This is a genomic window from Streptomyces zagrosensis (assembly GCF_014203645.1).
Lineage (GTDB): Bacteria > Actinomycetota > Actinomycetes > Streptomycetales > Streptomycetaceae > Streptomyces > Streptomyces zagrosensis.
This window is the reverse complement of record NZ_JACHJL010000004.1, coordinates 459,059-516,729: the sequence shown is the minus strand read 5'-3', so window position 1 is coordinate 516,729 and position 57,671 is coordinate 459,059. Positions and strand designations below refer to the sequence as shown.

Here is a 57,671-nt window from a genome sequence, read left to right as displayed (position 1 = left end):
GCCTGTGTGTCGGTGTCTGCCGTCGTGCTGCCTGTTCGTCGGTCCATCCGCCGCTCGCCCCCGTTGTCCGGGCCCGGCGTTGATACCGGGCAGTAGCTTTCGTGGTGTGTGACTTCTACCGGCGGGTACCGCGCACCGGCAACGCCGGCCAAGAGGCGTTGGACCGGCCGTACGGCATCACCTATCTGGGTGATGGCGGGGGTAGAAAGGCCGTGTGCTGGGAGCGCGTGGGGTGGCGCGGTGGAGGGTTCGCGGGGAGGCGACAAGCTCCTGCCCCGAAGGGGGACCGGCGCGCTTATGCTTGCCGCACAGCACGGCCTTACGGAAGTCACCACGAAAGCGGCGAACATGCGCGTGTACGTCCCCCTCACCCTCCCCGGCCTCGCCGAGGCGCACCAGGCGGGTGAGTTGGGCCCGGGCCCGTTGGACGCCTACGCGGTGACCCCCGCGTTGCGCGAGTGGTACGTCTCGGATGACATCGAGGAGTTGGAGTACGCGGCGCTGAATCGGGCCGCCGCCGCCTCGCTGCGCCGTCTTGCCGGCGATCCTGCGGCTCCGCGCCGTCGGGTGGTCGTCGCCGTGGACGTGGCGGACGGCCAGGCCGTCGCCGATCCGGACCGGGGGCTTGACCAGTCGTCGCTCGGCGAGGTGCGGATCGCCTCCGCCGTGCCGATGAGCAAGGCCGCCGCGGTGCACGTGGACTCCGACGATGCGCAGGCGGACGTCACGGCAGCCGCAGCGGCCCTGGGCGCTGCCGACCAGGGCGACGACGATGCGCAGTTCACGGTGGACGGCGCCGAGGACCATGAGCTGCTGTGGTACGCGACGCAGGAGATTCCGAACCTGATCGGATGACCCCGGCCTCGTTGTGAGCGCGTACGGCCGCCGCAGGTAACGCGGCGCGCGTACGCCCGCCGCACGTAACCCGGCCCCCGCCGCCCATGACGTAGTGCCGGCCAGCGGGTTCAGTGCCGACCAGCGGTTCAGCAGGCGTTTGCGGGACGCGCGGGCCGCCTGTCAGAGGTGGCCGGTACGGTCATAAGCATGGGGACGCACGAGACGCACATCATCTGGGACTGGAACGGCACGCTCTACCACGACATCGACGCCGTGATCGCGGCCACCAACGCCGCGTTCGCCGAGATCGGCCTCGAAGCCATCACCCTCGACCGGTACCGCGAGCTGTACTGCGTGCCGGTTCCCCGTTTTTACGAGCGCCTCATGGGGCGCCTGCCGACGCCGGACGAGTGGGCGCACATGGACGTCATATTCCAGCGCCAGTACGCCCTGCAACAGGCGGCCTGCCAACTCGCGGCCGGAGCCGAGGCCCTGCTCGAACGCTGGCAGACCACGGGGCGTACGCAGTCGCTCCTTTCGCTATACGGCCACGAGGACCTGGTGCCGCTAGTGCGCGGCTTCGGCATCGAGTCGCGGTTCGTCCGGGTGCAGGGGCGTACGGGCCCGTCCGGTGGTGGCAAGGCGGAGGACATGGTGCGCCATCTGGCCACGCTCGACGGGGTGCAGGCCGGCCGTACCGTGGTGATCGGGGACGCCGTGGACGATGCGCTGGCCGCCCAGCACGCGGGGGCGCATGCGGTGCTCTACTCGGGTGGTTCGCACAGCCGAGCCAGCCTGGCTGTGGCGGGGGTTCCGATCGCTGACACGCTGGCGGAGGCCGTGGAGCTGGCCGAGACCCTGACGGCCTGACCTTCGAAGTCCCGAAGCAGTCCGCGGGGCGGTTACGTCGCCGGGGCCGTGGCCCTGAGCACCGTCAGGAACTCGCGCATCCACGCCGACTGGTCCGGCCAGGCGCGGGAGGAGACCAGAGTGCCGTCTACGACGACCTCCGCGTCCTCGAAGGTCGCCCCGGCCGTTTGCATGTCGAGTTCCAGGGCCGGATAGCAGGTGACCCGGCGCCCGCTGAGGCTGTCGGTGGCGGCGGTGAGCAGGGGGCCGTGGCAAATCTGTGCCACCGGCTTGTCCGCGTCGAAGAACGCCTCGACCACCTTCCGTAGTTCGCCGTCGTTGCGCAGGTACTCAGGGGCCCGGCCGCCCGGGACCACCAAGGCGGCGTACTGACCCGGGTCCACCTCGCTGAAGGCCAGGTCAGCGGGCCAGGTGTAGCCGGGTTTCTCGGTGTAGGTGTCGAAACCACCCTCGAAGTCGTGGATCACAAAGCGCAGCGTCTTACGCGTAGGGGCCGCGATGTGGACGTCGTACCCTTCCTCTCGGAGCCGCTGGTAGGGGTAGAGCACCTCCAGGGACTCCGCCGCGTCACCCGTCACCATGAGGATCTTCGCCGTCATGCCGCCACCTCCACCGGTGCGCCGGGCGGGGTCGGCCCGTGCGGCGCTCGCTCCGGACTGTCCGTTTTGTTCACCGTGCATCGCCGGGCCGGGTTTGCCAAGCCCTTGCGGCCTGTTCGGCGGCTTCCTGCCGCGGCCCACTGCCCCTTAGGCTGCTTCGCCAAACTTTGTGGCCCGAATTTGTACATTTCCATCTCATGACGGCGGACCGGTGAAGAGCGATAGCCTTACGAGGTGATCAGCGCGATATCCCCTGAGGGCGATGATGCCCTCTCACCTGACGCTCGTCAGGCGGGACCCCAGCGCCCGGAGCACCATAGTGCCCGGGGCGCCGCTGATTTTCTGCGTCAGGGTTGTTGGCCACATTTAGCCAAGACAGGCCCGACCATCGCTCATTCCGGCATACCGTCGATCCTGACCGGCGACCCCGTGTCCCGACGTCATGCCACCGTTATCGATGTCTCGCAGCGTCGCGCGACAGGAGTCAGAGGACATGCAGACCAAGCTGGACGAAGCCAAGGCCGAGCTGCTCGAACGGGCCGCCCGGGTCGCTGAGCAGAGCCCTGCCCATACACAGCAACCGGAGCGGGGCCTCGACCCAGAAGCCCTTCATGCGTATCTCCAGCGCTACTACCTGCACACTGCGCCCGAGGATCTCAGTGGCCGCGACCCGGTCGATGTCTTCGGCGCCGCGCTCTCCCACTACCGTCTTGCGCAGACGCGTCCACAGGGCACCGCCAACGTCCGGGTGCACACGCCCACCGTCGAGGAGAACGGCTGGACCTGTAGCCACTCGGTGGTTGAGGTCGTAACGGACGATATGCCGTTTTTGGTGGACTCTGTCACGAATGAACTGTCTCGCCAGGGGCGCGGCATTCATGTCGTCATCCACCCGCAGGTCGTGGTCCGCCGTGATGTGACCGGCAGGCTGCTTGAGGTGCTGGGTTCGTACCGCGCTGCGCAGGGCATCACGCTTGCCACCGGGCCGAACGTCGTGGGTGGGACCGCCGCCGGCATGGCCGCCGCCACCGTCGTCAACGCCGGTGACCTGCCGCACGACGCGGTCACCGAATCATGGATTCACGTCGAGATCGACCGCGAGACCGACCGCGAAGACCTCAAGCAGATGACCTCCGACCTGCGACGCGTCCTGTCCGACGTGCGCGAGGCCGTCGAGGACTGGACCAAGATGCGGGACTCCGCGCTGCGCATCGCCGATGAGCTGCCCGCCGAGCCGACCGCCAACGACCTGCGCGAACAGGAGGTGGAGGAGGCCCAGGAGCTGTTGCGCTGGCTTGCCGCGGACCACTTCACGTTCTTGGGCTACCGCGAGTACGAGTTGACGGCCCAACCAGGCGAGGGCGGCGACGAAGAGGACGTCCTCACCGCTGTCCCCGGCACCGGGCTTGGCATCCTGCGCTCCGATCCGACACACACCGCCGATGGTCACCACGCCGCGCCCGGAGACGGTCGCCCCGGCTCGCCCTCCTTCAACCGGCTGCCGGCCGACGCCCGCGCCAAGGCCCGCGAGCACAAGTTGCTCATCCTCACCAAGGCCAACAGCCGCGCCACCGTGCACCGCCCCTCCTACCTGGACTATGTCGGTGTCAAGAAGTTCGACGCGGCTGGCAACGTCGTGGGCGAGCGCCGCTTCCTGGGCCTGTTCTCCTCCGCCGCGTACACCGAATCGGTGCGCCGGGTGCCGGTGATCCGCCGCAAGGTCGCCGAGGTGCTGTCCGGTGCGGGCTTCACTCCGCACAGCCACGACGGCCGCGACCTGCTCCAGATTCTGGAGACCTACCCGCGCGACGAGCTGTTCCAGACACCCGTTGACCAGCTCCGTTCCATCGCCACCTCGGTGCTCTACCTGCAAGAGCGGCGCAAGCTGCGGCTGTTCCTGCGGCAGGACGAGTACGGCCGCTACTACTCGGCCATCGTCTACCTGCCGCGCGATCGCTACACCACCGGCGTACGGCTGCGGCTGATCGACATCCTCAAGGAGGAACTGGGCGGCACCAGCGTTGACTTCACCGCCTGGAACACCGAGTCGGTGCTCTCCCGGCTGCACTTCGTCATCCGCGTCGCGCCCGGCGCCACGCTGGTCAATCTGACCGATACCGATGCCGACCGCATCGAGGCCCGGCTGGTGGAGGCCGCTCGGTCGTGGGCCGATGGCTTCGGCGAGGCGCTGAGCGCCGAGGTCGGCGAGGAGCACGCCGCCGAACTGCTGCGCCAGTACGCCAACGCCTTCCCCGAGGGCTACAAGGCCGACCACACGCCGCGCGCCGCCGTCTCCGACCTTCAGCACCTGGAGCGGCTGACCGCGCCGGGCGGCGAGCGGGAGTTCGCGCTCAGCCTGTACGAGCCGGTCGGCGCGCGCCCTGGTGAGCGCCGCTTCAAGATCTACCGCAGCGGTGGCCAGGTCTCGCTCTCCGCCGTGCTGCCCGTACTTCAGCGGCTCGGCGTGGAGGTGGTCGATGAGCGCCCGTACGAGCTGCGGTGCGCCGATCGGACCACCGCCTGGATCTACGACTTCGGGCTGCGGATGCCCGAGCGGATCGAGGGCGACGACGCCCGCGAGCGCTTCCAGCACGCGTTCGCCGCCGTGTGGACCGGCCAGGCCGAGAACGACAACTTCAACGAGTTGGTGCTCAGCGCCGGACTCGACTGGCGGCAGGCGATGGTGCTCCGCGCCTACGCCAAGTATTTGCGGCAGGCGGGGTCCACTTTCAGCCAGTCGTACATGGAGGACACCCTCCGCAACAACGTGCACACCACCCGGCTGCTCGTGAACCTCTTCGAGGCTCGGATGTCGCCGGCGCGGCAGCGAGCAGGCAACGAGCTCACCGACGCCCTGCTCGAAGAGCTGGAGGCCGCGCTCGACCAGGTCGCCAGCCTGGACGAGGACCGCATCCTGCGCGCGTTCCTCACCCTCATCAAGGCGACGCTGCGGACGAATCACTTCCAGAGCGCCAGCGGCGGAAGCGAAAGAGGAAGTCAGAGCGCCAGCGGCGGAAGCGAAAGAGGAGGTCAGAGCGCCAGCGGCGGAAGCGAAAGAGGAGGTCAGAGCGGCGGAAGCGGGAGCGGAAGCCACAAGAGTGATTCCGGTCAGCCGCACAGCTACCTCTCCATCAAGCTCGACCCGCAGGCCATCCCTGACCTGCCCGCGCCGCGCCCCGCTTACGAGGTCTGGGTGTACTCCCCCCGCGTGGAGGGCGTGCACCTGCGGTTCGGCAAGGTCGCTCGCGGTGGGCTGCGTTGGTCCGACCGGCGTGAGGACTTCCGTACCGAGATCCTCGGCCTGGTCAAGGCGCAGATGGTGAAGAACACCGTCATCGTGCCCGTGGGCGCCAAGGGCGGCTTCGTTGGCAAGCGGCTGCCCGACCCGTCGGTGGATCGTGACGCGTGGTTGGCCGAGGGAATCGCCTGCTACAAGATCTTCATCTCCGGGCTGCTCGACATCACCGACAACCTCGTCGGTGGACAGGTCGTCCACCCCGAGGGCGTCGTCCGGCACGACGAGGACGACACCTACCTCGTGGTCGCCGCCGACAAGGGCACCGCGACGTTCTCCGACATCGCCAACGAGGTCGCCGTCGACTACGGCTTCTGGCTCGGCGACGCCTTCGCGTCCGGTGGCTCTGCCGGGTACGACCACAAGGGCATGGGCATCACCGCGCGGGGTGCCTGGGAGTCGGTCAAGCGGCACTTCCGCGAGCTGGGCCACGACACCCAGAGCGAGGACTTCACGGTCGTCGGCGTCGGGGACATGTCGGGTGACGTGTTCGGCAACGGCATGCTGCTCAGCGAGCACATTCGGCTGGTGGCCGCGTTCGACCACCGGCACATCTTCCTCGACCCGAACCCGGACGCGGCCGTCTCGTACGCCGAGCGCCGCCGGCTGTACGAGCTGCCCCGCTCCTCGTGGGCCGACTACAACACCAAGCTGCTCTCCGCGGGCGGTGGCATCCACCCGCGCAGCGCCAAGTCCATTCCGATCAACGCCCAGGTGCGGGCGGCGCTCGGCATCCCCAAGGGCGTCGCCAAGCTGACTCCGGCCGAGCTGATGAAGGCCATCTTGCAGGCGCCGGTGGACCTGCTGTGGAACGGCGGCATCGGCACGTACGTGAAATCCGCCGTCGAATCGCAGGCCGATGTCGGCGACAAGGCGAACGACGCGATCCGGGTGGACGGCCAGGACCTCCAGGTCAAGGTCGTCGGCGAGGGCGGCAACCTGGGCCTGACCCAGCTCGGCCGCATCGAGTTCGCCCGCTTTGGCGGGTCGCGTGACGCCGAGGGGCAGGCCACCGGCGGCCGGATCAACACCGACGCCATCGACAACAGCGCCGGCGTGGACACCTCGGACCACGAGGTCAACATCAAGATCCTGCTCAACGCGGTGGTCGCGGACGGCGATATGACCGTCAAGCAGCGCAACAAGCTGCTCGCGGAGATGACCGACGAGATCGGCACGCTGGTGTTGCGGAACAACTACGCGCAGAACACCGCCCTGGGCAACGCCGTAGCGCAGGCGCCCAGCCTGCTCCACGCGCACCAGCGGTTCATGCGCCGCCTCTCCCGCGAGGGCCAGCTCGACCGGCAGTTGGAGTTCCTACCGACCGACCGGCAGATCCGTGAGCGGCTCGCCGCCTCGCGTGGCCTCACCCAGCCCGAACTGGCCGTGATCCTCGCGTACATCAAGATCACGGTGGCCCATGAGCTGATCGCCACCGACCTACCGGACGACCCCTACCTCCAGCGGTTGCTGCACGCCTACTTCCCGCAGCCGCTGCGCGAGCGCTTCGCCGAGCAGATCGACGCGCACGCGCTGCGCCGCGAGATCGTCACCACCGTGCTGGTCAACGACACCGTCAACACCGGTGGTTCGACCTTCCTGCACCGGATGCGCGAGGAGACCGGCGCCTCAACCGAAGAGGTCGTACGCGCCCAGACCGCGGGTCGCGAGATCTTCGGGCTCGCCGGGGTGTGGGACGAGGTCGAGGCGCTGGACAACGTGGTGGCCGCCGATGTACAAACCCGCATCCGGCTGCACTCGCGCCGACTGGTGGAGCGCGGTACCCGCTGGCTGCTCAACAATCGGCCGCAGCCGCTGGAACTGGCGGAGACCATCGACTTCTTCAGCGAGCGGGTCGCCACGGTGTGGGCCGCGCTGCCGAAGCTGCTGCGCGGCGCGGACCTGGAGTGGTACCAACGGATCAAGGAGGAGTTGACGCAGACCGGCGTGCCGGACGAACTGGCTTCGCGGGTGGCGAGCTTCTCGTCCGCATTCCCGACGCTGGACATCGTCGCCATCGCGGACCGCACCGGCAAGGACCCGCTGGCCGTCGCCGAGGTCTACTACGACGTCGCCGACCGGTTGCGGATCAGCCAGCTCATGGACCGGATCATCGAACTGCCGCGCTCCGACCGGTGGCAGTCCATGGCCCGCGCATCCATCCGTGAGGACCTGTACGCGGCACACGCCGCGCTCACCTCCGACATCCTCTCGGTGGGCGACGGCGCCTCCACGCCCGAGCAGCGGTTCACGGCGTGGGAGGAGAAGAACGCGGCGCTGCTCGGTCGCGCTCGTACCACGCTGGAGGAAATCCAGAGTTCGGACGCGTTCGACCTGGCCAACCTGTCGGTGGCCATGCGCACCATGCGTACGCTGCTGCGCTCACACAGCTGAGCGGAAGCGGTCCCCGCAGGGGCCGCACGCGACATGCTGCGTAGGGGTGGCATGCAACACGCTGCCAACGCAGGGGCGGTGGTACGGGATTTCCGTACCACCGCCCCTGCGGGCGTATGAGGGGTCACGCGACGGTGGGCAGCCTGCCGGTCTCTCACCGGGCGCGTTTCCTGCGCGCCCGCGCGCAGCGGACCGTGCTCCGCGCCGGGGAGCCGTTCCCCAGCGCCGAGCACGAGGCGCTCAGGATTCGGGCCGGTCGGCGATGAACGAGGCCAGGTCGAGCCGCGCGATCCGAGCCTGGTCGGCCAGGATGTCGATGCGGGTCACCTGGCCGTCCCTGACGGTGAAGCTCAGCAGCGAACGCGGCTTACCGTCCACCAGCGAGAGCACGCCCGCCGCCCCGTTGACCAGGACCGGCACCGATGCCGATGCCGACGCGTGCCGCGCGAAGGTGAGCGCCTGCCCGGCGACCGCCGCCGAACCATGGATCTCGCGCGAGGTGCCCACGGGCACGGCGCCGGAGTCCACCCGGAGCACGATGTCCGGGGCGAGCAGCGAGATCAGGGCATCGAAGTCGCCGCCGCGTGCGGCGGCGAGGAACGCATCCACCACCGCACGCTGACGCGGGAGGTCCGTTTCGGGCAGCGGTTCCGTGCCGCGCACCCGGCGGCGCGCCCGGCTCGCGAGCTGCCGTGCGGCGGCGGGCGTACGATCCACGAGGGGCGCGATCTCGTCGAACGGCACCGCGAACATGTCGTGCAGGACGAACGCGAGCCGCTCGACCGGGGCCAGCGTGTCGAGTACGACGAGGAGAGCGAGCCCTACCGCGTCGGCCAGCAGCGCCTCGTGCTCGGGGTCGATGCCGTCCGTGGCGTCCACCACCGGGTCGGGAATCCGCCCGTCCAACGGCTGTTCGCGCCGCGACGTACGCGTACGCAGCATGTCGAGGCAGACCCGAGCGACGACCGTCGTCAGCCATCCGCTCAGATTCTCGACCTCGCCTGCGTCGGAGCGCTGGAGCCGTAGCCAGGCCTCTTGTACGGCGTCCTCCGACTCGTTGAGCGAGCCGAGCATGCGGTAGGCCACTGCCCGCAACCGGGGCCGATCGGCCTCGAATCGTTGGGCCAGCCATTCACGTTCGTCCATCGGTCACATTCTCCTGTCGCGTTCCGTCATCACCATGACGGAACGCGCATGCCATGTGTGACACGGGGTCGCGATGAGCTGGGAGGAGCGACCTGGTAGCGGGGCCCTTGGGCGGCGCGGCCGGGGTTTTCGCTGCATGGCCAAGGCAGCCCGGCCGACCGGGGCCGCGCACCGGCTGGGACCGCCCGCTAGGACTGCCGAAACACCTGCTGCAAGAACGTCTCAAGGTTGCGGATCGTACGGGCGATCTGCTCCTCAAGCGTCAGCGACTCCTCGAAGCGCTGTGCCATCTCCAGCTTCTTCTTCCCCCGGACGTACAGCGAACAGGCCAGGTCAGCACATATGTACGCACCCACCGTATTGCCCTGCCGCCCGGCCGCACCCGCCTTGCGCGCGGCCAGCAACGCGACCCCGGAACCCGGGTGAGATGTCAGGCACATGGTGCAGATGTTCGTCTTGGTCAGGCTCTTGCGAGGGCCCTGGGGGACCCGCAAGGTGATGCCGGTGAGCTTGTCCTCGTACGGCATGACGAGATAGCTCCGATCCGGCGCTCCCGGATCGCGCCACCCCAGGAAGTCCAGGTCCGACCAGGGCTGCTCGGCCAGGTTCCGGGGCAGGTTGATCCTGCTGGCCTCCCCCTTGGAACAGTTGACGAAGGACGCCCGAATCTCTTTCTCACCGACCGCAAACATGAGCGCGAAGCTAACAGCGTTCCGGGCGCGTTGTCGCATAATTTACGCCGAATATGGTGTGGTCGAACCGCGCTGAGCTGCGACGACGCCCTTCGCGCCGCGCGGTCGCGCCGCTTGCGGCGCGGTCGCATGCCGTGCCCCGCCGGCCCGCGGGACGTGGCGCAGTCAGGGAGCGGCGGGGCAACGGGCCCGGTCGGCCGAGCGAACCCGTCCACCGCTGCGAACTGCCTCACCGCCCCGCCATGGTGCCGGCCGCTACTTCACCGCCCCCGCCATGACGCCGGAGACGAACTGTTTCTGGAAGGCGAAGAAGACGGCCAACGGAATGATCATCGAGACGAAGGCGCCCGGGCCCAGCACGTCGATGTTGTTGCTGAACTGGCGTGCCTGCTGCTGGAGGGCGACCGTGATGGGCGGGTCGCCGCTGTCGGCGAAGATCAGAGCCACCAGCATGTCGTTCCACACCCACAGGAACTGGAAGATCGCCAGGGAAGCGATGGCCGGGCCCGCCAGCGGCAGCACGACGCGAAAGAACAGCCGCAGCTCGCCCGCACCGTCGAGACGGGCCGCCTCCAAGAGCTCGCGGGGGATCTCCGAGAAGAAGTTGTGCAGCAAGAACACGGCGAACGGCAGCCCGAAAGCGGTGTGGAAGAGGATCACGCCCGTGGTGGTCTGGAAGATGCCGATCTCGCCGAACAGCTTGGAGACCGGAATCAGCGCCACCTGCACCGGCACCACGAGCAGCCCCACCACCAGCAGGAACCACCAGTCACGGCCGGGGAAGTCCATACAGGCGAAGGCATAGCCGGCCAGCGCGCCGATGAGGACGACCAGAGCCGTGGCCGGAACGGTGATCAGGACGGTGGTGAACAGCGAGTCGGTGACCACCTCGTTGTTCAAGAGCTGGTCATAGCCGTCCACGGTGAGCTGCGACGGATGCGAGAAGACCTGCCACCACCCGGACAGATCTGCCTCGGCGGGGTCACGTAGCGAGGACAGCAGCAACCCTGCGGTGGGCGTGAGCCAGAACAGCGCGATGACGACGAGGAAGATCCGCATCCCCACGCCCCCCGCCCGGGCCGCGATCCGGGTGGCGAGCGACTGTTTGGCCCGTACGACGGTTTCCGTACTGGTCATCGACGGCGCTCCCTTCGAATGCGGCGGATATTGACGTACATCAACGGCAGCACCAGGAGCAGCAGGAAGACGGCGATGGCGCTGCCGACGCCCTGGTTGACATCGGTGCCGAAGGACGACTTGTAGAGCTGGAGGGCCAACACGTTGGCCTCGTCCTGGCTGGCGCCCGGCGCGATGATGTACACGAGGTCGAAGATCTTCAACACATTGATCATCAGAGTGACCAGGACGACCCCGAGCACCGGGCCCAGCAGCGGCACCGTCACCCGCCGGAAGACCTGCCACTCGTTCGCGCCGTCCACCCGTGCGGCCTCCAGGAGTTCGCGCGGCAGTCCGGCCAGACCGGCCGCGATGAGCACCATCGCAAAGCCTGCCCACATCCAGATGTACGAGCCGATGATGGCCGGGGTGACCAGCGTGGGACCGAGCCAGTCCGCACCGTTGTACGGAGCGTCGAAGTTGGAGCCCGGCAGTCGTAGCGTGGCGCCGTCAGCCGCGCCGGACAGCGTGAAGGTGCCGTCGCCGCGGGTCTTCGCGCTCGCCACCACCTTGTTGCCCTTGACCGCCCTCACCTCGATGTCGGCGAGCCCCTCTTCGCCCGCGTCGATCTGGTTCGGGGTGCCCTTGCCGCCCCGGGTGAAGTCGCGCCACACGGTGCCGGTGACCTTGCCGTCCTGCGGGTCCGCGGCTGCCGCGTGCTGGGCCCCGCCGATCTGGTCGCGCGGTATGCCGACCAGCGGGATGCGCACCGGGCTGCCGGCGCGCAGCGTCCTCGGGTCGCTGATGGTGCCATCCCCGGACTCCGTCAGCGGCGACTGCCGCCCGGGATTGGCCCGCTCGAACGGCGCGGGCTCGACGAACGTGTCGTGCACGCTCACCCACATCGCGTTGGCCACACCCCGGTCCGGGTCCTGCTCGTACACCAGCCGGAAGATGATCCCCGCGGCGAGCATGGAGATCGCCATCGGCATGAAGATCACCAACTTGAACGCGGTGCCCCAGCGGATGCGTTCGGTCAACACGGCGAAGATCAACCCGAGCGCGGTGGCCAACAGCGGCGCGACCACGATCCAGATGACGTTGTTGGTGACGGCTTGTTGGATCGCGTCGTCCGTGAACATCTCCTGGAAGTTGTCCAGGCCGACGAACTTCTTGTCCGCCGCGTTGTAGAAGCTACGCCGCAGCGAGTAGACGATCGGATACACGACGAGCGCACCGAGCAGCACCAGCGCCGGCAGCAAGAACAGCGCCGCCAGCCAGGGGTTGCTGCCCGTCACCCGGCGCCGCACGGCTATCCGCCGGCCGCTGGTACGGCCGCTGTGGGTGCGTCGGTTGCCGGCGCGCCCGCCGTTGGTGCGTCCATTGTCGGTACGTCCGTTGCCGGTGCGTTCGCCGTTCGTACGCTCGGTGCTGGTCGTTTCGCCCTCGTCGTTAGGCGTGGGTGTGGCGTCCGAGGTGTCCTCGGCGCCTGTGCTGTCGGCAGGGCTGCCCGTCGTCGCTTCGTCGGCGTCCGCGGGGGTTTTCTCGTGTGGCGAGCGGCGCGGGCCCGGCTGGGCAGCGCCACCCGCTGGCGGGGTCGGCATGGTGTGAGTCCCTTGGCCGGATCAGTCCGTGAACGCCTTGGCGGCGTCCTTCTCCAACTGGCGTTGAATGCCCGAGATGTCCTTCGGGTTCTTCAGGAAGTCCTGGAGCGCCTTCCACTCGCCCTGTGCGGGCTTGCCGCCGAACGACGCGGGGGCCTGGTCGGACATGTCGAAGCGGAAGTCGTCCCCCGCGTCCACCAGCGCCTTGGCGATGTCCCGCAGCTCGGCGTTGGGGTAGGTGCCCAGATCGAGCTTGGTGTTCGCGGAGATCAGCCCGCCCTCGCGGGCCCAGATGGCCGCGGCGTCAGGCGAGGCCAGGAACGTCAGGAGCGCCTGGGCCGCCTTGCTGTTCTTGAGCGCAACGGCGACGTCGCCCCCGGTCACCACCGGCGGCTTGGCCCCCACGGCCGGGAACGGGAACACCTTCGCGTCCTTGCCCAACTCGGCGCCCGCGTCGGCGACGTTGGCGGCCACGAAGTCGGCCTCGAAGACCATCGCCGCGCTCGGCTCACCACCCGCGAAGGTCTTGGTGACCGACTGCGGGAACTCCGTACGCAGCGCGCCCTCGTTGCCGCCCGTCAGTAGGTCCTGGTCGCCGAACAACTCGGCCAGCGTCGTGAGCGCCTGGGTCACCGAGGGATCGGTCCACTTGATCTGGTGCTCGGACAGCTTGTCGTACATCTTGGGCCCGGCTTGTGAGAGGTAGATGTTCTCGAACCAGTCCGTCAGCGTCCAACCGTCCGCGCCGCCGACCGATACGGGCTCCACACCCGAGTCCGACACCAGCCGCGCCTGCTCGATCAGGCCCTTCCAGGTGGTTGGCTCCTTGGCCCCGGCGTAGTCGAAGGCGCGGGTGTTGTACCAGATGAGGGACTTGTTGCTGGCCTTGAAGTAGACCCCGTACGGCGTCCCCTCGTACGAGCCGAGGTCCTGCCAACCGCGCGAGAAGTTCTTCCTCAGCTCGGCCTGTCCGGCCTCGCTCATCGGCTTGATCCACTTTTTATCCGCGAACTCCCGCAGTACGCCCACCTGTTGAAGCATCGCGATGTCCGGTGGCTGCCCGCCCGCGACCTTCGACCCCACGAAGGTAGACATGTCATCGCCGCTGGGCACGAAGGAGACCTTGGCTCCGGTGCGCTTCTCGAACTCCTTCAGCACCTTGACGAAGTTGTCCTGCTCCGTACCCGTCCATACGGCGGTGACCTGGAGCTCCTGGCCAGAAAGGCGGGGGAGGTCTACCGTCTGCGGAATCGGTGCGGCGTTCTCGCCGTCCCTGTCGTCGTTGTTGCAGCCGGCCGCGGCGACCGCGACGACCAGCGTGGTCGCCAGCACCAGCGCGCGGCGCGTCACCCGCCGTGCCCCTTGGATACGTCCCATGGGCGCAGTGTTCGTGGTGCGCGCCGCCCTGTGCGCGGCGCATTCGTCACCAACTGCCGTGCGTTGTCGGCGCCGTGGTGCGTAACGTGGTGATCGCATCTCGCCGTCCCTCCCGTGCCCGGTGTATGCCCGGTGTGCCCGGCCCCCGCGGACGGCCGCGCCGTACGTCATCACACTCCGGTCGTACGGCCGTGCCCCGTGCGGACAGTCCTACGCCCGGTCACCGTGGGCCGCAATACATGCAGCAACGCCAGGTGACTGATCGTGATAGTGCCGTGATCTTCTATGTCCGCCGTGCCCCATACGCCCAGCTCTCCTGCTGACCAGGGGGCTTGGTATGCCCTCTGCCGCTGGTGAGGCTCTGGGAAACGACAGATGCGGGGGTGCGTGCAGTTGCCTACTGGCGCGCGGTGGTTGACATGGCGATGCCTCCCTCGGCGGGGCTTGCGGTGGCGGGCCTGGTCTTGGTTCTGGTTCTGGTTCTGGGCCCGTCTGGGTTCTGGTCCTGGTTGTGAACCGCAACGGAGGCGGTGCCGAGCGGCGGGGGCAGGCTGGCAGCAGAGCTGAGCCCAGCGGCGAGGCTCATCAGCGGCGAGGCTCAGGTCGGCAGTACGGCTCAGATCAGGGGCGGGTTCGGTATGGCTCCGGTGGACTGGGCCGCGCGCTGGAGGGCACTGGCCAAGAGGGCCAAGTCTGTTGGGCCGTTGCCCAGTTCGCGGACGGGTCGGCGGGTCGGCGGGTCGCCCATGCGCTCCCAGTCCAGCGGGACCACGGTAGGCCGGGCCGTCGCTGTGCGGGGGATGCGGCCGGTGACCCGACCCGCCTGGAACGGTGTTGCCCCGCCGTCGTCGGGTCGCTTCAGCAGCCCCCGGCCAGGGGTGAGCGGGCCCTCTATCGCCCGGTGGGCGCTGCCCGATGGCTGCTCCAGGATGACCCGTAGTCCGGCGCGTTCGACCGCGACGGTGTCCGCGGTGCGATCTGGCCGGCCGGAGGCCGCGATCAGGTGCACACCCAGCCGTGCGCCGTCTCGGGCCACCGCCTCCAGTGCGCGCACCACCGACCCGGCCGATGGCCGTCCCGTACTACCGAGTGCCGGGGCCACCAGGGCGTCGAAGTCATCAACGAGGACCACGAGGCGGGGCATCTCGGTCGATCCATACGGGTCCTGCTGTCCCGCGCCGGAAGGCTGTTGCCCCGCGCCCGGCGCCAAGCGCGCCGCAGCGGCGCCCCCGGCCTCGCCGCCCGCAGGTGCCCCGGCGCCGCCTCGGCTCCCGCCGCCGTGCGCGCGGAGCTTGAGGGTGCCACTGGCGGCACTCTCCAGATACCCGTCCGCCGGGTATCCCCCGCTGGGCCGACCGCCGGCGCCCTGGGGGAGGCCCGGCCCGCCCCACGCGCCGGGGGCCAGCGCGGCCGGGTCGCCCGCGGTGGCGTCCGATGGCCGTCGTGGCGTGCTGACCTGCGCCGAGCTGCTGTGTCCCGCATGCCAGGCGAGGAAGTCGTCGCGCCCCAAGATTTCGGCCCGGCGTTTGAGCTCGGAACTGAGCGCCTGTGCGAACTCCCGCATCCGGACCGGGTCGGATGCGGCCAGGTACGTCGAGACGTGCGGCAACTCCGTACAGGGGCGCAGCCCCTCGCCGCGCTCCGCGCCGCTGCCGTCGATCAGCACCAACGACATCCGGTCGGGGCGCTCGGCGGCGGCGAGCGAGGCGGCGATCGAGCGCAGCAACTCGGTCTTTCCGGTGCTCGGCGCGCCGTCGATGAGCAGGTGCGGGCCGTCTGCCGCGAGGTCGATGGCCAGCGGGCCGCGCAGGCTCGCACCGAGCACGGCCAGCGCCCGTCCGCCGTGCGTTCCCTCGTCCGCCGCGGCAGCCCAACGGGCCATGAGGGACGCGGGCGTGGCCCGCGCCAGGCCGAGCTCATCCAGCAGGCGCGCGCTGTCAGGGAGTGGCGTTGCGACCCGGGTGGGGCCGGCACCGTCCGTATCGATGGGTCGCAGTGGCGCGAGCGCACGCGCGAACCGCTCCGCCCACGCCACCGATACCGCGTCCACGGTCGCGGTGCTCACCACGCTGCCGGCGCTGCCCGTGCCGGCCGTACTGGAGCCGGTCGTTGTGGAACTGGTCGTCGTCACGTTGGTAGGGGCGTGGTCGGTCGGAGTGGAGCCGCCCGAGCCGGACCCGGCCGCTGCGGCGGGGCCGACACCGGTCCCGTACGAAGTGCTGCCGGTCGCTGCGTGGGCCGAGGCAGCAGCCGTCGTCCCGTACCCGGTGGACTGGTGCGATTCATGCGGTCCATGCGCGGAGCTGCCCCCCGAGTCCGAGCCACGCGCTCCGCCGGTCGCCGCACCGCCGCCTTGGCCACCGAGGCCCGAGCCGCGCTGCACAGGCAGGCCGTGCGCCTCGAACCAGTCGCTGCTGGGAGCCCCGGGCTGCGGTGCGAGTGGCTGGGTTGTTGGTACGTGAGCGCGCCCGGGGTCGCCATCCCAACCCCGATGCAGCACCTTCACCTCAGTCGCAACGTCACCGCTGAGCAGCGCGACAACGCCACACTCCGCGATCAGTGAGGACGCCGAGCGGGCCGCCTCGTAACTGGCCGACAGCGGAGCGGCGGAGGCGGCGGGTGGTGCGTCGGCCAAGCACAGCAGGTGGATGCCGGCTGCTGGCCCGCCCGCGGCGAGCCGGGCAACCCGCTCCCGCACCGAGCGCTGCCCGGGCTCACCGTCCACGATCACCACCGTGTGCGGCCCGGTGTGCTGCTTGGCCGCGGCGGCCACGGCCGATGGCGGCGCGGTGATCCAGCCGGGGCCAAGCGGGCCGTCGTCAAGGCGCCGGACCAACTCGCTGACGCGGGCGGTGGCCTGGTCCCGGTCGTACGCGAGCAGCAACCGGCAGTCCTGGCCGTGCGCCGGACGCACCTGCGGTAGCCAGCCGAGCCATGACCAGTCGGCGAGTCGGTCCTCGATGGGCCGGTGCCGATCGGCACTGATGAGGACGATCTCCAAAGCCGTGGGCGGATGCGCGGCGGCCAACTGGGCAATCACCGACCGCGCGAGCCCGGAAAGCCGCGCGCGCGGCCCGGCCAGGCCCAGCGCTCCCGCCTCCCGCAGGCTGATGGCGACCGGCGCGAAAACGGATGGCACGGCGACCGGCCCACCGGGCGTGCCGGCCCCGCCGGACGCACCCGGCGCATTGCTGCGCGCCGCGGACGGGCGAACCTGGGGCGCCGGCGAACCAGGCGCGGCCGTCGTCGCGAGGGCGGCCAACGGCTGATTGGCCGTGCCGAGCCGGACCACGAGGGCGTCCGGATGATCAGGGGTGCGCTCCCAGAGCCGCAGGTCGGGGCCGAGCGCGGTCAGGAGTACGGCGGCTGGGTCGGGCCAGCGCTGGTCGAGCTCGCTGGCCGCCTCGATCGCCGCCCGCGCGATCTCCGCCGGGTCCGCGGCCCAGTCGCCGTCCGGCGCCGTGCGCTCGGCGGTACGGCCACCACCGGCGAGCCGCCGCGCCCAGGCGCCCAGGCTGTTGCGCCGGCGCTCGACACGCGGCGCGTGCACATCACCGGCGTGCGTCGGGGCGTCGGAGTCGCTGCCCGTACCGATATCTGCGCCGCTGCCACCGTTGTCATACCGTCCGTGAGCCCCGGCGCCATCGGTGGGGCGAGCCCCGGGCCGACCGCCGCTCTGGTCGCCGTAGCCGGGGGGAATGGATCGGGCATAGCCGCCGGCCCCCGGCTCGTGCCCGACTGCGTCTGTGCCGTCGGGCATGCCGCCCACCACGGGGCCCGCATCCCGGGGCCCGGCTCCGCCCCGGCCCGCGCCGTGCCGTGGGGCTATGCCCGGCCCGGAGCCGTGGGCCGGCCCCGCTCCCTGGTCTGGATGCGCGCCGTACCCCGCGCCCACTCCTTGACCCGCGGTGTACCCCGCGCCGCCCGTCGCATGATGCCGTTCCGTGCCGTGGCCGACGTCTGCGTGCTGGCCGGGGCCGTACCCGCCGCTCGCCCCGTACCCGGTGGACGGCCCGTCCGCGCGGTGTCCGCCGGCGCCGTCTGCTGCGTCGAGTGCCCGGCCGCCAGGTGCGACGCGGACATGGCCCTCGCCATCCGGATGCGTGGCGAGCGCCGCGGGGCCGGGCGCGCCACCTTGGCTGCCGTGACCGGCGTGGCTGCCGTGACCGCCGGTGGCCGCGTACCCACCGGGGCCCGCGGGTCCGGTGGGCACGGTGTGCCCGCCACGCCCCGCGTACGCCTGCGGCTGCGCGTCCGGCGTGCCACCGCGCGGCGGGGCGTGCAGGCGCAGCGTCGATTCACCGATGCGCAGCAGTGCGCCCGGCGGCAGGGGGACTGGCTGGCTGCCGATGGGGATGCCATCGAGCTCCGTGCCGTTGGTGGAGCCGAGATCGGCCACGGTGACCTGGCCGTCGTCGGAGACGGTGACCGCACAATGCGCGCGGGAGACGTCCGGGTCGTCCAGCGGCACATCGGCGTTGGCGGAGCGGCCGATTCGCGCCTGCCCGCCGTGCAGCAGATGGACACCGCCCGCGTCGGGGCCAGCGACCACATGTAGCCGCGCTGGGGCGTCGGAACACAGAGTGGGGTAGGGGTGGGGTTGTTCATCGGCGGCGGCCGGCGCCTGGAGCGAGAGCACCGCGCCGTCCACGAGCGGCGGCTCGCCCAACGCGCGGCGCCGCGCGTCCAGCCGTTCCGCACCTGCGTACACCACGACGGCACCACTGCCCATGTCGGCGCCTGCCGCTGCGACGGCCGCCGCGAGGCCGCTCGTCACCGAGGCCAGGGCCGTGCCCACGGGCGCCGTCACGAGGACATCGCAGGCGGGCGCCTGATGCCCGGGAAGGCCGCTATGCGGCCCGAGGACGGTCAGCCGAATTTGCATTGCCGCCAGCGGTCCCTTCTGCCCCGGATGCCCGGCAGGGAAGCTGTTCCCCCCACCGCCCCCAGGCGCGTCGGCACGTACAGGACACACATCACGGGCCCCCTCTCCCGCACCCCATGTGCTGTGTGCATCCTCGCATCCAGGACTGACAACGCGCCTGGCGAGTGCCGCTACGTGATCTTGATTGGCTCTCTAGTTGGCCAAAAGTGCCTGCTTGCAGCCGGTGGTGCTGACGCGGTAGCCGCTCTCCGCGCCGCCCCGCCACCGCCTGACCACAGGGCGCTCGGTGATGGTCACGCTCGGTGGCGGCACGCGGCCGGTGACAGTAGCTGGCTGGATCACATCATTGCGGCCCGCGGCTCACGCCTTCGACGGGCGGTTCCGAAGCCGGTTTCGATACGGGCGAGCCAGGGCCCCGATGCTCGATGCGGGCGCACAGGCGTGCAGGCGCACAGGCGTGCAGAGCAGTGGGCGCACGGGCGTGCCGAATGAGCGTGCAAGGGGGGGAAGGGGCGTAAAGGGCGGGAAGGGTGTGCGGCAAGGGCGTGCGGAGCAGGCGGGTAGGTCGGGCGCTCAACGCGGGCGTGAGGCGCAACGTACGCGAGGCGCAACGTCGCAAGACGCAACGTACGCATCGCACAGCGGACGCAGGCACAGAGACAGGCAATAGAGATAAGCCCCCCGCATGCGCGGGCGCCGGCCGCTGCCCAAGCGCTGGTAGCACCAGGCGGATGTCGGGCGGGACAAGGCAATCATCTGGCCGGATCGCAACTATCCGGCCGCTTCGCGCGTCTTCCCCGGGGCCCGGCGTCGCATGGCGCGGCAAGCAGCTCCGGTGCGGCCGGTGCTGCGGCATTAGAGTGGGCCAACGGCCGAGCACAGGCCAGCAGCGAGGAACTGACCACGATCAGCTTGTCCACGATCAGGGAGCGCATGACGTGCGGCCGGTAGGCAGCAAGTACCTGCTAGAGGAGCCGCTCGGACGCGGAGCCACTGGCACCGTTTGGCGGGCCCGCCAGCGGGAGGCAGCGGGCGCCGAGGCCGCTGTGGCCGGGCAGCCCGGTGAGACCGTAGCGATCAAGGTCCTCAAGGAGGAGTTGGCGCACGATCCCGAGATCGTGATGCGCTTCCTGCGCGAGCGTTCCGTCCTCCTGCGGCTCACCCACCCCAACATTGTCCGCACCCGTGACCTGGTCGTCGAGGGTGATTTGCTCGCCCTGGTGATGGACCTGGTCGATGGGCCCGACCTGCACGGTTATCTGCGGGCCAACGGGCCGTTCACGCCGGTGGCCGCCGCGCTGCTCACCGCGCAGATCGCCGACGCGCTCGCCGCGAGCCACGCCGATGGCGTCGTACATCGCGACCTCAAGCCCGCCAACGTCCTCGTCGCGGGCGGCCGGGACGGCGAGCAGATGCACCCGATGCTCACCGACTTCGGCATCGCCCGCCTCGCCGACTCCCCGGGGCTGACTCGTACCCACGAGTTCGTCGGCACCCCGGCCTACATCGCGCCCGAGTCCGCCGAGGGCCGCCCGCAGACCTCAGCGGTGGACATCTACGGCGCGGGCATCTTGCTGTACGAACTGATCACCGGGCGGCCCCCGTTCGCGGGCAACACGGCGCTTGAGGTGCTTCACCGGCATCTCAGCGAGGAACCGCGGCGCCCGACGACCGCGCCCGAGCCCCTGTGGACGTGCATCGAGCGCTGTCTGCGCAAGCGGCCCGAGGAGCGGCCGAGCGCCGAGACCTTGGCCCATGCGCTGCGCACCGTCGCCGCCGGCATCGGGGTACACGCATCGGCCGCGCAGGCCGAGGCCGCGCTCGGCGTTGGCGCGCTGCTCGCCCCCGATCCGCAGCCCGCGCCGGTCCCGAACAGCGGCGGCGACGCGGACCCCACGCAGGTCCTTCCCTCGGCTGCGGGCGGCTACGATCCGGGCGCCGCCACCAGCGTGCTGCCATCGACGGGTGCCCCCGGCCCGCACGCCGGTCCGCACGCCGACCCGACTCAGGTGTTGCCTTCAGGTTCCGGACCGGCGAACGCGGACGGTGCCACCCGCGCCATGCCGCCGGTTCCGCCGGGCCCCGGCGGGCAGCAGGGCCAGCAGCCTGACGGGGAGCACCCCTGGCAAAACCAGATGCGCGCGGCCCGCGACCGCAACGACCAAACCCAGGTCCAGTACCTCGACCCGAGCCAGGACCCGCTGCGCCGCCGCCCCCAACGCCGCCCCGCGCCACAACAGTCTCCGCGGCTCCAGCCGCCACAACAGCAGCCGCAGCATCAGCCTCAACAACAGCAACAACAACGTCAGCCGCAACAACAGCCGTACGGGCAGCAGCCCTACCCGCCGCAACAGCAGCGCGGACCCGCCCCCGCCCCGTACGCACAGCAGCAACAACAACAGCAGCCGCAACAGCCCCAGCGGCAGTCGCGCCGCAGGCAGCAAGAGCCGCAGCCCCAGCGGTATGCGCCCCCGTCGCCCGCGCCCGAGCCTGCGCCTTCGCGTCGTGAGCCGCGCTCGCCCAGCCCGAACCGGACGCGGATTCCGGGACTTGGCTGCCTCAAGGGCTGCCTGTTCGTGGTCCTGATCCTGTTCGTCGGTGCCTGGCTGGTCTGGGAGTTGACGCCGTTGCAGGACTGGGTCGCTGACGGGAAGAGCTTCTGGGAGGCGTCGAAGGACTGGATCACGGACGTGAAGGGCTGGATCTCCGACGTGGGTGGCCCGAGCTGACGGACGCCCTGCCTCGGGAGATGACCTCCGGGGGTAGGGCGTAGAGGTAGGGCGCAGGAGTAGGGCACATGGGCGGGATCGGATACATCAAACCCGGTCACGACCGTGGCGATTTATCGACACTCCAACAGGGCAAATCCCCTCGTAACGGTCAACAGGCCCGATCTAGGCCCCTCAACCGGCCAAGAGCCGCGTAACTTTGTCGCTGACCCCGGCCCGCTGGTGCCGGGGCCGTGAGTGACACCGCGTACGACGTTGAACACCGTCAGACGACAAGTCGGAGCAGCCTTGGCACGGAAGATCGGTAGCCGGTACACCGCAGGCCAGGTCCTAGGGCGTGGCAGCGTCGGCACGGTGTGGCTGGGCGAGGGCCCGGACGGGCCGGTCGCCATCAAGCTGCTGCGCGAGGAACTCGCCTCCGACCAGGAACTCGTCGGCCGGTTCGTCCAGGAACGGGCCGCGCTGCTGAGCCTGGACCACCCCCATGTCGTCGGCGTGCGCGATCTCGTCGTGGACGGCAATGACCTCGCGCTGGTCATGGACCTGATCCGGGGCACTGACCTGCGCACCCGACTCGACCACGAGCGCCGCCTCGCCCCGGAGGCCGCTGTCGCCATCGTCGCCGACGTCGCCGATGGGCTCGCCGCCGCACACTCGGCGCAGATCGTGCACCGCGACGTCAAACCCGAAAACGTCCTCCTCGACATGCAAGGCCCGCTCGGCCCGGGCGGCTCGCACCCCGCGCTGCTCACCGACTTCGGTATCGCGCGCCTGGTGGACTCGCCTCGCCGGGCCCGTGCCCAGGGCAAGGACGGCTCGGGCACCGGCGCCCGCACCCCGAGCAGCCACAGCGTCATCGGCACCCCCGACTACCTCGCCCCCGAGATCATCGAGGGCCTGCCGCCGCGGGCGAGCGTCGATGTGTACGCACTGGCCACCGTGTTGTACGAGCTGCTCGCGGGCTTCACCCCGTTCGGTGGCGGGCACCCGGGCGCGGTGCTCAGACGGCACGTGACCGAGACCGTCGCCCCGCTGCCCGGCATCCCGGACGAGCTGTGGCAGCTCATAGTGCAGTGCCTGGCCAAGGCCCCGGCGTCCCGGCTGCGCGCCGCAGAACTGGCCGCCCGGCTGCGTGAACTACTCCCCGGCCTCGTTGGCATGCCCCCGCTCGACATCGACGAGCCGGGCGATGAGGCGGAGAACGAGTACGGCGGTTACGAGAACGGCGCCCCACAGCCCCCGGCCGGTGCGGCAGACGGCCGGGGCGCCGCCGGTGAGCCACGGCGGCGCGGCGCGGTGCCGTTGGTGCCCGGTGCCGTTGCCGACTCCAGCCGTGACACCCACACCAGCATGCGGGCCCCCAGCTCGGACGAGCTGGCGGGTGGCGCGCATGGCACAGCTCGCGCCCCCCGCGCCAGTGGCCAGCGCCGTGCGGGCTCGGCCCGGCACCGATCGGAGCCCGAGGCGGTACGCCGCCGCCGGGTCAAGCTCGGCGCCGCCGCAGCCGCCGCGCTCCTCGCCGCGGGGGTAGGCGGCTACCTCGCGGTCGGCGGCGACGGCGGCGGGGATACCGAGGCCCCCGGGGTGCACCAGCCCGAACGCAGCCCCTGACGGGGTCGGGCCGTCCGATCGAGGCCGCGACCCCTTGCGACGAGGGGCGCGGCGTCGAGGTCCGGGCCGCCCGGCCCCGCGGTCGCTGCCCCGCGGGCCTGCATCCCAGCTCAGAGCGGTTGCGGACCGGTGGAGGCTAAGCGAGCGTGGTGCAGCCGGGCGGGCGTCGGCCGCATAGCCGTTAGGCTGGGGGTGTGGCAGTCGTCGATGTATCCGAAGAGCTGAAGTCCCTCTCCTCCACCATGGGGTCGATCGAGGCGGTCCTCAATCTGGACAAGATGAGGGCCGACATTGCCGTGCTTGAGGAGCAGGCGGCGGTGCCCTCCCTCTGGGAGGACCCGGAGAACGCGCAGAAGGTGACCAGCAAGCTCTCCTACCTCCAGGGGCAGCTTCGCAGGACCGAGGAACTGCGGAGCCGGATCGACGACCTTGAGGTGCTCTTCGAGCTCGCCGACGACGAGGACGACGCGGACGCGCGGGCCGAGGCCGACACCGAGCTGACGTCGGTCCGCAAGGCGCTGGACGAGATGGAGGTCCGCACGCTGCTGTCCGGTGAGTACGACGCCCGTGAGGCCCTCGTCAACATTCGGGCCGAGGCCGGTGGCGTGGACGCCGCCGACTTCGCTGAGCAGCTTCAGCGGATGTATCTGCGCTGGGCCGAGCGGCACGGCTACAAGACCGAGGTCTACGACACCTCGTACGCGGAAGAGGCGGGCATCAAGTCCTCCACCTTCGTCGTCCAGATCCCGTACGCCTACGGCACGCTCTCCGTCGAGCAGGGCACTCACCGCCTGGTGCGCATCTCGCCCTTCGACAACCAGGGCCGTCGTCAGACGTCGTTCGCCGGTGTCGAGGTGCTCCCGGTAGTGGAGCAGACCGACCACGTGGAAATCGATGAGGCCGACCTGCGCATCGATGTGTACCGCTCCTCCGGGCCCGGCGGCCAGGGCGTCAACACCACCGACTCCGCCGTGCGGTTGACCCACCTCCCCACCGGCATCGTCGTCTCCTGTCAGAACGAGCGCTCGCAGATCCAGAACAAGGCGAGCGCGATGAACGTCCTCCAGGCGAAGCTTCTTGAGCGCCGTCGCCGGGAGGAGCAGGCCAAGATGGACGCGCTCAAGGGCGACGGCGGCAACTCCTGGGGCAACCAGATGCGTTCGTACGTTCTGCACCCCTACCAGATGGTCAAGGACCTGCGTACCAGCCACGAGGTCGGCAACCCGCAGGCGGTCCTCGACGGCGAGATCGACGGCTTCCTCGAAGCGGGCATTCGCTGGCGCAAGCAGCAGGAGCAGCAGTAGAAGAAGCACCAGCGGTCCGGGGCGTGCTGACCCGCGCGTGCGACACCAAGCTTGTACGTGGCAGCCCCGCAGTCCGTACGCGGCAAGCTTTTAGGTGACAGTTACATCTCCTGCTGACCGTCAAGTAGCAGCAAGGCGGACATCCCGTACGGAACGACCTTGACGGTGGTGTGAAAAGTGGGAAAGCTGGCGCACGGCATGCGTATGCACTGGGGCGCGTGTGAACGGGGGCCCGCGGCCAGCCTGTTGTTGAATTCGCGCCGCGCGACGCAGCCCCGAGCCGTGCCCCGTACATAGCTGCTCCATCGACGAGTACAGCTACTGGGGGTACCAGGCAGATGAGCAAGAAGACGCGGTTGCGCGTTGCGCGGATCGTCGCGGGAACGGTGATCGCCGCTGGCGCGTCGCTCACCGCAGCGGGCGCCGCTTCGGCGGTTGGCATTGATGTCAGCGTTGGCGGGGTGGGGGTCCAGGCCGAGACAAGCAAGCAGGGCGTAAACGTCGCTGCGGGCAAGGCCCCGACCGTTCCGTCGCCGACGTCGTCCGAGCCCTCCCACCTCCCGAGCGGGACGACGAGCGCCCCGCCCACGAGTGCGCCGCCCACGATTCCCCCGCCGACGAGTGCGCCGCCCACGAGCAACCCGCCCACGACGCCGCCCACGAGCAACCCGCCCACGACGCCGCCCACGAGCAACCCGCCCACGACGCCGCCCACGACTCCGCCGACCAACCCGCCAACGGTTCCGCCCACCGGTCAGCCGACCAACCCGCCGACCAGTAGCCCCTCAGAGCCGCCGGCTGGTAGCCCTTCCGCCCAGCCGACGACTCCGGGCGGTGGCACTGGCGGTGACAACGGCGACTCGGGCACCTGCCCGGTCGGCACGGACGGCACCGACTGCGCGGACAACACTGACACCGATGGCGCGGGCGCCCAGCAGGTGCAGCAGAACAAGCCGAAGGAAGAGCTGGCCGAGACCGGCGCTTCTGAGACGGCGTTCCTGCTCGTCGGTGCGGCAACCATGATTGCCGGTGGCATCGGCTTCCGCTTCATGCCGCGTCTGATCAGCCGTAACACCACTGCGGCCTGACGAACGCGCTGATAGGGCCGTACCGGAGGGCCTGGGCTGGTACGGCCGACCGGCGAGTGCTGCATGGGCGAACACCGATGACGGTCGCCCGCCGATGAACATGACGAGGGGCCCGCAGCGCACTGCACGCGGACGTTGTTACAGCGTCCGCGCCGCCCGCGCTGCGGGCCCCTCGTCGTCCATGCTCATCGTCCGTGCGTAGCCGGTGCGCCCCTGCCGAGGGCCCCAAGATCCCCAAGGCGCCAGGATTACCGGTCGCGTTCACGTCATGACCAACGGCGATCACCAGCCGCGGCGGACCCTCCGCTCGCTCCGGTGCAGTGCGGCGTGCGGTCGTTACACCGCGAATTCGTGGGCCACGGCAGCCACGGCTATCAGCGCTATGAGCAGGGCAACCAGCATCGCGGGGGTGAGCCCGGCGAGCGGGCCTTCCTGCTGTGTACGCCGCTGGGCCCGGCAGACCCGGCACCGGCCCTCGTTGACGGGACTGGCGCAATGGGCGCAGACAAGCCTGTCGAACGTCATGCGCTCTCCTCCTCCCGTGTGCAGCGGGAGCCGCTGCCTATACAAAGGGCAAACGCTTCGAGACGGGCGCTTGTTCCTCTTCCACTGTGTCAGCTTGCTCCCGCTTCGGCGCGCTCCGTGCACATCGCTCCAGCGCGGGGGCGGTGCACCGTTGAGTTGCCGTCGTTTTGTCCCCGATGACGCCGTGAATAGACGCACCAACCTCGGACGCTGACTGCGCGCCCCTGTGCGGTTCGCGTAAGGTCACGCTCACCGACGGGAGCCGCGCCAGCGGCAGCCCGTGCCCTCTATGCAGGCCGATACAGGCCGACCGTGGTGTACCCGTGATCCGATTCGACAATGTCTCCAAGACCTATCCCAAACAGACCCGCCCCGCGCTGCGGGATGTTTCGCTGGAGATCGCCAAGGGCGAATTCGTCTTCCTGGTGGGCTCCTCGGGGTCGGGCAAGTCCACCTTTCTGCGGCTCTTGCTGCGCGAGGAGCGGGCCAGTCACGGTGCCGTTCACGTGCTGGGCAAGGACCTCGCACGGCTGTCCAACTGGAAGGTGCCGCAGATGCGCCGCCAGCTCGGCACCGTCTTCCAGGACTTCCGACTGCTCCCCAACAAGACCGTGGGGGAGAACGTCGCTTTCGCGCTCGAAGTGATCGGCAAGCCGCGCGTCGCCATCCGCAAGACCGTGCCCGAGGTCCTTGACCTGGTCGGACTCGGCGGCAAGCAGGACCGGATGCCGGGCGAGCTGTCCGGCGGTGAGCAACAGCGGGTCGCCATCGCCCGCGCGTTCGTCAACCGACCGATGCTCCTGATCGCGGATGAGCCTACCGGCAACCTCGACCCGCAGACCTCTGTCGGCATTATGAAGCTGCTCGACCGGATCAACAGGACCGGGACCACGGTGGTCATGGCCACCCACGATCAGCAAATCGTCGATCAGATGCGTAAGCGCGTTATCGAACTTGAAAAGGGCCGTCTCGTACGCGACCAGTCGCGCGGCGTTTACGGCTACCAGCACTGAAAGGACGCCATGCGCGCCCAGTTCGTCCTGTCGGAGATCGGCGTCGGTCTCCGTCGCAATCTGACGATGACCTTCGCTGTGATCGTCTCCGTGGCCCTTTCACTCGCCCTGTTCGGGGCGTCCCTGCTGATGAGCGAGCAGGTCGATTCGATGAAGGGCTACTGGTACGACAAGGTCAACGTCTCGATCTTCCTGTGCAACAAGAACGACAAGGAGACCTCGCCCAACTGCGACAAGGGCGCCGTCACCGATGACCAGAAGAAGGAGATCCGCGCCGAGCTGGGGCGGATGAACCTGGTCGAGACGGTCCACTTCGAGAGCAGCGAAGAGGCGTTCAAGCACTACAAGGAGGAGTTCGGCGACTCCCCGCTGGCCAGCTCTCTGACGGCTGATCAGATGCAGGAGTCCTTTCGGGTCAAGCTCAAGGACCCGGAGCAGTACAAGGTCATCTCCAGCGCCTTCGCCTCCAGACCGGGAGTGCAGGAGGTACAGGACCAAAAGGCCGTACTCGAACCACTCTTCAACCTGCTCAGCGGCATGAACTTCGCGGCGCTCGGTGTGATGGCGCTGATGCTCGTGGTCGCCCTGCTCCTGATCGTCAACACCGTCCGCGTCTCGGCGTTCAGCCGCCGCCGGGAGACCGGCATCATGCGGCTGGTGGGTGCATCGAGCTTCTACATCCAGATGCCGTTCATCATGGAAGCCGCCATCGCCGGTCTGATCGGCGCGATCCTCGCCTGCGTCCTGCTCGTCACCGGGCAGCAGGTCCTGGTGAACGGCTGGCTCGCGGATCACATCAGCGTGATCGACTTCATCGGCTGGGACGCGGTGGTCGTGAAACTGCCGTTGGTGCTCGCGATCGGCCTGCTCATGCCGGCTCTTGCTGCCTTCTTCGCGTTGCGCAAGTACCTCAAGGTGTGACATACGCCCAGGGCGTCGTGCGGCCAACACCCCGTGCGGCGCCCTGCGGTGGCCTAGACTCACCGGCATGTCGGGCCTGTGGATGAACCATCCGCTCCGCTCCGCTCCGGCTGGAACGCAGCCCATGGACGCCGAGCGTCGGCTCCGCCGTACCCGCCGCGGGGCCGCCCTGACCTTGGTATTCGCCAGCGTCCTTGCGACCGGCGCGGCCACCGGTTCCTGGGGGGACGAGACCCCTTCGGAGCAGTCACAGCGCGCGGTCCGCATCCCCTCGTACCCCGTCGCCGACTCCCTCGTAGCCAACTCCCGCGCCGCCGACGAGCCGCACGGCGAGGGCGGCACTCCCGCTGCGAAGGTACCGGGGTATGACCTCCCGTCGCATGAGGTGAGCCGCAGCGGTGACCGGTGGAGCTCGGTGTACTCACGCCGCGAGTACGAGGGGTTTCGGCGCGGCCTCGACGGCCAGTACGTGGGCGTCGGACTGTGGGCCCGCCGCATGCCCGATGGCACCATCGCGGTGGACCGGGTCCAGCCCGGAAGCCCGGCCGCACGAGCCGGTGTGCGCACCGGCGACCGACTGAGATCCATCGACGGCGTGCCGGTGACGGGCAGACCCGTCACCGAGGTCGTCGCCCGGCTGCGCGGCGACATGACGGATGAGCCGACTGGCGCGGCCGGCGGAACGCGGGAAGCGGCCGATGGGACCGGGCAGCGGCCCGGCGCAGTCGATGGCACCAGTGGCGCCGATGGGCCCGGTGCAGCAGCGCGTGGGAGCGCCGCAGGCGGAGACAGCACGCGCGAGGCCGGCCCCGTACGGGAAGGCAGTCCCGCTGGCGAGGCTGACCGCGCGCCGGAGAACGGCGCGGAGGAGCGGAGCACAGGGCCTGACGGGTCGGCTTCGCGCGAGGACAGCGGGGCGCGGCGTACGGCCGACGAGGCTTCCGGTAGTCAGGTGGTGCTCGGTTTGGAGCGCGCCGGCCGCCAGTGGACCGAGACCCTGCGCCGCTCGCGACTCGCCGCAAGAAACGTCACTGTAGACCGGCTGACCAGCGGAGAACCCGACGCGACCCGGATCAAGATCGAGTCCTTCACCAAGGACACCGGCAACCAGGTGCGCCGCGCGGTACGCGCCGCACCCGACGACGACGGCGTCATTCTTGACCTGCGCGGCAACTCCGGCGGCCTGGTCACCGAGGCCGTCACCGCGGCGTCTGCCTTTCTCGATGGCGGCCTGGTCGCCACCTATGACGTACGCGGTGACCAGCAGGTACTCAACGCCGAGCCTGGCGGTGACACCCAAACGCCGCTGGTGGTGCTGGTGGACGGCGGCACGATGAGCGCAGGCGAGCTACTGACCGGAGCGTTGCAAGACCGGGGCCGGGCCGTCGTCGTCGGCTCGCAGACCTTCGGCAAGGGCACGGTCCAACTGCCGACCGAGCGCCCGGACGGCTCGGTCGCCGAAGAGACCGTGGGGCAGTACCACACCCCGGTCGGCCGCGGAGTCGAGGGCGTGGGCATCGCGCCCGACTTGACGGTCGGAAGCGACGCAGAACAGCGTGCGCAGTCAGTATTGAGTGGCCTCGGGGGCGGGGCCTAGTGCGACAATGGCCGCGCTATGGCTAAAGAGACGGGACGCAAACTGATCGCGCAGCACAAAAAGGCGCGACACGACTACCACATCCTCGACACGTACGAGTGCGGCCTCGTGCTGACCGGCACGGAGGTCAAGTCACTCCGCCAGGGTCGGGCGTCGCTGGTCGATGGATTCGTACAGATCGACGGGCACGAGGCGTGGCTGCACCACGTCCATGTGCCGGAGTACACCCAAGGGACGTGGACCAATCACTCCGCACGGCGCAAGCGCAAGCTGCTGATGCACCGGGAGGAGATCGACAAGCTGGAGTCGAAGTCCCAGGAGACGGGCCACACCATCATCCCGCTGGCCCTGTACTTCAAGGACGGCCGGGCCAAGGTCGAGATCGCGCTGGCCAAGGGTAAGAAGGAGTACGACAAGCGGCAGACGCTGCGCGAGCAGCAGGACCAGCGCGAGACCCAGCGGGCCATCTCGGCGGTACGGCGCCGCCAGCAAGCTTGAACCACGCTGGGTGTTACCGGGTCGCCGGGTCACCGTGTCGGCCGTTGGGTCGTGGGTGTCGCCGGGCTGGTTGGTGGTTCGTGGGCGTGGCCGCGTCGGTCGTCGCTCTACGGGGCGCCGTGGGGGCAGGTTCTTGATCGCGCGGCCTTCGTTTCCACGCCTGGGGTGGCGGTCGTGGCGGCTGTTACGGCCGCGGTCGGGATGCCGCGCGTGGGGCCCGGCCCACCTGCTCCGGAATAAACTGGCCCCCGCACTTGCTCTTCACGTACGATGGCACTCGCCCCGCTAGCCGGGACAGCCCCTCACGGGGTGCGCTTTGAAAAATCAACATGGGGATGATCGGTTTCGACAGCGGATGTCGAAGCAGGGGAAGCGTGTCGAGGAAGCGGCAATGATCTCGTAAACCACGCGCCGAAAACAATAATCGCCGATTCCAAGCGCGATTCCTTCGCCCTCGCTGCCTAAGTAGCGATTTGCGAAGTGTCAGCCCGGGGCTGTTCCCGACCCGGTTCCTGGCATCAGCTAGGGAACTCAACCACCGGTCCCGGTCACGGGGGCTAGTGGGAAACTAAACAGTGACTGAGCCCGTCGGAGACTTGTCTGCGTGATCTCCGGGGCTAAGAAAAGCGCAGCAGACTGCACACGGAGAAGCCCTGTTTTTGCACCGTTGGACGCGGGTTCGATTCCCGCCATCTCCACGAAGGCGATAGGCGACGCATGCCCGCGGAAAGCGCGGGCGGTGTCGCCTTCGTCGTTTTGCTCGGCTTCGCCTCGCGTGCGGGGGCTTCGCCACCCGCGTCCCCCTCGTGGGTGGGCCCGCGGCGGGGTGCGGGAGGGTTCCGCTCGGCTTCGCCTTCGCTGGCTCCTGCGTGGAGTGCCGCTCGGCTTCGCCTTTGCTGGCTGCTTTTGGGTGTCGCTTGGCTTCGCCTTTGCTGGGTTGGTTGTCTGCTGCGGTTTCGTTGGGGTGGGGGAGGGGGCCGCTTGGCTTCGCCTTCGCTGGCTCTTTCGTGGGGTTCCGCTTGGCTTCGCCTTCGCTGCCTGCTTTTGGGTTCGCTTGGCTTCGCCTTTGCTGGCTGCTCTTGTTGTGGTGCTCGGGGGTTGGTTGTTGCTTTCTCTCCGGTTTTTGGTTGCTTGCGGGAGCGATGCGGGGTGGGGGGTGGTTTACTGCGTTTTCGGGTTGTTCGCTATCCATTGCTTCAGGGCTCTTGCCGCGCTGAGGGCGGGCTCTCGTGCGAAGTCGTCCACCTCGGCGGATTCATTGCCCGGTAGTTCTCGCTCCATGTCCTTCACGATCTTCAGCGGCTTGGCGAACGTCTGCTCGCCGTTTGGTGCCGCGTACATCGCCTGGCCCAAGGCTCGGATGTCGCCCACCAGTCGGCGTAGATGCTGGGTGCAGTCGCCCTCACCGCACCCTGGGCCCTCGGCGGACTGGAAGGCGGCGATGGCGTTCGGCACCGTTCGTTCCGACAGGTTTACGGCCTTCGCGTCGCCGTTGGAGTCGTCGGAACAGGCGCCCGTGAGGGCCAGTGCCAGGCAGAGGGCCACGGCCGCGGCGGGCCGGTGTGGCCTTCGCGCCGGGTGGGGTCGTTGGTGTGGGGTGAGTGCGTGTTCGGAGCGTAAGTGGAGATGAGAGCTGCGCACGAGAATCCCCCGGTGATACGGCGTAACGGCGTTGATCAGCGGTCAGTGTTGCTCACGGACTCCCGGGTCCGCAGGTGAGTGCACGGTTTCGTCTGTGTCACGTCATGCCATCGGCCGGAAACGCGCGGTCCCTAGCGGCGATTGGACCGGCCCAGGGAGGTGGGGCGCGTTGACTGGCCCGAGCACGGCCCGTACGGGCAAGCGGTGGATCGAGCGTTGGACCCGGAAGACGAGCTCTTTTGGTACGCCGGGGGCGGCGGATCGCTCGGCGTCATCTGTTGCTCTCGATCCTCTCCGAGCACAGTGGTTTCTCCTTTCGGAGCCTGTGGTCGGTGATGGTGCTGTTCGTGAGGCCCTAGTACGGGTTCGACGCGGCCCGGACATTCTTCCTGGCCGCCATGCCGACGCTGGTCGGCGCGGTGCTGCGGGTTCCGTACACCTTCGCTGTGGCGCGCTACGGCGGGCGCAACTGGACCGTGTTCGTTGCCGGTCTTCCTCGTCGGCTTCGTCGTGCTGCTTGTGCTCAGCGGGCTCGGCAACGGCTCCACGTACACGATGATCCCCGGCATCTTCCAGACCAAGGCGCTTGCGCTCGGCCTGCGCGGCGAGGACGCCGCGGCCCACGTACGGCGGCTGTCCGGCGCCGTGACGGGGCTGTTCGGCGCGCTCGGTGGCCTGGGCGTCAACCTGGCCTTTCGGGAGGCGTTTCGTACAGTGCACACCGGGGCCCCCGCCTTTTTGTCCTTCCTCCTGTTCTGTGTGCTGTGCTTCGCCGTCACCTGGTGGGTGTACCTGCGGAAATCGGCCGCCGGCCCCGTCGTAGCCAAGCGGGCCGAGCCGCGGCCGAATCACGCCGGTGTGAGAGCCCAAGCTGACCGACGTACGAGCGGGGGCGTAACAGGCAGGAAATACTGGCGAACCGAGGCCGTCACCGAGCGCTGGCAGGCTCGGGCTCCGCGGGCCGGACCACGATCGCCGGGCGGAGCACGACCAAGACGGCCATGAGCGGGGCGAGGCGCATGCACGCAGACCAGCAGGGCGAGAACGATCAGCAGCACCGTTCGCAGGATACGAACGGTCCGCAGGACACGAGTGATCAGCACGGCGATCCGCAGGTCGAGAGCGGGCAGCAGGGGCCGGATGGTGGTCGTGGACCCGGGCGGGCGGGCACTCCGCTCGCGGGGTTCACGGTGGGGGTTACCGCGGCCCGGCGCGCGGATGAGCTGATCGCGCTGTTGCAGCGGCGCGGCGCCGTGGTCATCCATGCGCCCGCGCTGCGCATCGTTCCGCTTGCCGACGACAGCGAACTCCTGGCCGCCACCAAGCAGTTGATCGACGATGCGCCCGACGTGGTGATTGCGACGACGGCCATCGGCTTTCGCGGCTGGGTCGAGGCCGCCGATGGCTGGGGCCTGGGGGCGGTACTGCTTGATCGGCTGCGCGGTGCGGAACTTCTTGCCCGCGGCCCCAAGGTGCGCGGCGCGATCCGGGCCGCAGGGCTCACCGAGGACTGGTCGCCCGCCTCCGAATCCATGGCGGAGGTGCTCGACCGGCTTCTTGCCGAGGGGGTCGAAGGCCGCCGGATCGCCCTTCAGTTGCACGGCGAGCCGCTGCCGGGGTTCGTGGAGTCACTGCGGGCAGGGGGTGCCGAGGTGGTCGGGGTGCCGGTCTATCGGTGGATGGCCCCCGAGGACCCGGGCCCCCTCGATCGGCTCCTGGACGCCACCATCGCCCGCGCCGTGGATGCCATCACCTTCACCAGCGCGCCCGCCGCGGCCGGCCTGTTGGACCGGGCGGAGCGGCGCGGCATCCGCGGTGCGCTCATCGACGCGCTGCGTCAGGACGTACTGACCGCCTGCGTGGGCCCGGTCACCGCACTGCCATTGGCGGCCCACGACGTACCCACCTGCCAGCCCGAGCGATTTCGGCTTGGCCCGTTGGTTCAGCTGCTGTGTCAGGAACTGCCTGCCCGGGTGCAGCCGCTGCCGGTCGCGGGCCAGCGTCTGGAGGTCCGGGGGCATGCGGCGCTCGTGGACGGCGAACTGCACCCGGTGCCTCCGGCCGGCATGGTGCTGCTGCGCGCGCTCGCCCGCCACCCCGGCGGGGTCGTATCGCGCGCCGACCTGCTGCGTGCGCTGCCGGGCGCGGGCAACGACGAACACGCGGTGGAGACGGCGATGACCCGGCTACGCGGCGCGCTCGGCTCACCACGGCTGATCCAGACGGTGGTCAAGCGGGGGTACCGGCTGGCGCTCGACCCAACGGCCGACTCGAAGTCCGGCGAAGCCTGACAGCCCACAGCCTGACGGCACCTCGCAGCGGGGCCACACCCCGCCTGGCGCGGCTGCCCCGGGCTGCTTCCGGACGTGTCGGGAGGGTTACGGGGAGGGGCCCGGGGCGGGCACTCTGGAAGTGGAGGTTCCTCACGGGCGTCCGGGCGCCCCGCGGACTGAGGGAGTGATAGGCGGATGGCGGCGGTCTCGGCCTCTTACGATCTTCGCTTCGACGCCGGTCGGGTCTGCCTCGACCTGGTGGCGACGGTGGGCGGCCGGTTCGGTGACGAGCCGGTGGAGCGGCTCGACAGTCCGGGCCGGCTTGGCCAGTGGCTCGTGGGCGCTGGCCTGTTACCGCCCGGCATGCCGTTGGACGCCCTGGACACCAGTTGGCTGGCCCGCTTCCACGCCGTACGGGACCTGTTGTGCCGCGTCGTATGCGCCGAGCTCGAAGGCCGGGCCGCGGGCGTTGACGTCGAGCGGGTGAACGCGCTGGCCAGCATCGGGCCCCCGGCCATGCGCGCGGTACGCGCCGCGGACGGCACCCTCGTACGTACCCTCGCCACCCGGCCCGACTGCGCGGCGCTGCTCGCCCAGATCGCCCGCGACGCCATCGACCTGCTCACCGACCAGACGGCCAAGGGGCAGTTGCGCCGGTGCGAGGGGGAGACTTGCGCGCTGATCTATCTGGACACCTCGCGCGGCCGGCGCCGCCGCTGGTGCTCAAGCGAGGTGTGCGGTAACCGAGAACGGGTGGCCAGGCACCGCAGACGCGCGGTCGCCGCCCGCGCCTAGCTGCCCGGCAGCCACGGCAACGGCTCCCACCGTAGCGGCCCCCACCGCCACAGCAGACGCACGACTGCGGCATCGGCCGCACCGGCCCGCCAGGGATGGCCGCCTCCGCCGACCGCGCCACGTCGTTTCAGCACCCCGACCACCGGAGTCAAGCATTCCTGATATGCCATCAATTAATGGACGCACAAACCGAGTTGATGTGAGAACGTGGAGACGGTACAGGCCCCGGTCGGGGGTCCGGGGCCTGTATCCCTCGTGGTAGCGCCTTCATGTTCTGACCGTTATCGGCGGCTAACTGGCCGTAGTCTGACGGAACATGAAGGCAGGCCGACCCGGCTTCGTAGTGCAGGCACCATGTTCGGCGGCGCAATCGGAGCTCAGCGGACGGCGGTTGGCGCCGCCGTTGGCCGCGCGGGCGGATCGGGGCAGGGCGATGTGCGGCCCACCTGCCGTTGCGTAACGCACCGACGTGGCCTGGCAGCGAGCCGGCGCGTGCCACTGCATTCGGCGGCGCTCGACTGCCTCGGGGCGCGGACCCTGGACGGGTGGCGTGGGCGGCGACGGGTGCGGGTGCTGCGGGCTGGTGGCGGACTCGGGCGCGGCGCACTGGCGCGGCGAGTGGGTGCCGAGGGCGGGCCGCCCCGGGCGGTCGGTGCCGGGTGCGGGGGCCCGTGCGGTGGGGGATCGGGCCAGCTCTGTTCGGATGCGTGCGCAGGGTGCCCCAGTTCGCGTACGGTTGACGGCTGCCCTACGCACACAGAAGGGGGCCTGGGTGGCCGCGCACAACGCCACGCACGCAGCATCCGCAGCGTCCCGGCATACCGGGTCCGACACCGAGGGAGCCCGTGACCGGGAGATCCGGGTCGAGCAGCGTCATCTCAACCGGGTGTACCGGCGCCTTGAGGAGAAGATCCACGAGGCCGAGTACCTCATGAACGACGCGGTGAAGGGAGGCCAGGTCGGCACGCCCGGCGCGCTCGCCGAGCGCGACGCACAGGTTTTCCGCGCCGGCGTGCACCTGAATCGGTTGAACAGCGAGTTCGAGGACTTCCTCTTCGGCCGGATCGACCTGCTGCTCGGCAAGGACGGCAAGCGCGGCCCGGACGGTGCGCACACCTCCGTCGAGCCCGCCGACGACGCCGAACGCATCGATGACAGCGGTGGCGCGCACGCCGACATTGCCGAGACGCTGCACATCGGACGGCTCGGCGTGCTCGACGCGGAGTATTCGCCGCTGGTCATCGACTGGCGGGCGCCCGCAGCGGCGCCCTTTTACCGGGCTACCCCCGTGGCGCCTGGCCGCGTCGTGCGCCGCCGCGTCATCCGCAGCAAGGGCCGCAAGGTGCTCGGCGTGGAGGATGACCTGCTACGCCCGGAGCTGACCGCATCCCTCGACGGTGAGCCGCTGTCGGTCGTCGGCGACGGCGCGCTGATGGCCGCGCTGGGCCGGGCCCGCGGGCACACCATGCGGGACATCGTCTCCTCCATCCAGGCGGAACAGGACCTGGTGATCCGGGCCCCCGCGAACTCCGTCACCTTGGTCGAGGGCGGCCCCGGCACGGGCAAGACGGCGGTCGCCTTGCACCGCGCCGCGTACCTGCTCTACCAGGACCGGCGCCGCTACGCGGGCGGCATCCTCATCGTCAGCCCCACCCCGCTGCTCGTCGCGTACACCGAGGGCGTGCTGCCCTCGCTCGGTGAGGAGGGCCAGGTGGCGATCCGTGCCATCGGCTCCCTGGCCGAGGCGGCCGAGGTTGCGCAGCGGGGCGGCCAGCAGGGCGACAGTGGCGCCCTGGTGTACGACGAACCGGCCGTGGCCAGGGTCAAGGGGTCCGTACGGATGGCGAGGGTGCTGCGGAAGGCGGCCAGGGGCGCGCTCACGCTGCCAGGACCGGCTCCGGTGGCCCACGCCGACGAGGGCGGCGACAGCGGTCAGCTCGCCTTCGATGAGCTGGTCGGCGATGAGGCGTACACCGGTGACAGTAGGGGCGGGACCAGGGCAGGGAACGGCGTGCCCGATCGGTTGCGGGTGGTCGCCTTCGGCGCCCGCGTCGAGTTGGATGGGCAGAAGCTGCGGCAGATCCGGCAGTCGGTGCTCAGCGGCACCGCTCCGGTCAATTTGATGCGTCCGCGTGCCCGGCGGCTGCTGCTGGACGCGCTGTGGTCGGCCTCCGGTGGGCCGCGGCGCTACCAGGACCCGGAGCTGGCGGCCGAGGCCCGCGAGGCATTCGACGAGGACATCACCACGGAGTCGGAGTTCACCGATTTCCTCGCCGCATGGTGGCCCGAGTTGACGCCGCGCCGGGTGCTCGCCGCGATGGCCGACGAGCGGCGGCTGGCCCGCTGGGCCGGGGGCGCTGGCGGCAGGGGCCGGGTGTTGACACAGCGCGAGGTGCGGCTGATGGCGCGCTCGCTGCGGCGGCTCGACGCCGCGGGGCACGGCCCGCTGTCGGTGCACGATGTAGCCCTCATCGACGAGCTGCACATGCTGCTCGGCACTCCTGCCCGGCCCCGTAAGCGCGAGGCGGACCCGCTCGACCAGCTCACCGGCCTGGACGAGCTGACCACCTACGCCGACCGGACCTCCTCCCGGTCGAGCCGGGCCGAGCGGCTTGAGCGGCTGCGCGATGAGGTGCGTACGGACTATGCGCACGTCATCGTGGACGAGGCGCAGGACCTGACGCCCATGCAGTGGCGGATGGTCGGCCGCCGGGGCCGGCAGGCCACCTGGACCGTGGTCGGCGACCCGGCGCAAAGCTCCTGGTCCGACCCGGACGAGGCGGCTGCCGCCCGGGACGAGGCGCTTGGCACCCGGCCCCGCCGCCGCTTCCAGCTCACCGTCAATTACCGCAACCCGGCGGAGATCGCCGCCCTCGCCTCCAAGGTGCTCGCCCTCGCGATGCCCGGCACCTCGCCTCCGACCGCGGTGCGGTCCACCGGCCTTGAGCCGCGGTTCGTGGTGGCGGGGAACGATCCGGGCGCCGTGCTGCGGGCGGAGGTGCGGCGGTTGCTGGCCGAGGTGGACGGCACGGTCGGCGTGGTCGTCGCGATGGGCCGCCGCACCGAGGCCCGCGCCTGGCTGGCGGAGCTGACCGGACCAGTGGCCTTCGGCGGCGGTGTCGGTATGGGGGCTGGTGCGGGGGCTGGTACGCGGGAGGCCGCGGGCGCAGCCGCCGGTGTGCGCTCGGGTGGCTCCGGCCGGCAAGGCGGCGCCGCTGGTACGGGGGAGCCGCGCAGCCGGGTCGTCGTGCTCGGCAGTCTGGAGGCCAAGGGCCTTGAGTACGACGCGACCCTCGTGGTCTCGCCCGCCGAGATCGCCGACGAGTCGCCGGCCGGGCTGCGGGTGCTGTACGTGGCGCTCACCCGGGCAACTCATCGGCTGACCGTGCTCTCCGGCGAGCGGGATGAGCCCGACTCCGCGGGCGTACCGGATCTGTTGCGGGACTAGTCGCAGCAACCAGTGGCGCGGGCGCTGGGTCGGGGCGCGGGTCGCACCCGGCCGGCGCCCGGCCCACTGGCGCTGGTCCGCTGGCCTCGACCCGCCGGCGCTGGCCCGGCCGGAACGCAATGGGGCGCCCCACCGCTGGTGGGGCGCCCCATGTGAACGCTTAGGTGACACCGACCCGCCATGCTCGCCTCGCGGCAAGTGGTCGCTCGTAGCGACGAAGGTTGGGCCCGGGGGCGTGGATCGGGCCGGCGTCACATCCAGGCTAACAAACTCAGCCGAGATGCCAATCCCGCCTCAGCAGCCCATCGCGTCATCTCGGGCGAGAGCTTCCGCTGGCGACGCGAAACCTCGCCGGGTGAAAGAACTCTTCCGCCACCTGCCGGATGCGGGGCGGACGCGGGGTGGTTACCGAGTACCGACTGGTAGGTGGGACCATTAGTGGGTGGCACGCCTCGGCGTGGCCGCGCTCCAAGGGAACAAGGGAAAGCAGAGGAAGTCGGCCATGGCAACGGCGCCTAGCGTCTCGTACTCGATGACGGTCCGGCTGGAGGTCCCCGCGAGCGGGACCGCGGTCAGCCAGCTCACCACCGCCGTGGAGTCCTCCGGCGGTTCGGTCACCGGACTCGACGTCACCGCCTCCGGCCACGAAAAGCTGCGGATCGACGTCACCATTGCCGCGACCTCCACCGCGCACGCCGACGAGATCGTCGAGAAGCTGCGCGGCATCGAGGGGGTGTCTCTCGGCAAGGTCTCCGACCGTACGTTCCTGATGCACCTCGGCGGCAAGATCGAAATGTCGTCCAAGCACCCCATCCGCAACCGTGACGACCTGTCGATGGTCTACACGCCAGGTGTCGCCCGGGTCTGTCAGGCCATCGCCGAGAACCCCGAGGACGCCCGCCGGCTGACCATCAAGCGCAACAGTGTCGCCGTGGTCACCGATGGCTCCGCCGTGCTCGGCCTTGGCAACATCGGGCCCATGGCCGCGCTGCCGGTAATGGAGGGCAAGGCCGCGCTGTTCAAGCGGTTCGCGGGGATCGACGCCTGGCCGCTGTGCCTTGACACTCAGGACACGGACGCCATCGTCGCGATCGTCAAGGCCATCGCGCCGGGCTTCGCCGGCATCAACCTGGAGGACATCTCCGCCCCCCGCTGCTTCGAGATCGAGGCCCGGCTGCGCGAGGCGCTGGACATTCCGGTCTTCCACGACGACCAGCACGGCACCGCCATCGTGGTGCTCGCAGCGCTGACCAACGCGCTGCGCGTGGTGGGCAAGAAGACCGAGGACGTACGGGTCGTCATGTCCGGCGCCGGCGCGGCGGGCACGGCGATCCTCAAGCTCCTGATCGCCGCCGGCTTGCGGCACGCGGTGGTCGCCGACATTCACGGAGTGGTGCACTCCGGGCGCCAGGACCTGGTCGGCGCCGATCCCGACTCCCCGCTGCGCTGGATCGCGGACAACACCAACCCGGAGAACGTCACCGGCACCCTCAAGCAGGCCGTGGTGGGTGCCGACGTGTTCATCGGTGTCAGTGCGCCCAACGTACTCAGCGGCGATGACGTGGCCGCGATGGCGCACGACGCGATCGTTTTCGCGCTGGCCAACCCCGACCCCGAGGTGGACCCGGGGGTGGCTCGGCAGACCGCGGCCGTCGTGGCCACCGGCCGGTCAGACTTCCCAAATCAGATCAATAACGTACTGGTTTTCCCGGGCGTTTTCCGCGGTCTCCTCGACGCTCAGTCACGTACCGTGAACACCCGGATGATGCTGGCCGCTGCTCGCGCGCTCGCCGACGTGGTCCTTGACGACGAGTTGAACGCGAACTACATCATCCCCTCCGTCTTCAACGACAAGGTCGCGGGTGCGGTGGCCGGTGCCGTACGGAACGCGGCCAAGGCTGTGACCGGCACCACGGCGGTCTAGGACGGCGCGTCGCGGTGCTGAGGGCCGCCGGGGCGGCCGTAGGGTGGCGGGCAGCATAACGGCCGCAGCCTCGGAGTAAGACGCGAAGCGAACCCTGCGGTGAGCTGCCGGGAGTGAACGGAGCGTCATCACAATGAGGCAGTGGCGCTTTTCGTGTGACTCCCTAGGGTGCCGGATTGGCTTTCGCGCCATAGGTGCGGGCAGGATGCTCCCCCGAGGACCTCGTCCAGGGGGGACCCCCAAGGGCGCGGAAAGATCGAAAGATCGGACCCGGGTCCGGGGACTGTCCGAGGGCCCTGGCAGCATCGGCTTCGATCTCACGCCTCATTGGCAAGAAGAACACGGGAGTACAACATGAACCGCAGTGAGCTGGTGGCCGCGCTGGCCGACCGCGCCGAGGTGACTCGCAAGGACGCCGACGCCGTGCTGGCCGCCCTCGCCGAGACCGTTGGTGAGGTCGTTGCCAAGGGCGACGAGAAGGTCACCATCCCCGGCTTTCTGACCTTCGAGCGCACCCACCGTGCCGCTCGGACCGCGCGTAACCCGCAGACCGGCGACCCCATCCAGATTCCGGCCGGTTACAGCGTGAAGGTTTCCGCGGGCTCCAAGCTCAAGGAAGCCGCCAAGGGCTGAGCCTCACATCACACGACAAGGGCGGCCACCCGCAGTGCGGGTGGCCGCCCTTTCGTATGGCTGGGGACCGTGGTGATGTGGGCCACTTTGCGGGCGCTCGTCCGCACCGAACCCGCTTGGCCGGGGCCCGTGGCGGCGGTTGCGCGGCGACATGGCGGCGGAAGGTATGGTTCCAGCGTCCTGCGGGCGGTACCCCTGGCATGGAGAGACGGCTCTGTGCGGCGCTATGAGCCGCTTACGGGGCATCCGGGCCATTTGGGTCCCACGATGGGGCTGCGGCGCGCTCACGGGCCCGGCGTGGAGATCCGGCGTGGAGACCCGCCGCGGCGGCCCAGCGTGGCGGCCCGGACGGGGGGCGGCAACTGGGCCAGTGCGGCATGTGGGGACGGAAGACTGAGTCCGTGAGCCGGAGTCGGTGGGCTCGCGAGCCGCGGAAAATCGCTTTTCGGTGGTCGGGGGTCGCGGCTACGATCGGCCCACTCCGTACAGCACGCTCCATCGAATGACGCCGCAAATGGGGAGCGGGCTCGCGTGCGCAGCGCGCACAAAGCCAGGGAGCGGGCGGCAGCGTTTTCGTATGCCCTAACGCCCCTTCGGAGGTCATCCCACCATGTCCACCACCTTGCCCGTACGGGTTGGCATCGGCCTGCCCATCAGCGACCCCGGCACGTTGCTGACCTGGGCCAAGCGCGCCGACGCCGGCCCCTTCGCCACCCTCGGCCTGCTCGATCGGCTCGTCTACGACAACCCCGAGCCGCTGATCACCCTGGCAGCCATCGCCGGGGCCACCAGCCGCATCCGGGTGCAGACCGAGGTACTACTCGCCCCGCTGCGCGAACCGGTGCTGCTCGCCAAGCAGGCCGCCACCCTGGACCGAATTTCACATGGCCGGTTCACGCTGGGCCTTGGCATTGGCGGCCGGGAGGACGACTTTCTTGCCGTGGGCGGCGATGTCCGCCATCGGGGCCGCGCCCTGGAGGAACGGCTCGCTGTGCTGCGCCGCGTGTGGGCGGGCGGCGACGGCGTCGAAGGCGTCCCCGACACCGGACCGGTGGGCCCGGCGCCCATCAGCGCGCGTGGGCCGGAGATCTTGTTCGGCGGCTTCGCTCCCGCCGCGCTGGCCCGCGTCGGTCAGTGGGGCGATGGCTTCCTGGGCGCCTCGTTGCCGCCCGCGCAGCTGACCGGGCTCTTCCGCACCGTGGAGGAGGGCTGGCAGCGCGCTGGTCGCGAGGGCCGGCCGCGGCTCGTTGCCCAGGTCAACGTGGCGATCGGTCCGGACCCGGTGGTGGACGAGGCCCGGCGCGCCATACGCGACTACTACGCGTTTTCTGACTTCGCCGAGCACGTCGCCCGCGGCCTGCTGGGCACGGCCGATGCGATCCGGGCGGCGATCGCAGGCTATGCGGAGATAGGGGCCGACGAGGTGATGTTGTACTGCTGGTCGGCCGATCCGGACCAGGTTGACAGGCTGGCTGAAATCATTCGCTAGGTGCGGCCCTGAACGGTCGTTTACGGCCATGATCGTTTTGCCGTGAACCATGTGGCCGGCCCGGCGCCGATCGGCGCCGGGAACGGCCCGCAGCGCACAACAGAGCTGGGCGGCTCTCTACCGTGCGGAGCCGCCCAGCGATGCCGTAAGCGATGTCGCCCAGCGATGCCAGCGACCTCTCAGTACCGGCAGCGGCAGCAAGCGTGCGTGGCGTGGCGCGGGGCAGCGTGGTGAGCGGCCCTGTGCCGTGGAGTTTCGGGCAGCCGGCTCAGCGGGCGCTCGCCGCGGGCCGTTCCACCTTTGCGCCGAGCTCGCCCAACTTGCTCATGAAGTTCTCGTAGCCCCGGTTGATCAGCTCGATGCCGTGCACGCGGGACGTGCCCTGCGCCGCAAGCGCGGCGATCAGGTACGAGAAGCCGCCGCGCAGGTCGGGGATGACCAGGTCTGAGCCCTGGAGCTTGGTGGGTCCGGAGACGACCGCGGAGTGCAGGAAGTTGCGCTGGCCGAAGCGGCAGGCGGAGCCGCCGAGGCACTCGCGGTAGAGCTGGATGTGGGCGCCCATCTGGTTGAGCGCCGAGGTGAAGCCAAGGCGCGACTCGTACACCGTCTCGTGCACGATCGACAGGCCCGACGCCTGGGTCAGCGCCACGACCAGCGGCTGCTGCCAGTCGGTCTGGAAGCCGGGGTGGACGTCGGTTTCCAGCGCGATGGCGTTGAGCGGGCCGCCCGGGTGCCAAAAGCGGATGCCCTCGTCGTCGATCTCGAAGGCGCCACCGACCTTGCGGTAGGTGTTGAGGAAGGTCATCATCGAGCGCTGCTGGGCGCCCTTGACGTAGATGTTGCCCTCGGTGGCGAGCGCGGCGCTCGCCCAGGAGGCCGCTTCGAGTCGGTCCGGCAGGGCGCGGTGGTTGTAGCCGCTGAGGCTGTCCACGCCGGTGATGCGGATCGTGCGGTCGGTGTCCATCGAGATGATCGCGCCCATTTTTTGCAGGACGCAGATCAGGTCTTCGATCTCCGGCTCGACGGCCGCGTTGGACAGCTCGGTGACGCCCTCCGCCAGTACGGCGGTCAGCAGCACCTGCTCGGTGGAGCCGACCGATGGGTACGGGAGGCGGATCTTGCAGCCGCGCAGCCGCTGCGGGGCCTCCAGATACTGGCCGTCGGCCCGCTTCTCGATGGTCGCGCCGAACTGTCGCAGGACCTCGAAGTGAAAGTCGATCGGCCGGCCGCCGATGTCGCAGCCGCCCAGGCCGGGGATGAACGCGTGGCCGAGGCGGTGCAGCAGCGGGCCGCAGAACAGGATCGGGATGCGGGAGGAACCGGCGTGTGCGTCGATGTCGGCGACGTTGGCGCTCTCGACGTGTGACGGGTCCAACACCAGCTCGCCCGCTTCTTCCCCGGGGCGCACGGTGACTCCGTGGAGCTGCAACAGACCGCGCACTACCCGCACATCGCGGATGTCGGGGACATTGCGCAGCCGGCTGGGCCCACTGCCGAGCAGTGCGGCGACCATGGCCTTGGGCACGAGGTTCTTCGCGCCGCGGACCCGGATCTCGCCCTCCAGCGGGGTGCCGCCGTGGACAAGGAGTACATCGTCGGTGCCGGTCATAAGTCTCGCGTTCCTGGGATGGGCCTTGATGGGCAAGGGGGGCAAAAGAAAAGAGTAATGGCCAACGCGAGCCGTTCCGTAAGGCCGAACGGCTCTCGGCCATCGTCCCCGCGGGTCGTACGCACCGTGCGTGTGCGAGTCGGGACGCGCAGTGATGTGCGCCGTCGTTGCTGTCGTACGCCCCCGACTGCTCTCACTCGGGCCTCCCATTCCGCCCCCCGCGCGGGCCCGAAGTGCGGGATCATGTGGCCATGACCGAGGTGTCCTCGCTCACAGGACGGCTGCTTGTCGCCACGCCGGCGCTGGCTGACCCGAACTTCGACCGTGCGGTGGTGCTCCTGCTTGACCACGATGAGGAGGGCTCGCTCGGCGTCGTACTCAACCGGCCTACTCCAGTCGGCGTCGGCGACATCCTCGAAGCGTGGGCCGCGCTGGCGGGGGAGCCGGGCGTGGTGTTCCAGGGTGGCCCGGTGTCCCTCGACTCGGCGCTGGGCGTCGCGGTCGTGCCGGGCGAGTCGGCGGCCGGGGGCGGGCGCGTAAGCGGTACGGGCTCGCCGCCGGCCGGAGGTGGGCCCGCCGCGCGTTCTCGGCTGCGGCTTGGCAGGGGAGATCCCATCGGCTGGCGCCGGGTGCATGGGGCGATCGGCCTTGTCGATCTGGAGGCCCCGCCGGAACTGCTCGCTCCCGCCGTGGGTTCGTTGCGGATCTTCGCCGGGTACGCCGGGTGGGGACCGGGGCAGTTGGAAGAGGAACTGGTCGAGGGCGCCTGGTACGTCGTGGAGTCGGAGCCCGGTGATGTGTCATCGCCCGATCCGGAACAGCTGTGGCGCTCCGTGCTGCGGCGACAGCGCAGCGAGTTGGCGATGGTGGCCACGTATCCGGACGACGCGTCGCTCAACTGACTGCGGGATACGGGCTACGCCCCGCTGGGCCAGTTCGCGGCCGTCATGGCGTAGTGCTGCACCGCCAGCGGGTGGGCGCCCCGGGTGGGGATGGCGAGCCGTACCGCGACCGCAGGCGCGTTCTTCAGGCGTATGAAGCGTAGGCCGGGGTGGGTGTGGCGCTGCGCGACCGGTTCCGGTGCCACCCCGATGCCGTGGCCTGCGGCCACGGCTTCAAGCCACTCGTCGAAGTTGCCGCTGGTGCACGCCAACTCGGGGCGCTGACCTACGGGCCATAGCTCGGGTCGGGTGGTGCCTGTGACGGTGTTGACCACCAGCGGCAGGTGCGCCAGTTCGCTCCAGTCCATGACGCGGCGGCCCGCGACGGAGGCCGCCGCGCCCTTGGCGCTGCGCGCCACCACCGCCACTCGCGCCTCATGAGCGACCACCCGGCTGCGGACGGTGTCCTGCGGCGCATCGCCCCGTAGCACCGCCACATCGCAGTCGCCGGTCTCCAGACCTGCTAGCGGAGTGTCCCGGCGGACCAGGCGCACGCGGGCGCCGGTGGCGGCTTCGAAGGCCGCGTTGAGTTCCGCGCAGGCGACCGGCAGCAGCGAGGTGAAGCCAAGGCGCAGCGTCGCATGCCGGCAGGGCGCGCGGAGCGCGTCGCCGAGGCGTGGCAGCAGCACCCCCAACTCCGCGTAGAGCCGCCGCCCCGCGTCCGTGAGGGCCACATGTCGGGTGGTGCGCTCCAGTAGCTGGGCGCCCACGGCCTCCTCCAGAGCCCGCACGGTGCGGGTGAGCGATGGCTGCCCGATGCGTAGTCGCTGCGCGGCATGGGTGAAGTTGCGTTCCTCGGCCACGGCTACGAAGCCGCGCAAATGTCGCAACTCCACATCGGGCAGTCCTAGCAGCCCCGCCGGGCTGAGGTCGTCCTGGGGCGTGCCGTGATCGCTCGTATCGCCACTCATGTCCCCTGAGCATAAGTGCCCGTCCGCGGGCATTTCCGCGACTATCCGGAGACTGCCTACGCTTCCGGCCATGACGGTCTGCCACCGCTGGCCGCGGCGGTCTTGTCAACGCTCGTCGTGGCGGTCTGTCGCCGCTCGCCGCGACGGCCTGCCGCGGCCCATCCGGTCGAGTCCACCGCACTCCTGAGCGCAACCGGTCGAGCCCACCGGCTGACCGGCCCACTGCGCCCACTGACAACAAGGAGCCGTGTTGTGCGTAAGGTCCTGCTTCTGGCGCTGGGGGCGTTCACCCTCGGCCTGGACGCGTATGTGATGGCGGGGCTGCTGCCCGTCGTCGCCGACGATCTCGATACCACGGTGTCGCTGGCGGGCCAGATGGTCACCGTCTTCACGCTCGCCTACGCGCTGTCCGCGCCGCTGGTGGCCGGCCTTTCTACGGGCGTACGCCCGCGGACGATGATCCTGATCGCCCTGGCCGTGTTCACCCTGGGCAATGGGCTCACCGCCCTCGCGCCCTCGCTCGCACTGCTGCTCGGGTCTCGGGCGATCGCGGGCGCCGGGGCCGGCGTCTACTCGGCGCTGTCCACCGCCGCCGCCTCCGCCCTGGCGCCGCCGGAGCGGCGCGGCCGGGCGCTGGCCATGGTGATGGGCGGCATGAGCGCCGGCACCGTGCTCGGCGTGCCGCTGGGTGTGCTGCTGGCCGAGCATGCGGGCTGGCGGGCCACCATGGGGCTGGTCACGGCCCTGGGTGCGGTGGCGCTCGGCGGGTTGGCCGTGCTGTTGCCGCAGGTTCCCGCCGAGCCCGCGGTGCCGGCCCGCAAACGGCTGGGGCTGATCACCGACCGGGCCGTCGCCCCGGTGGTCGGCGTCTCCTTCCTCGCCGCCGTCGCCAGCCTGGGCCTGTACACCTATCTGGCCCCGGTACTCGAATCCGCCGGCGGCATCGAGGGGGTCAGCCCGTATTTGTGGGCCTGGGGCATCGGTGGCGTACTGGGCAGCGTGATCGTCGGGCCGCTGGTGGATCGCATGGGGCGGGTGCGCACGCTGGTGTCGGTGGTGCTCGTGGCGATTGGGGCGGCGCAGCTTCTGTTGCCGTCGCTCGCTTCCGTGCCGCTGCTGCTCGGCCTGGTGCTCGTGGTGTGGGGCGCGGGTGGTTGGGCCCTTCAGGTGCCGCAGCAACACCGACTGCTCGCGCTGAGCGCGGAGCGCGGCACGGTGGCGCTCGCCCTGAACAACTCCGCCCTCTACCTCGGCAGCGCCGTTGGCTCCGCGCTCGGCGGCCTCGCGCTCTCGGCCGGCCTGTCCGGCAGCGCGCTGCCGTGGGCCGCCGCCGGGGTCGCGGGCCTTGGCCTGGTGCTGCACGGCGTCACGGCGCGTACGGGCGGCGCAGCGCGGACCTGCGGCCGGCCGGGCGTTGTGGATGGTGGCGCGTCATGCACACCCCAGGCGTGAGTACCCTTGGTCTGCATGAGCACTCATGAGCCCGAGCGCGGGGCAGGTACGGGCACCCTCGTTGAGCCGACGCCGCAGGTGTCGCACGGTGACGGCGACCACGAGCGCTTCGCCCACTACGTACAGAAGGACAAGATCATGGAGAGCGCTCTCTCCGGATCGCCCGTTGTCGCGCTCTGCGGCAAGGTGTGGGTCCCCGGCCGGGACCCCAAGAAGTACCCGGTATGTCCGATGTGCAAGGAAATCTTCGAGGGCATGGGCGCCGGGGGCGACAAAGGCAAGGACGGCAAGGACGGTAAGGGCGGCAAGAAGTAACCGTCGTCCGACCGCACTGATCCGCGGTGGGAAACCTCATACGCGCCCGGTCCGCATCCACGCCTGTGGATACGGACCGGGCGCGCGGTGTTGTCGGGGCGGGCGCGGCAGTAAGGTCGCTGCCATGAGCGGGCGCGTGGAGCGGGCGGCGTATCTGGTGTTCGGGGCCCGGGAGGTCGATGAGTCCGATGAGGGGACGCCGGCCTTCAGCCAGTTCGACAAGGACTGGGACGCACAACTGGAACAGTGTGGCCGGCTGGCCGCCGAACGCGGCTATCAGCCCGTGGGCAGCAGCGTGTTCTCGGTCCTCCAGGCGTCCATGGATCGGCTCCTGGAGTGGGCCGACAACCCCGGTTGCGATGTGGTGTTGGTCGCCAGCCTTCGTCTGCTGCGACGCATGCGCGCCACCTGGCCGGACTGGGACCTGGTAGTGGCCCGGCTAGGCGAGGCTGGCGCCCGCCTGGAGGCCGTGCCCTTCCCCGAACCGGCTTACCCGGGCGAGCGCTTTTGCGAGTGAGGCTCAGCGTCGCCTGGTCGGCGCGCCTGTGGTTGAGCTCGTCTTTTCACCGAGGCGGCGCCGGAGGTTGGGCCGAGGCGGGAGCGTAGGTCGTATCGGCGGTGGTGCCGGCGTGGCCCTGCTGAGCTCATGCTGAGCCCTGCTTAACTCGTTGGTTCTACCTTCCCGCGGCGGTTGTTACGGGCGTGCCGGGTCCGGCGCCGCGCTCTGTTGCTGGGCGCTGTTGGCCGCTGTCGCCGCGCTGTCGCCGGCCTGCTGCCCGCGTCGTTCGCTGCCCCGTTTGCTGGCTCGTTTGACTCGTTTCTGGCTGAGCCGTGCGTGCGTTCTTCCGTACTGGCTGTCACTTGGGCCTTCTTGCCCATCACGAAGTGGACGTGACCTCTTGTACGGCCAGACAACGGCCCTTAACCTCCTGCGTATTGTGCAAAGCGAAACGGGCGTTGCGCAGGACGCAACGCCACTCCGTGGGGGTCTCCGAATGAACGTCTTTGCCCGAATCGCCACCCCGATAGCGGTACTCGCCGCCGTCGGCCTCACCGCCACCGCCTGCGCCCCGTCCACCTCCGACAACGATGCGAAGAAGGACGACAAGAGCGGCACGCTGCGCGTCTGGCTCTTCCAGGAGGTCAACAACGAGCCCAAACAGAAGGTCGTTGACCAGGCAGTGGCGGATTTTCGTGCGGGGCACAAGGACGTCAAGGTGGACGTCACCTACATCCCGATCGACACCCGCGCGCAGAAGTTCAAGGCGGCGTTCAATGACCCGAAGAGCGCCCCCGGCCTCATCGAGTACGGCAACACCGACACCGCCGGATACGTGCGCGACGGCGGACTCGCCGACATCAGCAAGGAGTTCGCGGGCTGGCCGCAGAACAAGGACACCGACCCGACGGCCAAGGAGTCGGTGACCGTTGCCGGGAAGACCTACGGCTCGCCGCTGTTCGTCGGCGTCCGCGCGCTCTACTACCGCACCGACGTCTTCAAGGACCTCGGTCTCAAGCCGCCCACGACGCAACAGGAGTTGATCAGCACCGCCAAGAAGGTCCGGGCCGAACGCTCCGATCTCTACGGGCTCGTGGTCGGCGGTGCGTACACCTACGGGGCCCTGCCGTTCGTTTGGTCCAACGGCGGCGAGCTGGCGACCAAAGAGGGCGGCTCATACCGCTCGGCCATCGACAGTGAGCAGGCCAGGGGCGGGATCGACGTGTACGCCTCACTGTTCGGCGACGACAACTGTCCGGCCAGGAAGTGTGCGCAGATGGGCGGCAACGACACCATCGAGGCGTTCGCTTCCGGTAAGGCAGGCATGGCCATCGGTGGTGACTTCAACCATCAGGCCGTCGAGAGCAGCAAGGTCAAGGGCAAGTACGCGGTGGTGCCGCTGCCCGGGAAGAAGGCGGGCGAGATCGCCCCGGCGTTCGCGGGCGGGAACAACATCGGGCTGCTCAAGAGCAGTTCGCACCGCACGCTCGGGCTCGATCTGATGCAGTCGCTGACCAGCAAGAAGACGCAGAACTCGCTCTTCGACGCGATGGGCTTTCTGCCCACCTACACCGATGTACGCGAGGAAGCCGCGGCGCGGCGGCCGTTCGTGGCACCGTTTGTGCGGACCCTGGACGCCGGGGCGAAGTTCGTCCCCGCCTCGCCCGGTTGGGCCTCCATCGACGCCGGCCTGGTGCTGCCCACGATGTTCCAGCAGATCGTCAGCGGCCGTAAGGACACGGACGCTGCGGCGGGCGAGGCGAGCCAAAAGATGAACGACGCCTTCGCCGAAGCAAGCTGAGTGAGCCGCTGATGTCTTCCAACGCCTCCACTCCGGCCCCCGTGCCCGCCACCGCCCCCGCTGGCCCGGCCCCCGCCGCGTCCGCTCTTGTGCCGCGCCCCGTGGCCAAGGGCGGGCGGCGCGGCGGCGGCTCCCCGCGCACAGCGAAGTCCGGCGGCTTCGGGCCGCGCGGCGCCTCGCGGTGGACGCCGTGGCTCTATTTGGCGCCCGCCCTGGTCGTCCTCGCCGCACTGCTCATTTACCCGATCTACCAACTCGGCCTCATCTCCTTCCTGGAGTACACCCAGGCCCAGGTCAGCGGTGGTGAGCCGACCACCTTCAAGGGCTTCGGTAACTACGCCAAACTCTTCGGTGACCGGCAATTTTGGGACGTGCTCGTCGCCACCTTGATCTTCGCCGCCGTCTGCGTGGTCTCCACCCTCGGCGTGGGCTGCGCGCTGGCCGTTCTGCTCACCCGCATCCGCGCGCTGCCCCGACTGGCGCTGATGCTCGCCGCCCTTGGCGCATGGGCCACCCCCGCCATCACCGGCTCGACGGTCTGGGTCTTCCTCTTCGACCCGGACTTCGGCCCGGTCAACAAGATGCTCGTGTGGTGCGGCCTGTCCGGCTTCGAGGACTTCTCCTGGACCTACGACCGCTACAGCGCGTTCGCGCTGGTGCTCTTCGAGGTCGTGTGGTGCTCGTTCCCGCTGGTCATGGTCACCGTGTACGCGGGCATCAAGGCCATCCCCAGCGAGGTGCTCGAAGCGGCCTCACTCGACGGCGCATCGCACTGGCGCACCTGGCGCAGCGTCATGGCACCGATGCTGCGGCCGATCCTCGTCGTGGTCACCATCCAGTCCATCATCTGGGACTTCAAGGTGTTCACCCAGATTTACGTGATGACCAACGGCGGCGGCATTGCCGGCCAAAACCTGGTGCTCAATGTGTACGCCTATCAAAAGGCGTTCGCTTCCTCGCAATACAGCCTCGGCTCGGCGATCGGCATCGTCATGCTGCTGATCCTGCTCGCCGTGACCCTGATCTATCTGCGGCTGCTGCGCAGACAAGGAGAAGAGCTGTGAGCCTTTCGTCCGCGAGCCGCTCGTCCGTGAGCCCCTCGTCCGCGGGCCCGCGACCCCGCCGCCGCTCGCGGTTGCGCATCCGTAGGCCATGGCGGCTGGCCGCGGAGGTCGCGGCCCTGTTGATCGCGGTGGTGGTTGCATTCCCGCTGTACTGGATGGTGCTCTCCGCGTTCAAACCGGCGGACGAGGTGCAATCCAGCAACCCCAGGCCCTGGACCTGGAACCCCTCCCTCGACGCCTTCCGGCGCGTATTCGAGCAGCAGGACTTCGGCCGCTACTTCCTCAACAGCCTCTTCGTCGCGGGCACCGTGGTCATCGCCTCGGCGCTGATCGCCTTTCTCGCGGCGACGGCCGTCACCCGCTTTCGGTTCAAGCTGCGGACGACGGTGCTCATCATGTTCTTGGTGGCGCAGATGGTGCCGGTCGAGGCGCTGACCATCCCGATGTTCTTCCTCATGCGCGACGTGGGCGACACCGTGCCCGGCGTCGGACTCAACACCCTCGGCTCGCTGATCCTGCCGCACATCGCCTTCTCGCTGCCGTTCGCCATCTGGATGCTGCGCGGATTCGTCAAGGCCGTTCCCGAGTCCCTTGAGGAGGCCGCCTACCTGGACGGGGCGAGCCGCACCCGGTTCCTGTGGCAGATCCTGTTCCCCCTCGTGCTGCCGGGCCTCATCGCCACCAGCGTGTTCTCGTTCATCTCCACCTGGAACGACTTCCTGTTCGCCAAGTCCTTCATCATCAGCGCGACCGAGAACTCCACGCTCCCGATGGCGCTTTTGGTGTTCTTCAAGGACGAGGGCAACGACTGGGGCGGCATCATGGCGGCCTCAACCATCATGACCATTCCGGTGCTCATCTTCTTCGTACTCGTGCAACGGCGCCTCGTATCGGGCCTCGGTGGGGCGGTGAAGGACTGACGGCACGCCCACGACGGCACGACCGGCTCCCCGCCATCTCTTTCGCGGTCCTGCCGTCGATGGGGCGCCCCCGATCGTGTGAGTCCCGAGCCAAGCGGACCGCCCACCTCCACCGCCCCTGGGACGGTGGTCTTCAGACAACGGTACAAGCCACGCAAGGGTCATCGAAGAGTGGTAATCCACCAGTAAACGGCGAGCAGCGGGACGTTTGAAGAAAACGGACCATTCGCATCTGTGGGAGGGAACCCCGCTTCGTGGACCCTCGCGGCGGCGGGCCGTCGATGTGTGCCAGAGTTGCCACGTCCACGCTGTCAGCACGTACCGTACGGCGAACAGCCGGGACACTGGGGACCGGGGAAGGGGCATCTGGTTGACCACGCACGCACCGCAGGCGGCGCACACCGTGACGCTGCCGGGCTCGCTCGACGAGGCCGTGGCGGCGTTGACGGCCATGCCCGCCGCCGTGCCCGTCGCGGGCGGTACCGATCTGATGGCGGCCGTCAACTCCGGGCTCCTGCGACCCGCCGCGCTCGTCGGCCTGGGCCGGATCAGTGAGATCCGCGGCTGGCAGTACCAGGACGGGCATGCGCTGCTCGGCGCAGGGCTCACCCATGCCCGCATGGGCCGCCCCGACTTCGCCGCGCTCATCCCGGCCCTGGCCACCGCCGCGCGCGCCGCGGGGCCACCGCAGATCCGCAATGCGGGCACCCTCGGCGGCAACATCGTCACCAGCGCGCCCACCGGTGACGCACTGCCCGTGCTCGCCGCCCTGGACGCCGCGCTCGTCATCGTCGGCCCCGAGGGCCACCGCGAAATTCCGGTCAGCCATCTGCTGGCCGGTGTCGAGATGCTACGGCCCGGCGAGTTGGTCGGATTCGTACGGGTTCCGCTGTTGCATGCCCCACAGATCTTCCTCAAGGCCACCGGGCGCACCGGGCCCGGCCGGGCCACCGCTTCGGTGGCCGTGGTGTTGGACCCGGCGCGACGCAACGTGCGCTGCGCGGTGGGCGCCGTCGCGCCGATGCCGCTGCGCCCGTTGGAGGCCGAGGCGTGGGTCGCCTCGCTCATCGACTGGGACGGTGTGCGTGGCCTCGCGCCCGAGGCGTGCGCGGCCTTCGGTGAGTACGTTGCCGCCGCCTGCATCCCCGAGCCCCCGGCGCCCGATGAGGGCGGCGAACCACCATCCCCCTTGCCGCCCGCCGCCCTTCACCTACGGCGTACGGTGGCGATCCTGGCCCGCCGAGCACTGGGGAGGGCGCTCGCATGACGTCAGAACAGCATCCACGCGGTCCCGGCGGTCCCACAGGCCCAGCCGGGCCCGAGGCGGAGCCGTACGAGCCCTACCCCGCGGACGAACCGGTCGCACCGCCCGGTGATGGGCAGGGCGCGCCCGGTAGAGCGCCCGGTTCGGCGTTCGGTGGCTGGCAGCCCATCCCGCACGGTCCCGAATATGACGCGGAGGGCACGGCCTTTGTCCAGTTGCCGCCCGAGTTGACCGATCCGTCGGTGCCGCTGCCGCAGGGTTGGGACCCGCTGGCAGCACCCGGCACTGGCTACACCCCGCCGCCCGGCGACCACTGGCAGCCCCAGTCCCATCCGCCGCGCCTGGCAGGGCCTGGCGAGGGCGCCCCTGACCACCAGGCGGAGCCCGGGGCAGGGCCGCACGGTGGGCCCATGAGCGGCACACCGATGACGCCAACGGCGAGCACCGACCCGGCGGCTACGGGGCAGTGGTCGCTGCCGTTCGGCCCGGAGGGCGCTGGCGCGCCCGGCCCCGCACAGGGTTCCGGCGCGAGCCCGACCGGCCAGTGGTCGATCCCGGTGGCCCCAGACGACGGCTTTGATGAGGTGGGCCAGTTCCCGCTGGATGAGCACCGCTCCGCCGCGTACGAGCAAGGGTTCGGCGCGCAGCAGCGCGGACGGGGCCCCGAGCGTGGTCAGGATGCACTTCGCGGTCAGGACGCGAGTCACAGCCAGGACGCGAGTCACAGCCAGGGCCTAGCTCGTCGTCGCAACCTGGGGCACGGCCAGTCGGGCCACGCCGACCCGGCCGGCGCCGGCGACCCGTACGGCAGACAGAGCGGCCCGAACACGCACGCCCCAAACACGCATGGCCCGCACGGTCCGGACGCAACGGATGGGCCGGACCAGGCCCATGACCCGCATCCGACCGCCCAGTGGCCCGTGCCCTCCGCGCTCGGCGGGACCGGCCAGTGGACCCTGCCCACGGTCGGGGACGACGGGATCGAGGAGACCGCCGAGTATGCGATGAGCGGCTACCGGTTCGGGCTGCCGCCGTACCCGCAGGAGCCGCAGGGCGGCCGACCGCATGAGACGGGGCCGCACGAGTCGGGGCCGCACGAGTCGCAACCGCACGGCATGGGGCCGCACGAAGCGGGGCGGCACCCTTCCGCGTCGCCAGACCAAGGCCCGTACCCGACAGGCGCGTCAGGACCCGCCGGATACGGGCACGGGCAGGGCCCCACGCCGTACGCGGACCCGGCGCGGCATGAAGACCCCGTGTCGTACGCGGACCCGGCGGCGTACGAGGGGCCGGTTGGCTACCCCGCGGCGTCAGAAGCACCGGGCGTCGTTGCCCCGAGCGACACGGTGGGGCACGGCGTCGAGGCACCATCACCTGCCGGCTCCGACCTGCCCGGCCAGCCCGGTCAGCCCGCAGTCTCCGACGAAGGACACGGCCCGCAGGCGCACGGCGAACTGGGCCCACGGTCGCACGATCCGCACCGCCCGCAAGGCGCCCCGCAGTGGCCGACGCCGCCCGCAGGCGACGCGAGCACCGGCCAATGGCCGGTCATCGGCGCGGACGACCGGGACGGTGCGGCGCCTTCGCCTGCCCAGGCGCCGGCGGCGTACGCCCTCGGCGACCGCCTTGTCGCCCCCTACCGCCCGCGCCCGACCGAGGGCGACGAGCACGGCGATTCGGCACCCGAGCACCCCGGCGCCTCAGCCACCGCTGGCCAGTGGCCCGCGCCGCAGCCGAACGACGAGCCCACGGGAACCGAAGCGGGAGCAGACGGTGCAGGCGGCACGCTCGGCGCCGGCCTGCCCGGCGGTGCGGCGCTCGATGGCCACCCGCCGGCGACGGCAATTCCCGTTACGGACGTGCCTGGTGACGGCTCGTCAGGTAGCGCGACACCCGTCGCCGAAGGCACCCCAGCCAGCGGCGAAACACCCGCGCATGGCTCAGCGCCCCAGCCCGTGGCGCCTGACCCCCGGCCCGCGGCCTCCGATTTTCGGCCCGTGGCGCCTGAGTCCCGGCCCGCGGCGACCGGTGGCATCCCGGTGCAGCAGTCGGCCCCAGGCGACGCCACGCACGGCCCTGCTGCCGAGGACGGCACGCCGCAGCACGGCCCCGACCATCCTGGCGGGTCCGCGGACGTCCCCGGCCCGCGCGGCGGTGGCGTACGCGGCAACATCGCGCAGCGCGATGACGTAGGGGAGCTGGGCGATGAGCCCAGCGGCGCGCGCATCCCGTGGCCCGCGCCCGCGCCGGATGGTGAACGGCCCGGCGCTACGGGGCAGTTCAACTTCCCCGCCGAACCGAGCCCCGGCATGTTGCGCGGGCTGCTTCGGGAGCGGCTGACGCAGAGCGGCTCCGCGCAGGGCGACCTCGCGCAGCAGCGCGGGCCCACCGGCGCGGACCCGAGCGGCACGCCGCTGGACGGCACCCCAGCGGACGGAGCGGCCGGGCACGGCACGCCGGCGCACGGTGTGGCCATGGACGGTGCGCAGGGCACCAGTGGTACGGACGAGGCCGCCAGCGACCCCGGCCTTGATGCTGGCCCGGAGGGTGGCCCACACATCGAGCCCGAAGCGGAATCGTCTGCACCCGGTGCGCAGTGGGCCCAACCTGGTACGCCGCCTGCCGTCCAGAGCGAACCGGACGGTGGGGCCGACCAGTTCTCGGAGCCTGCGACCGCGGTGCCGGCTGCGGCAACCACTGATGCGGGCACCGCGCCGGGTGGCGGCCCGGCCGATGGCGTACCCGAGCACGGTCCTGTGTCGGAGACACCCGCGCACGGCACGGCAACCGCTGGTGTGGCGCGGGCTCGCGAGAGCCACCGCGCGGCAAGCGATGCCCAGACCAGCGATGCGGCCGGCGAAACCGCCGCCGAGCGCACCCCCATCGCGCTCGGCCCGATCGCCATCGGCCCCGCCGACACCGGCCCGGCCAGCGAGTCCCCGGCCAGCGAGTCTCCGGCCAACGACGCCCCCAGCAGCGATGCCCCGAGCAACGGCGGTTCGCGTAACGGCAGCCCCGACCACGGTGGCCCGGACGGAACCGGCGTGCCCGGGGCCGAAGCGCCGCACCCCGCGGACACGTTGTCCGCCCCCCCGGCGCCGGAGTCGGCCAGCACGAGTACGGCAGCGGACGACCGCATTGGTGAAGCCGACGTCGCCGACCACGTAACCGAGACGGGGCACGCGCCCGAGACGGGGCACGCGCCCGAGACGGGCCACGCGCCCGAGACCGGCCACGCGTCCGAGACCGGCAAGGTGATCGGGGTCGGCCACGCGCCGGACTCCGCAGCGGGCCTGGCCCCGGCCGACACCGCCCCGACTGCCGCCTCGGCCGACGCGCCTCCGACCGACGCCGCACCGATCAACTCCGCCCCGACTGACCCAAGTTCGACAGGTTCGACGGGTTCGACGGGTCCGGCAGGTTCGGGTGGTCCGGCTGACTCCGTACCGACCGGTTCTCTTCCGGCCGGCGCTGTCCCGCCAGGATCTGTCCCGATCGATTCCGCCGCGGATGGCAGTCTGCCGCCCACCGCGGCCGATGGCTCCGGCCCCCACAACGCCGGCCCGGATGAGCGCGGCCCCGATGCAGCGGACGCAGCCGCCGCAGCTAACACCGGTCAGCCCGGCCCCGGCCCCGAGGAGGGTGGGGGCGTCAGCGGTACGCACGATGAGGCCGAGGGCGCCGATGGCTCCCTCGCCGGGGTCGCGAATGCCACTGGCATCGCCAGCGACAGCGATCCGGTCGCCGCGGCCGACGACGCGCCCCGGGCGCAGGCAGAGCCGCCGGTGACCGGCACGGACGAGGTCGCCCCCGATGTTTCCGGCGCCTCCGACGAACCCGTTGCCTCTGGTGAACCCGTTGCCTCTGGTGACTTCGATGCCGAGCCCGCTCCCGCGTCCGCAACGGAGGCCGAGTCGGTCGGGGACGACGAGGCCGCGGCGCACGGTCGGGTCGTCACCGACCCGCAGATCGAGCACCCGCTCGCTTCCTACGTGTTGCGCGTCAACGGCACCGATCGCCCCGTGACCGGGGCCTGGATCGGCGAGTCGCTGCTGTACGTGCTGCGTGAACGGCTTGGGCTCGCGGGGGCCAAGGACGGCTGTTCGCAAGGTGAGTGCGGGGCGTGTTCCGTACAGGTCGATGGTCGCCTGGTGGCCTCTTGCCTGGTGCCGGCGGCGACCGCGGCCGGGGCCGAGGTACGTACCGTGGAGGGCCTGTCCACGGATGGGCAGCCGTGTGACGTGCAGCGTGCACTGGCCGCCTCGGGCGCCGTGCAGTGCGGGTTCTGTGTGCCGGGGTTCGCGATGACCGTGCACGACCTGTTGGAGGGCAACCACGCGCCCACCGAGCAACAGGCCCGGCAGGCAATCTGCGGCAACCTGTGCCGATGCTCCGGCTACCGGGGCGTACTCGACGCGGTACGCGAGGTGGTGACGGGCCGAGAGGCCGCTGCCGCCGCCGAAGACGCCGCCCCGAACGGCCCGGCGGCCGGTGACGGCGGACCGGACTCCACCGGCGTCCCGTACCAGGGCGCCGACCAGCGGGCCACCGGCGCGTACTTCAACGGCTACCACGGCCACGGCACACCCGC

At 70.3% G+C, this 57,671-nt stretch carries 36 protein-coding genes, 1 other RNA gene and 2 pseudogenes (1 of these 39 cut by a window edge); 28 read left to right on the top strand and 11 right to left on the bottom strand.

Annotated features, from left to right (window positions below; translation table 11 throughout):
* The first annotated feature begins 348 nt into the window (after window positions 1-348).
* On the top strand, window positions 349-855 hold the full coding sequence (locus tag FHS42_RS11215) for a DUF6912 family protein (RefSeq protein ID WP_184571549.1): 507 nt from the start codon (window positions 349-351) through the stop codon (window positions 853-855).
* A 189-nt stretch (window positions 856-1,044) separates the two neighbouring features.
* Window positions 1,045-1,707, top strand: coding sequence for an HAD family hydrolase (locus FHS42_RS11210; protein ID WP_184571547.1), 663 nt, complete (start codon window positions 1,045-1,047; stop codon window positions 1,705-1,707).
* 32 nt (window positions 1,708-1,739) lie between these two features.
* On the opposite strand, the gene FHS42_RS11205 is transcribed toward FHS42_RS11210, so the two are convergent.
* The gene (locus FHS42_RS11205) at window positions 1,740-2,306 is read right to left on the bottom strand and encodes a DJ-1/PfpI family protein (RefSeq protein ID WP_184571546.1); all 567 of its coding nucleotides are present in this window, start codon (window positions 2,304-2,306) and stop codon (window positions 1,740-1,742) included.
* Between the two features lie 493 nt (window positions 2,307-2,799).
* Here FHS42_RS11205 and FHS42_RS36900 point away from each other — a divergent pair, with 493 nt between their 5' ends.
* On the top strand, window positions 2,800-7,995 hold the full coding sequence (locus FHS42_RS36900) for an NAD-glutamate dehydrogenase (protein WP_246494470.1): 5,196 nt from the start codon (window positions 2,800-2,802) through the stop codon (window positions 7,993-7,995).
* Between the two features lie 240 nt (window positions 7,996-8,235).
* On the opposite strand, the gene FHS42_RS11190 is transcribed toward FHS42_RS36900, so the two are convergent.
* From FHS42_RS11190 to FHS42_RS11165, 6 genes are all read right to left on the bottom strand, one after another.
* On the bottom strand, window positions 8,236-9,141 hold the full coding sequence (locus FHS42_RS11190; RefSeq protein WP_184571544.1) for a sigma-70 family RNA polymerase sigma factor: 906 nt from the start codon (window positions 9,139-9,141) through the stop codon (window positions 8,236-8,238).
* A gap of 188 nt (window positions 9,142-9,329) precedes the next feature.
* Window positions 9,330-9,833, bottom strand: coding sequence for an FBP domain-containing protein (locus tag FHS42_RS11185; protein WP_184571542.1), 504 nt, complete (start codon window positions 9,831-9,833; stop codon window positions 9,330-9,332).
* Window positions 9,834-10,088: 255 nt separating this feature from the next.
* A complete protein-coding gene (locus FHS42_RS11180) occupies window positions 10,089-10,970 on the bottom strand; it encodes a carbohydrate ABC transporter permease (protein ID WP_184571540.1) in 882 nt (293 codons plus the stop codon).
* Window positions 10,967-12,247, bottom strand: coding sequence for a carbohydrate ABC transporter permease (locus FHS42_RS11175; RefSeq protein ID WP_376772568.1), 1,281 nt, complete (start codon window positions 12,245-12,247; stop codon window positions 10,967-10,969). Before FHS42_RS11175 ends, FHS42_RS11180 begins: the two co-directional genes overlap by 4 nt.
* 327 nt (window positions 12,248-12,574) lie before the next feature.
* Window positions 12,575-13,930, bottom strand: coding sequence for an ABC transporter substrate-binding protein (locus FHS42_RS11170; RefSeq protein WP_184571536.1), 1,356 nt, complete (start codon window positions 13,928-13,930; stop codon window positions 12,575-12,577).
* A gap of 616 nt (window positions 13,931-14,546) precedes the next feature.
* Entirely contained in the window at window positions 14,547-18,815 is a 4,269-nt protein-coding gene (locus FHS42_RS11165) for an FtsK/SpoIIIE domain-containing protein (RefSeq protein WP_184571534.1), read from the bottom strand.
* 938 nt (window positions 18,816-19,753) lie between these two features.
* Here FHS42_RS11165 and FHS42_RS11160 point away from each other — a divergent pair.
* The 4 genes from FHS42_RS11160 to FHS42_RS11145 all read left to right on the top strand — a co-directional run bounded on the left by FHS42_RS11160 (window position 19,754) and on the right by FHS42_RS11145 (window position 25,547).
* Entirely contained in the window at window positions 19,754-21,544 is a 1,791-nt protein-coding gene (locus FHS42_RS11160; protein WP_184571532.1) for a serine/threonine-protein kinase, read from the top strand.
* Window positions 21,545-21,832: 288 nt separating this feature from the next.
* Window positions 21,833-23,155 (top strand): serine/threonine-protein kinase, encoded by a 1,323-nt coding sequence (locus FHS42_RS11155; protein ID WP_184571530.1) that lies wholly within the window; start codon window positions 21,833-21,835, stop codon window positions 23,153-23,155.
* Between the two features lie 194 nt (window positions 23,156-23,349).
* The gene (prfB, locus tag FHS42_RS11150; RefSeq protein WP_184571528.1) at window positions 23,350-24,459 is read left to right on the top strand and encodes a peptide chain release factor 2; all 1,110 of its coding nucleotides are present in this window, start codon (window positions 23,350-23,352) and stop codon (window positions 24,457-24,459) included.
* Window positions 24,460-24,797: 338 nt separating this feature from the next.
* Entirely contained in the window at window positions 24,798-25,547 is a 750-nt protein-coding gene (locus FHS42_RS11145; RefSeq protein WP_184571526.1) for an LPXTG cell wall anchor domain-containing protein, read from the top strand.
* A gap of 336 nt (window positions 25,548-25,883) precedes the next feature.
* Here the strand turns inward: FHS42_RS11145 and FHS42_RS11140 are convergent, their stop codons facing one another.
* Window positions 25,884-26,072, bottom strand: a complete 189-nt coding sequence (locus FHS42_RS11140) for a hypothetical protein (protein WP_184571524.1) — start codon at window positions 26,070-26,072, stop codon at window positions 25,884-25,886.
* Between the two features lie 323 nt (window positions 26,073-26,395).
* Here FHS42_RS11140 and ftsE point away from each other — a divergent pair, with 323 nt between their 5' ends.
* From ftsE to ssrA, 5 genes are all read left to right on the top strand, one after another.
* Window positions 26,396-27,085: a cell division ATP-binding protein FtsE gene (ftsE, locus tag FHS42_RS11135; RefSeq protein ID WP_184571522.1), complete on the top strand. Its 690-nt coding sequence runs from the start codon at window positions 26,396-26,398 to the stop codon at window positions 27,083-27,085.
* 9 nt (window positions 27,086-27,094) lie between these two features.
* On the top strand, window positions 27,095-28,006 hold the full coding sequence (gene ftsX, locus FHS42_RS11130) for a permease-like cell division protein FtsX (RefSeq protein WP_184571520.1): 912 nt from the start codon (window positions 27,095-27,097) through the stop codon (window positions 28,004-28,006).
* Window positions 28,007-28,073: 67 nt separating this feature from the next.
* On the top strand, window positions 28,074-29,603 hold the full coding sequence (locus FHS42_RS11125) for a S41 family peptidase (RefSeq protein ID WP_376772565.1): 1,530 nt from the start codon (window positions 28,074-28,076) through the stop codon (window positions 29,601-29,603).
* 18 nt (window positions 29,604-29,621) lie between these two features.
* Window positions 29,622-30,101, top strand: coding sequence for an SsrA-binding protein SmpB (gene smpB, locus FHS42_RS11120; RefSeq protein WP_184571518.1), 480 nt, complete (start codon window positions 29,622-29,624; stop codon window positions 30,099-30,101).
* A gap of 331 nt (window positions 30,102-30,432) precedes the next feature.
* Window positions 30,433-30,802: a transfer-messenger RNA gene (gene ssrA / locus FHS42_RS11115) on the top strand.
* A gap of 460 nt (window positions 30,803-31,262) precedes the next feature.
* On the opposite strand, the gene FHS42_RS11110 is transcribed toward ssrA, so the two are convergent.
* Complete coding sequence (locus tag FHS42_RS11110; protein WP_184571511.1) at window positions 31,263-31,646, bottom strand: hypothetical protein; 384 nt, start codon at window positions 31,644-31,646, stop codon at window positions 31,263-31,265.
* Between the two features lie 265 nt (window positions 31,647-31,911).
* On the opposite strand from FHS42_RS11110, the pseudogene FHS42_RS11105 reads away from it, so the two are divergent.
* From FHS42_RS11105 to FHS42_RS11075, 7 genes and pseudogenes are all read left to right on the top strand, one after another.
* Window positions 31,912-32,603: pseudogene (locus FHS42_RS11105) on the top strand (hypothetical protein); the annotation flags it as partial.
* A 158-nt stretch (window positions 32,604-32,761) separates the two neighbouring features.
* Window positions 32,762-34,033 (top strand): uroporphyrinogen-III synthase, encoded by a 1,272-nt coding sequence (locus tag FHS42_RS11100; RefSeq protein WP_184571509.1) that lies wholly within the window; start codon window positions 32,762-32,764, stop codon window positions 34,031-34,033.
* Window positions 34,034-34,210: 177 nt separating this feature from the next.
* The gene (locus FHS42_RS11095; protein ID WP_184571507.1) at window positions 34,211-34,810 is read left to right on the top strand and encodes a CGNR zinc finger domain-containing protein; all 600 of its coding nucleotides are present in this window, start codon (window positions 34,211-34,213) and stop codon (window positions 34,808-34,810) included.
* 772 nt (window positions 34,811-35,582) lie between these two features.
* A complete protein-coding gene (locus FHS42_RS11090) occupies window positions 35,583-38,258 on the top strand; it encodes a HelD family protein (RefSeq protein WP_312866823.1) in 2,676 nt (891 codons plus the stop codon).
* Between the two features lie 502 nt (window positions 38,259-38,760).
* Complete coding sequence (locus FHS42_RS11085) at window positions 38,761-40,182, top strand: NAD-dependent malic enzyme (RefSeq protein ID WP_184571497.1); 1,422 nt, start codon at window positions 38,761-38,763, stop codon at window positions 40,180-40,182.
* Window positions 40,183-40,536: 354 nt separating this feature from the next.
* The gene (locus FHS42_RS11080) at window positions 40,537-40,815 is read left to right on the top strand and encodes an HU family DNA-binding protein (RefSeq protein WP_176161898.1); all 279 of its coding nucleotides are present in this window, start codon (window positions 40,537-40,539) and stop codon (window positions 40,813-40,815) included.
* A gap of 610 nt (window positions 40,816-41,425) precedes the next feature.
* Window positions 41,426-42,304 carry an LLM class flavin-dependent oxidoreductase gene (locus FHS42_RS11075; protein WP_184571495.1) on the top strand — a complete coding sequence of 293 codons (879 nt, stop codon included), beginning with the start codon at window positions 41,426-41,428 and terminating at the stop codon, window positions 42,302-42,304.
* 268 nt (window positions 42,305-42,572) lie between these two features.
* Here FHS42_RS11075 and murA read toward each other — a convergent pair whose 3' ends face one another.
* Complete coding sequence (gene murA, locus FHS42_RS11070) at window positions 42,573-43,913, bottom strand: UDP-N-acetylglucosamine 1-carboxyvinyltransferase (RefSeq protein WP_184571493.1); 1,341 nt, start codon at window positions 43,911-43,913, stop codon at window positions 42,573-42,575.
* Window positions 43,914-44,164: 251 nt separating this feature from the next.
* Between murA and FHS42_RS11065 the strand changes: the two genes are divergently transcribed.
* Window positions 44,165-44,815, top strand: coding sequence for a YqgE/AlgH family protein (locus tag FHS42_RS11065; RefSeq protein ID WP_184571491.1), 651 nt, complete (start codon window positions 44,165-44,167; stop codon window positions 44,813-44,815).
* A 14-nt stretch (window positions 44,816-44,829) separates the two neighbouring features.
* Here the strand turns inward: FHS42_RS11065 and FHS42_RS11060 are convergent, their stop codons facing one another.
* Window positions 44,830-45,765, bottom strand: a complete 936-nt coding sequence (locus tag FHS42_RS11060) for a LysR family transcriptional regulator (protein ID WP_184571489.1) — start codon at window positions 45,763-45,765, stop codon at window positions 44,830-44,832.
* A 252-nt stretch (window positions 45,766-46,017) separates the two neighbouring features.
* Between FHS42_RS11060 and FHS42_RS11055 the strand changes: the two genes are divergently transcribed.
* The 8 genes and pseudogenes from FHS42_RS11055 to FHS42_RS39365 all read left to right on the top strand — a co-directional run.
* Window positions 46,018-47,217 (top strand): MFS transporter, encoded by a 1,200-nt coding sequence (locus FHS42_RS11055; protein WP_184571487.1) that lies wholly within the window; start codon window positions 46,018-46,020, stop codon window positions 47,215-47,217.
* A gap of 15 nt (window positions 47,218-47,232) precedes the next feature.
* On the top strand, window positions 47,233-47,532 hold the full coding sequence (locus tag FHS42_RS11050; protein WP_184571486.1) for a DUF3039 domain-containing protein: 300 nt from the start codon (window positions 47,233-47,235) through the stop codon (window positions 47,530-47,532).
* A 124-nt stretch (window positions 47,533-47,656) separates the two neighbouring features.
* Entirely contained in the window at window positions 47,657-48,049 is a 393-nt protein-coding gene (locus FHS42_RS11045) for a recombinase family protein (protein WP_184571484.1), read from the top strand.
* 478 nt (window positions 48,050-48,527) lie between these two features.
* On the top strand, window positions 48,528-49,832 hold the full coding sequence (locus FHS42_RS11040; RefSeq protein ID WP_184571482.1) for an extracellular solute-binding protein: 1,305 nt from the start codon (window positions 48,528-48,530) through the stop codon (window positions 49,830-49,832).
* A gap of 11 nt (window positions 49,833-49,843) precedes the next feature.
* Window positions 49,844-50,896 carry a carbohydrate ABC transporter permease gene (locus FHS42_RS11035; RefSeq protein ID WP_184571480.1) on the top strand — a complete coding sequence of 351 codons (1,053 nt, stop codon included), beginning with the start codon at window positions 49,844-49,846 and terminating at the stop codon, window positions 50,894-50,896.
* Window positions 50,897-50,922: 26 nt separating this feature from the next.
* Window positions 50,923-51,816 (top strand): carbohydrate ABC transporter permease, encoded by an 894-nt coding sequence (locus tag FHS42_RS11030; RefSeq protein WP_184571683.1) that lies wholly within the window; start codon window positions 50,923-50,925, stop codon window positions 51,814-51,816.
* Window positions 51,817-52,186: 370 nt separating this feature from the next.
* The gene (locus tag FHS42_RS11025) at window positions 52,187-53,083 is read left to right on the top strand and encodes an FAD binding domain-containing protein (RefSeq protein ID WP_184571478.1); all 897 of its coding nucleotides are present in this window, start codon (window positions 52,187-52,189) and stop codon (window positions 53,081-53,083) included.
* Between the two features lie 3,743 nt (window positions 53,084-56,826).
* A pseudogene (locus FHS42_RS39365) lies at window positions 56,827-57,671 on the top strand ((2Fe-2S)-binding protein); its annotated part runs 121 nt beyond the window's last position; the annotation flags it as partial.

Coding starts and splice junctions, on each gene's coding strand:
- ftsX (WP_184571520.1), top strand. CDS start 27,095: ATGCGCGCCCAGTTCGTCCTGTCGGAGATCGGCGTCGGTCTCCGTCGC.
- FHS42_RS11215 (WP_184571549.1), top strand. CDS start 349: ATGCGCGTGTACGTCCCCCTCACCCTCCCCGGCCTCGCCGAGGCGCAC.
- FHS42_RS11205 (WP_184571546.1), bottom strand. CDS start 2,306: ATGACGGCGAAGATCCTCATGGTGACGGGTGACGCGGCGGAGTCCCTG.
- FHS42_RS11180 (WP_184571540.1), bottom strand. CDS start 10,970: ATGACCAGTACGGAAACCGTCGTACGGGCCAAACAGTCGCTCGCCACC.
- FHS42_RS11040 (WP_184571482.1), top strand. CDS start 48,528: ATGAACGTCTTTGCCCGAATCGCCACCCCGATAGCGGTACTCGCCGCC.
- FHS42_RS11100 (WP_184571509.1), top strand. CDS start 32,762: ATGCACGCAGACCAGCAGGGCGAGAACGATCAGCAGCACCGTTCGCAG.
- FHS42_RS11095 (WP_184571507.1), top strand. CDS start 34,211: ATGGCGGCGGTCTCGGCCTCTTACGATCTTCGCTTCGACGCCGGTCGG.
- FHS42_RS11190 (WP_184571544.1), bottom strand. CDS start 9,141: ATGGACGAACGTGAATGGCTGGCCCAACGATTCGAGGCCGATCGGCCC.
- FHS42_RS11085 (WP_184571497.1), top strand. CDS start 38,761: ATGGCAACGGCGCCTAGCGTCTCGTACTCGATGACGGTCCGGCTGGAG.
- FHS42_RS11050 (WP_184571486.1), top strand. CDS start 47,233: ATGAGCACTCATGAGCCCGAGCGCGGGGCAGGTACGGGCACCCTCGTT.
- FHS42_RS36900 (WP_246494470.1), top strand. CDS start 2,800: ATGCAGACCAAGCTGGACGAAGCCAAGGCCGAGCTGCTCGAACGGGCC.
- FHS42_RS11075 (WP_184571495.1), top strand. CDS start 41,426: ATGTCCACCACCTTGCCCGTACGGGTTGGCATCGGCCTGCCCATCAGC.
- FHS42_RS11060 (WP_184571489.1), bottom strand. CDS start 45,765: ATGAGTGGCGATACGAGCGATCACGGCACGCCCCAGGACGACCTCAGC.
- FHS42_RS11045 (WP_184571484.1), top strand. CDS start 47,657: ATGAGCGGGCGCGTGGAGCGGGCGGCGTATCTGGTGTTCGGGGCCCGG.
- FHS42_RS11140 (WP_184571524.1), bottom strand. CDS start 26,072: ATGACGTTCGACAGGCTTGTCTGCGCCCATTGCGCCAGTCCCGTCAAC.
- FHS42_RS11210 (WP_184571547.1), top strand. CDS start 1,045: ATGGGGACGCACGAGACGCACATCATCTGGGACTGGAACGGCACGCTC.
- FHS42_RS11165 (WP_184571534.1), bottom strand. CDS start 18,815: ATGCAAATTCGGCTGACCGTCCTCGGGCCGCATAGCGGCCTTCCCGGG.
- smpB (WP_184571518.1), top strand. CDS start 29,622: ATGGCTAAAGAGACGGGACGCAAACTGATCGCGCAGCACAAAAAGGCG.
- FHS42_RS11035 (WP_184571480.1), top strand. CDS start 49,844: ATGTCTTCCAACGCCTCCACTCCGGCCCCCGTGCCCGCCACCGCCCCC.
- murA (WP_184571493.1), bottom strand. CDS start 43,913: ATGACCGGCACCGACGATGTACTCCTTGTCCACGGCGGCACCCCGCTG.
- FHS42_RS11185 (WP_184571542.1), bottom strand. CDS start 9,833: ATGTTTGCGGTCGGTGAGAAAGAGATTCGGGCGTCCTTCGTCAACTGT.
- FHS42_RS11170 (WP_184571536.1), bottom strand. CDS start 13,930: ATGGGACGTATCCAAGGGGCACGGCGGGTGACGCGCCGCGCGCTGGTG.
- FHS42_RS11125 (WP_376772565.1), top strand. CDS start 28,074: ATGTCGGGCCTGTGGATGAACCATCCGCTCCGCTCCGCTCCGGCTGGA.
- FHS42_RS11080 (WP_176161898.1), top strand. CDS start 40,537: ATGAACCGCAGTGAGCTGGTGGCCGCGCTGGCCGACCGCGCCGAGGTG.
- FHS42_RS11145 (WP_184571526.1), top strand. CDS start 24,798: ATGAGCAAGAAGACGCGGTTGCGCGTTGCGCGGATCGTCGCGGGAACG.
- FHS42_RS11065 (WP_184571491.1), top strand. CDS start 44,165: ATGACCGAGGTGTCCTCGCTCACAGGACGGCTGCTTGTCGCCACGCCG.